Annotated in this window: 50 protein-coding genes and 2 pseudogenes; 36 read left to right on the plus strand and 16 right to left on the minus strand. The window is 43.8% G+C overall.

The features are described 5' to 3' along the window. Positions 1–86: 86 nt before the first annotated feature. On the plus strand, positions 87–1,970 hold the full coding sequence (locus tag GXP65_RS10320) for a methyl-accepting chemotaxis protein (protein ID WP_162092729.1): 1,884 nt from the start codon (positions 87–89) through the stop codon (positions 1,968–1,970). A gap of 78 nt (positions 1,971–2,048) precedes the next feature. Here GXP65_RS10320 and GXP65_RS10325 read toward each other — a convergent pair whose 3' ends face one another. After that, a complete protein-coding gene (locus GXP65_RS10325) occupies positions 2,049–2,768 on the minus strand; it encodes a 3'-5' exonuclease (protein ID WP_010649540.1) in 720 nt (239 codons plus the stop codon). 8 nt (positions 2,769–2,776) lie between these two features. Next, positions 2,777–4,666 carry a DUF294 nucleotidyltransferase-like domain-containing protein gene (locus tag GXP65_RS10330; RefSeq protein WP_050912690.1) on the minus strand — a complete coding sequence of 630 codons (1,890 nt, stop codon included), beginning with the start codon at positions 4,664–4,666 and terminating at the stop codon, positions 2,777–2,779. 219 nt (positions 4,667–4,885) lie between these two features. On the opposite strand from GXP65_RS10330, the gene GXP65_RS10335 reads away from it, so the two are divergent. After that, a complete protein-coding gene (locus tag GXP65_RS10335) occupies positions 4,886–5,527 on the plus strand; it encodes an outer membrane beta-barrel protein (RefSeq protein ID WP_005429724.1) in 642 nt (213 codons plus the stop codon). Between the two features lie 114 nt (positions 5,528–5,641). On the opposite strand, the gene GXP65_RS10340 is transcribed toward GXP65_RS10335, so the two are convergent. The 4 genes and pseudogenes from GXP65_RS10340 to GXP65_RS10355 form a co-directional block, all read right to left on the minus strand. Then, a complete protein-coding gene (locus tag GXP65_RS10340) occupies positions 5,642–6,832 on the minus strand; it encodes an amino acid aminotransferase (RefSeq protein ID WP_005429727.1) in 1,191 nt (396 codons plus the stop codon). 238 nt (positions 6,833–7,070) lie between these two features. Further along, positions 7,071–7,508: pseudogene (locus GXP65_RS10345) on the minus strand (HD domain-containing phosphohydrolase); the annotation flags it as partial. Between the two features lie 86 nt (positions 7,509–7,594). Continuing rightward, on the minus strand, positions 7,595–7,894 hold the full coding sequence (locus tag GXP65_RS10350) for a hypothetical protein (protein ID WP_005429731.1): 300 nt from the start codon (positions 7,892–7,894) through the stop codon (positions 7,595–7,597). Positions 7,895–8,094: 200 nt separating this feature from the next. Beyond that, positions 8,095–8,325 (minus strand): hypothetical protein, encoded by a 231-nt coding sequence (locus tag GXP65_RS10355; RefSeq protein WP_005429733.1) that lies wholly within the window; start codon positions 8,323–8,325, stop codon positions 8,095–8,097. A 179-nt stretch (positions 8,326–8,504) separates the two neighbouring features. Here GXP65_RS10355 and GXP65_RS10360 point away from each other — a divergent pair, with 179 nt between their 5' ends. From GXP65_RS10360 to GXP65_RS10370, 3 genes are all read left to right on the plus strand, one after another. Next, positions 8,505–9,896: a PLP-dependent aminotransferase family protein gene (locus GXP65_RS10360; protein ID WP_162092730.1), complete on the plus strand. Its 1,392-nt coding sequence runs from the start codon at positions 8,505–8,507 to the stop codon at positions 9,894–9,896. Between the two features lie 98 nt (positions 9,897–9,994). Next, positions 9,995–10,216 carry a hypothetical protein gene (locus GXP65_RS10365; RefSeq protein WP_005429738.1) on the plus strand — a complete coding sequence of 74 codons (222 nt, stop codon included), beginning with the start codon at positions 9,995–9,997 and terminating at the stop codon, positions 10,214–10,216. A 30-nt stretch (positions 10,217–10,246) separates the two neighbouring features. Beyond that, positions 10,247–10,660 carry a hypothetical protein gene (locus GXP65_RS10370; RefSeq protein WP_012127667.1) on the plus strand — a complete coding sequence of 138 codons (414 nt, stop codon included), beginning with the start codon at positions 10,247–10,249 and terminating at the stop codon, positions 10,658–10,660. Between the two features lie 106 nt (positions 10,661–10,766). Here the strand turns inward: GXP65_RS10370 and asnS are convergent, their stop codons facing one another. Next, positions 10,767–12,167 carry an asparagine--tRNA ligase gene (asnS, locus tag GXP65_RS10375; protein WP_005530375.1) on the minus strand — a complete coding sequence of 467 codons (1,401 nt, stop codon included), beginning with the start codon at positions 12,165–12,167 and terminating at the stop codon, positions 10,767–10,769. Positions 12,168–12,353: 186 nt separating this feature from the next. Then, complete coding sequence (locus GXP65_RS10380; RefSeq protein ID WP_162092731.1) at positions 12,354–13,979, minus strand: methyl-accepting chemotaxis protein; 1,626 nt, start codon at positions 13,977–13,979, stop codon at positions 12,354–12,356. A 500-nt stretch (positions 13,980–14,479) separates the two neighbouring features. Between GXP65_RS10380 and queD the strand changes: the two genes are divergently transcribed. After that, entirely contained in the window at positions 14,480–14,842 is a 363-nt protein-coding gene (queD, locus tag GXP65_RS10385; RefSeq protein WP_005376896.1) for a 6-carboxytetrahydropterin synthase QueD, read from the plus strand. A gap of 169 nt (positions 14,843–15,011) precedes the next feature. Here queD and GXP65_RS10390 read toward each other — a convergent pair whose 3' ends face one another. Then, complete coding sequence (locus GXP65_RS10390) at positions 15,012–15,797, minus strand: LuxR C-terminal-related transcriptional regulator (RefSeq protein ID WP_045421428.1); 786 nt, start codon at positions 15,795–15,797, stop codon at positions 15,012–15,014. Between the two features lie 257 nt (positions 15,798–16,054). On the opposite strand from GXP65_RS10390, the gene GXP65_RS25045 reads away from it, so the two are divergent. Next, positions 16,055–16,192, plus strand: a complete 138-nt coding sequence (locus GXP65_RS25045) for a hypothetical protein (RefSeq protein WP_005534756.1) — start codon at positions 16,055–16,057, stop codon at positions 16,190–16,192. 71 nt (positions 16,193–16,263) lie between these two features. Here the strand turns inward: GXP65_RS25045 and GXP65_RS10395 are convergent, their stop codons facing one another. The 5 genes from GXP65_RS10395 to GXP65_RS10415 form a co-directional block, all read right to left on the minus strand. Further along, complete coding sequence (locus tag GXP65_RS10395; RefSeq protein ID WP_045369146.1) at positions 16,264–16,731, minus strand: GNAT family N-acetyltransferase; 468 nt, start codon at positions 16,729–16,731, stop codon at positions 16,264–16,266. Positions 16,732–16,837: 106 nt separating this feature from the next. Further along, complete coding sequence (locus GXP65_RS10400; protein WP_162092732.1) at positions 16,838–18,553, minus strand: EAL domain-containing protein; 1,716 nt, start codon at positions 18,551–18,553, stop codon at positions 16,838–16,840. A gap of 231 nt (positions 18,554–18,784) precedes the next feature. Beyond that, a complete protein-coding gene (locus GXP65_RS10405; RefSeq protein ID WP_038890015.1) occupies positions 18,785–20,146 on the minus strand; it encodes an L-serine ammonia-lyase in 1,362 nt (453 codons plus the stop codon). 96 nt (positions 20,147–20,242) lie between these two features. Then, a complete protein-coding gene (locus GXP65_RS10410; RefSeq protein ID WP_162092733.1) occupies positions 20,243–21,496 on the minus strand; it encodes an aromatic amino acid transport family protein in 1,254 nt (417 codons plus the stop codon). Positions 21,497–21,842: 346 nt separating this feature from the next. Further along, complete coding sequence (locus tag GXP65_RS10415; RefSeq protein WP_005433891.1) at positions 21,843–22,442, minus strand: CoA pyrophosphatase; 600 nt, start codon at positions 22,440–22,442, stop codon at positions 21,843–21,845. Between the two features lie 124 nt (positions 22,443–22,566). On the opposite strand from GXP65_RS10415, the gene GXP65_RS10420 reads away from it, so the two are divergent. Continuing rightward, complete coding sequence (locus GXP65_RS10420) at positions 22,567–23,106, plus strand: heme NO-binding domain-containing protein (RefSeq protein WP_045458267.1); 540 nt, start codon at positions 22,567–22,569, stop codon at positions 23,104–23,106. A 6-nt stretch (positions 23,107–23,112) separates the two neighbouring features. Continuing rightward, positions 23,113–24,813, plus strand: a complete 1,701-nt coding sequence (locus tag GXP65_RS10425) for an ATP-binding protein (RefSeq protein WP_162092734.1) — start codon at positions 23,113–23,115, stop codon at positions 24,811–24,813. Between the two features lie 148 nt (positions 24,814–24,961). On the opposite strand, the gene pabB is transcribed toward GXP65_RS10425, so the two are convergent. After that, a complete protein-coding gene (pabB, locus tag GXP65_RS10430) occupies positions 24,962–26,332 on the minus strand; it encodes an aminodeoxychorismate synthase component I (RefSeq protein WP_162092756.1) in 1,371 nt (456 codons plus the stop codon). 273 nt (positions 26,333–26,605) lie between these two features. On the opposite strand from pabB, the gene GXP65_RS10435 reads away from it, so the two are divergent. The 8 genes from GXP65_RS10435 to GXP65_RS10470 all read left to right on the plus strand — a co-directional run bounded on the left by GXP65_RS10435 (position 26,606) and on the right by GXP65_RS10470 (position 34,496). Further along, complete coding sequence (locus GXP65_RS10435; RefSeq protein WP_041853198.1) at positions 26,606–28,123, plus strand: fumarate hydratase; 1,518 nt, start codon at positions 26,606–26,608, stop codon at positions 28,121–28,123. Between the two features lie 229 nt (positions 28,124–28,352). Further along, positions 28,353–28,538 carry a hypothetical protein gene (locus GXP65_RS10440; RefSeq protein ID WP_005433708.1) on the plus strand — a complete coding sequence of 62 codons (186 nt, stop codon included), beginning with the start codon at positions 28,353–28,355 and terminating at the stop codon, positions 28,536–28,538. 156 nt (positions 28,539–28,694) lie between these two features. After that, a complete protein-coding gene (locus GXP65_RS10445) occupies positions 28,695–30,071 on the plus strand; it encodes a YcjX family protein (RefSeq protein ID WP_162092735.1) in 1,377 nt (458 codons plus the stop codon). Next, on the plus strand, positions 30,068–31,108 hold the full coding sequence (locus GXP65_RS10450) for a TIGR01620 family protein (protein ID WP_162092736.1): 1,041 nt from the start codon (positions 30,068–30,070) through the stop codon (positions 31,106–31,108). Before GXP65_RS10445 ends, GXP65_RS10450 begins: the two co-directional genes overlap by 4 nt. Before the next feature lie 100 nt (positions 31,109–31,208). Then, positions 31,209–32,753, plus strand: a complete 1,545-nt coding sequence (gene tyrR / locus GXP65_RS10455; RefSeq protein WP_005433734.1) for a transcriptional regulator TyrR — start codon at positions 31,209–31,211, stop codon at positions 32,751–32,753. An 83-nt stretch (positions 32,754–32,836) separates the two neighbouring features. Further along, positions 32,837–33,421 (plus strand): ribosomal protein S5-alanine N-acetyltransferase, encoded by a 585-nt coding sequence (gene rimJ / locus GXP65_RS10460; protein WP_162092737.1) that lies wholly within the window; start codon positions 32,837–32,839, stop codon positions 33,419–33,421. After that, positions 33,422–34,009: an HD domain-containing protein gene (locus tag GXP65_RS10465; RefSeq protein ID WP_162092738.1), complete on the plus strand. Its 588-nt coding sequence runs from the start codon at positions 33,422–33,424 to the stop codon at positions 34,007–34,009. It begins immediately after the preceding gene. Positions 34,010–34,022: 13 nt separating this feature from the next. Beyond that, positions 34,023–34,496 (plus strand): DUF2947 domain-containing protein, encoded by a 474-nt coding sequence (locus GXP65_RS10470; RefSeq protein ID WP_005434054.1) that lies wholly within the window; start codon positions 34,023–34,025, stop codon positions 34,494–34,496. A gap of 58 nt (positions 34,497–34,554) precedes the next feature. Here GXP65_RS10470 and GXP65_RS10475 read toward each other — a convergent pair whose 3' ends face one another. Next, positions 34,555–35,517 carry an integron integrase gene (locus GXP65_RS10475; RefSeq protein ID WP_045458294.1) on the minus strand — a complete coding sequence of 321 codons (963 nt, stop codon included), beginning with the start codon at positions 35,515–35,517 and terminating at the stop codon, positions 34,555–34,557. A 236-nt stretch (positions 35,518–35,753) separates the two neighbouring features. Between GXP65_RS10475 and GXP65_RS10480 the strand changes: the two genes are divergently transcribed. From GXP65_RS10480 to GXP65_RS10620, 19 genes and pseudogenes are all read left to right on the plus strand, one after another. Continuing rightward, positions 35,754–36,365, plus strand: a complete 612-nt coding sequence (locus tag GXP65_RS10480) for a hypothetical protein (RefSeq protein WP_162092739.1) — start codon at positions 35,754–35,756, stop codon at positions 36,363–36,365. A gap of 137 nt (positions 36,366–36,502) precedes the next feature. Beyond that, positions 36,503–36,853, plus strand: coding sequence for a hypothetical protein (locus GXP65_RS10485; protein ID WP_162092740.1), 351 nt, complete (start codon positions 36,503–36,505; stop codon positions 36,851–36,853). Between the two features lie 146 nt (positions 36,854–36,999). Next, on the plus strand, positions 37,000–37,509 hold the full coding sequence (locus GXP65_RS10495) for a ClbS/DfsB family four-helix bundle protein (RefSeq protein ID WP_162092742.1): 510 nt from the start codon (positions 37,000–37,002) through the stop codon (positions 37,507–37,509). A 142-nt stretch (positions 37,510–37,651) separates the two neighbouring features. Then, a complete protein-coding gene (locus GXP65_RS10505) occupies positions 37,652–38,494 on the plus strand; it encodes a DUF6602 domain-containing protein (RefSeq protein ID WP_162092743.1) in 843 nt (280 codons plus the stop codon). Positions 38,495–38,669: 175 nt separating this feature from the next. Continuing rightward, positions 38,670–39,401, plus strand: coding sequence for a PhzF family phenazine biosynthesis protein (locus tag GXP65_RS10515; protein WP_095760998.1), 732 nt, complete (start codon positions 38,670–38,672; stop codon positions 39,399–39,401). A 160-nt stretch (positions 39,402–39,561) separates the two neighbouring features. Beyond that, positions 39,562–40,476, plus strand: coding sequence for a hypothetical protein (locus GXP65_RS10520; RefSeq protein WP_162092745.1), 915 nt, complete (start codon positions 39,562–39,564; stop codon positions 40,474–40,476). Between the two features lie 9 nt (positions 40,477–40,485). Next, positions 40,486–40,588, plus strand: a pseudogene (locus tag GXP65_RS10525) (DUF3265 domain-containing protein). 26 nt (positions 40,589–40,614) lie between these two features. Next, positions 40,615–40,974 (plus strand): hypothetical protein, encoded by a 360-nt coding sequence (locus GXP65_RS10530; protein ID WP_072606153.1) that lies wholly within the window; start codon positions 40,615–40,617, stop codon positions 40,972–40,974. Positions 40,975–41,218: 244 nt separating this feature from the next. Continuing rightward, positions 41,219–42,175 (plus strand): hypothetical protein, encoded by a 957-nt coding sequence (locus tag GXP65_RS10540; RefSeq protein ID WP_021448785.1) that lies wholly within the window; start codon positions 41,219–41,221, stop codon positions 42,173–42,175. Positions 42,176–42,417: 242 nt separating this feature from the next. Then, complete coding sequence (locus GXP65_RS10550; protein ID WP_162092747.1) at positions 42,418–42,894, plus strand: hypothetical protein; 477 nt, start codon at positions 42,418–42,420, stop codon at positions 42,892–42,894. Between the two features lie 137 nt (positions 42,895–43,031). Then, on the plus strand, positions 43,032–43,649 hold the full coding sequence (locus tag GXP65_RS10555; protein ID WP_162092748.1) for a LysE family translocator: 618 nt from the start codon (positions 43,032–43,034) through the stop codon (positions 43,647–43,649). A gap of 143 nt (positions 43,650–43,792) precedes the next feature. Beyond that, entirely contained in the window at positions 43,793–44,149 is a 357-nt protein-coding gene (locus tag GXP65_RS10565; RefSeq protein WP_038191198.1) for a hypothetical protein, read from the plus strand. A gap of 150 nt (positions 44,150–44,299) precedes the next feature. Continuing rightward, on the plus strand, positions 44,300–45,160 hold the full coding sequence (locus GXP65_RS10570; protein ID WP_162092750.1) for a hypothetical protein: 861 nt from the start codon (positions 44,300–44,302) through the stop codon (positions 45,158–45,160). Positions 45,161–45,399: 239 nt separating this feature from the next. After that, the gene (locus tag GXP65_RS10580; protein WP_080765108.1) at positions 45,400–45,642 is read left to right on the plus strand and encodes a zinc ribbon domain-containing protein; all 243 of its coding nucleotides are present in this window, start codon (positions 45,400–45,402) and stop codon (positions 45,640–45,642) included. A gap of 174 nt (positions 45,643–45,816) precedes the next feature. Beyond that, a complete protein-coding gene (locus GXP65_RS10590; protein WP_045418853.1) occupies positions 45,817–46,056 on the plus strand; it encodes a hypothetical protein in 240 nt (79 codons plus the stop codon). A gap of 168 nt (positions 46,057–46,224) precedes the next feature. After that, the gene (locus GXP65_RS10595; protein ID WP_162092751.1) at positions 46,225–46,776 is read left to right on the plus strand and encodes a GrpB family protein; all 552 of its coding nucleotides are present in this window, start codon (positions 46,225–46,227) and stop codon (positions 46,774–46,776) included. Between the two features lie 169 nt (positions 46,777–46,945). Next, on the plus strand, positions 46,946–47,446 hold the full coding sequence (locus GXP65_RS10605) for an opioid growth factor receptor-related protein (protein ID WP_162092752.1): 501 nt from the start codon (positions 46,946–46,948) through the stop codon (positions 47,444–47,446). A 160-nt stretch (positions 47,447–47,606) separates the two neighbouring features. Further along, on the plus strand, positions 47,607–48,302 hold the full coding sequence (locus GXP65_RS10615) for a hypothetical protein (RefSeq protein WP_080536172.1): 696 nt from the start codon (positions 47,607–47,609) through the stop codon (positions 48,300–48,302). 161 nt (positions 48,303–48,463) lie between these two features. Continuing rightward, positions 48,464–49,099: a DUF5677 domain-containing protein gene (locus GXP65_RS10620; protein ID WP_162092753.1), complete on the plus strand. Its 636-nt coding sequence runs from the start codon at positions 48,464–48,466 to the stop codon at positions 49,097–49,099. Positions 49,100–49,976 lie beyond the last annotated feature (877 nt).

Raw genomic sequence — 49,976 nt, forward strand, 5'->3', positions numbered from 1 at the left:
TTTTGTGAATGATCTTCGTGATTACTTTGTAAAATGCGTGTAAGATTCAGCCACCTAAACTGTTCTCCCAACCCTTTATAATAATTATGAAATTATCATTAAAACAAAAGCTAATTGGCGCAAGCCTATCTGCTGTTGTTGTGATGGCAACAGCACTCACTTGGCTGTCGGCTGATCAACTTTTTGATCAGACGCGTTCAGGTGTCTATTCACGAGCGCAAAGTCTTAGCAACGCCGCTTCAGAAGGTATTTCTGATTGGGTCTCGATTCGCAAAGACATTGCTAAGGCTTTCAACGACTACTCAACAGAGCAAGATGTTGTGCCTTTCCTACAACAAGCACGCAAAGCGGGGGGCTTTGACGATATCTTTCTGGGCACACCAGAAGGGGGCATGTACCGTTCTCATCCACAGCGTAACCGTGCAGATTACGACCCACGCACTCGCCCTTGGTATAAAGATGCCAATGCTGCGGGCAAGCAAATCATCACTGAGGCGTACCAAGACGCGATCACAAATGCATTACTGGTGACTATCGCAGAACCTGTGATGAAAAACGGTAAGTTCATTGGTGTGGTTGGTGCGGACGTACTGATCGATCAGTTAATTAACGACGTTATCAATCTAGATGCTGGTGAAAACGCGCATGCAATGCTGATCGACATGAACGATGGCACTTTCCTTGCGCATCCAAACAAAAGCTTAACGCTTAAGCCAATCACTGACCTTACTCAAGAGTTTTCGAAGGGCTCTATTGAGCGTGCTGCAAATTCTGGAACCATTGAAACAGCAACGATCAAAGGTCAAGAGAAGCTTTTTTACTTTAGCAAAGTACCGGGCACAAACTGGATGTTCGCAATCGAGATGGATCGCGCAACGGAAGAAGCAAGCCACGCGCAACTTCTACGTGAGATGGTTATTACTGCGGTATTGATCACTATTGTGGTGATTGTTGCAGTATCTTGGTTGGTAGGCTTCTTGTTCCGCGACCTTGGCCGAGTATCACAAGCACTGGAAGAAATTGCTTCAGGTGAGGGTGACTTGACGCAGCGTCTGGAACCTCGCAGTGATGATGAAGTGGGCAAACTTGCCGATAACTTCAACCGCTTTGTAGGTAACATGCACACCATGGTGACCAAACTGAGTCATGTCTCTTCAGCCTTGTCAGAACAAGCGCGTACCACGGCACAACAAGCTGAAGAGCGTAGTCAGCGTATCTCTTACCAGCAAGATGAAATCAACATGGTTGCGACTGCCGTTAACGAGATGGCTGCAGCGACGCAAGAGATTGCAGGTAACGCAGATAACACAGCATCAAGCTCTGAAGAAGCAGTACAAGCATGTGTGCATGGCTCTGGTCAAGTAACGCAAACTCAAGGCTCTATCCAAAACCTGGCGCAAGAAGTGCAAGTTGCGACCAATGTTATCCAAGAGCTGGAAGCACACGGTAACGCGATCAACACCATTCTTTCGACCATCCAAGGCATTGCAGAGCAAACTAACCTGTTGGCACTGAACGCGGCGATTGAGGCGGCACGTGCAGGTGAACAAGGTCGTGGTTTTGCTGTCGTGGCGGATGAGGTTCGTGTATTGAGCCAACGTACTCACGCATCAACGCAAGAGATCCAAGAGACAATCGAAATGCTGCAAGGCACAACGGCGAAAGCGGTGGGTATCATGGATGACAGTCGTCGTCTTGCTGACACCAGTGTCGATGATGCAAACTCGGCTGCGGTAAGCTTGACTCAAATCCACTCTGCGGTTGAGCGTATTAGCGACATGGCAACGCAAATTGCGTCCGCGGCAGAAGAGCAAGCATCTGTAACGACAGAAATCACTCGCAACACCGAAGGCATTCGTGACGTGTCTAACGAGCTTTCTGTTGAAGCACACCAAGCAGCAGAGCAAGCGGCGCATCTGTCTGAGCTTTCTCATGAGCTAGAGCAAGAGATCAAACGCTTTAAACTGTAATTGGTTTTTAAGTATGAAAAAGGAGCCGCTTGGCTCCTTTTTGTTTATTGGTAGAAAATGCTCTCGCTTCTCGCTTCGCTATAACCACAAACTGCTGATCGGCTGATCTGCTTGGTAGTGGTGTGCGATTTGCGCTTGCAGCAACTCGGCGGTAGCAATCGCATCGGTTAACGCGTGATGCGGCGTGTAATCTGGCAGTCCATAACGTCGACGAGATTGAGCCAAACGCAATGATTTCGGTTTATTGCCTTTGAGTTTGTTCCACAAACCGCCAGACGTTCTCTGTTGGATATCTTCTTCAATCTGCAGTGTATCTAACACCGGAAACTCAATACCCTCACCAAGACGCGTACGAAGTGCCTGATCAAGAAACTCTCGTTCAATGCGGCGGTAATGCACCACGACAATCTTACCCGCTAAGCTCTCCAATAATGGGCCAAGGATCTCGCCCAAATCGGGCGCATCAATCAGTTCATTGTGGGTAATGCCGTGAATGATGACGGAGTCTTCATCGAGCTTTTCTTGAGGGCGAACTTTCCAGTGTTTCGCTTGACGTAAGAAAATGCGATTGAGATTAAACGGAACCAAACCAATGGTAATAATGCCGTTTTTTTGTGGATTTAAGCCCGTCGTTTCGAAATCTAATGCGACAAATTCCACCTGAGAGAGTGGGGTATCCGGAGCAGGTAGCTCCTTACCGTAAAAGGCGACCAAGCGCTCGTCAGTGGCACGTTCCAACTTTTGCTGGAACTTCATTGGCCACTGGATACTGGGCTTTTGAAACAACTTTTTGATCATTCCACGCCTCACTTAAATTTGTTGCTGGCCTGATAACGGAACTTCAAGAAGTTCTGACCATTGCTGAGGATTTGGAACGCATCTTTTAGGTTTCGGCGTTCGAAATCCGACAGATTTTCAGGCTCAATGTTGTTATCCGGCTCAGTACCTAACTCAACATCGATAGCTTGGTGGCGGATACGTACCATAGAGATGAACTCCATCGCATCCTTCAAGTCTTGCGCACGGCCTTTTGGCAAAATACCGGCGTCGATGATGTCATCAAGGCGTTCAAATGAGTTTTGAGCACGAGATCCGACCGCAAGCGAGTGAACGCGAATCAAGTCCACCAGAGGTGCTGTGCCTCGGCGTTTTAGGTTGATCGAGTTCTTATGCTGGCCATCTTTCTCCATCACGAAGTCTTTAAAGAAGCCGAGCGGCGGAGTTCGGTTCAACGCGTTGCGTGCTAAACATGCCAAGAATCGGTTGTTCTTACGAGCGCGACGCACGATGAAGCTGGTTAACTGTTCAGCCCATTTCAAACGTCCATAGACACCGTCTAAATCGAAGAAGATAGAGGCGTTGAGTAGCGCTTTCGGGTTTGGATCATCAATCCAATCGGCGAAGCACTCCTCCCACTGTGAACGTGTCATCCGCCACATTGGATTGGTTGCCATAATGTCGCCAGTACAGTACTTATAGCCACATACGTTCAAGCCATCGCTGACGTATTGTGCGAGTGCTTCAAAGTACTTGCCATGCTTTTCTTCTTTATAGGTGTCATCAAGAATGATGGCGTTATCTTGGTCGGTAACCAGAAGTTGTTCGTCACGGCCCATGGAGCCCAGAGCAAGAAAGCAGTAGGGAATAGGTGGTGGGCCTAATTCTTCTTCTGCCATTTCAAGTAGACGTTGTTTGAAACTTCGGCCAATCACCGACATGGCACTGCCGACCATGTGCGAGTTGGCGTCTTCGTTGACCAAACGCACGAAGCTGCTTTTCACTTCTTCTGCAACAATGGCTAAGTCTTCGATGGTTTGTTGTTGGAAGATACTACTCACCAGTAACAAGGAGTTCTGCGACTCGTAACGAACGATATCTGTCGCTTCTATGATGCCAATCGGCATTTGCTCTTTCACTACCGGCAAGTGGTGCACATTGTAACGAAGCATGGTTAGCATGGCTTCATACACGTATGCGTTGTGGTCCAGTGAGATAACTTCGGTCGTCATCACTGTGGATACTTCATCAAGCGGTGATAGACCTTCTGCCAAGACGCGAGTACATAAATCACGGTCAGTGATAATACCAACGACTGGCGATTGCGGATCTTCTTCATCCAACACAAAATCTGGGTCTACAATCAACAGCGAAGAAACGTTGTCTTGCGCCATCAGTTGTGCTGCTTCTTGGATTGTCTGGCCTCGCTCAATGGTAGGCGCTTCGCGGGTAAGGAGCGTTTTGACTTTAGAAGTGGTTAAGTCATTTGCATCGTTGTTTTCAGATACCGTTTGGCGAAGACGTGCGCTGTTTTCTACTTCGACAAAATCAGCGAATGAGTCGAAGTTATCGTAAAGCTCTTGGAAGATATCTTGCGGAATACAGTAAAGTAAGGAGTCTTCAATCGCTTTTACAGGGAAGCGAACTTTGTTGTTGGTAAGAAGACCCATTTGACCAAAAAGGTCGCCCTCGTCGAGTCGGTTATACAGCTCACCTTTACGTCGGTAGACTTCAACCACGCCGCTGCGAACCATGTATAGGTCATTGATCTGGTCGCCGAAGTGAATGATAGGAGTGTCTTGACGGTAGTAAGAGATTTCGATGTTCTCTGTCACTTTGGTGAGCGTTTCTTCCGGAAGCTCGTTGAATGGGGGATACTTGGCGAGAAAGTTATATATCTCGAGAAGTTCTGCTTCCATTAAGGTGCCTTTTGGTTTGCAAGTGATAGGGTAATCTTAACTTAGTTTTAAAACAGAATCTTATCGGATCACTGTTTTTCGTGCGCAATGATAAGATTCAGACAAGTCGCACGGCAATTCGTTATTATTTCGGCTACGCTGTCATCAAGATGCCGAATTAAATCAATACAATGGGCGAATAAAGAAGAGTTTTGGATGACACTCATGGAAGGAAGTAGAATGGTAAGACTATTATTAGCTGCACCTCTTGTAGCATTACCAATAATGAGCGTTGCCTCAGAGTCAGAACAAGTCGATAAATTTGGCTACGAGCACATCAATCTAGACATCGGTGCTGGTACCACAAATGAAGAATGGCTAGATAATTCCAACGCGACGACGTTGGGCTTGGGTGGTAACTATATGTTCACCGACAACTGGCTGTTTAATGTCGATTACTCCGCGCAGTTTTTCCACCCAGACGATTTCACTTTGCGTATAGACCGTTTGATGTTTGGTGGTGGCTATCGCTACGGTATTAATGAACAGTTTGATGTGTATGGTATCTATGGACTTGGTGCGATTAAAGCCAAAGCGACCGACGACAATACCGACCGAACGCTTTCATCGGATAGTGAATTTATTCAAGGTGTGACGATTGGTGCTAATTACTTATTCAGTGAAAAGCTGATGGCAACGGCAGAAGTTCACTTAAATCGCAGTGATATTGTAGATGAGAACAACTACAAGATCGCGTTTAACTACCAATGGCACCATGTGATTGGTACTGGGCTTTACTACCAATTCCGTGACACTGATTATCAAAGCCGAGAATCTGATCACATCAACGAAGTGGGCATCAGCTTTAAGTTCGTTTATTGAGTCGTGTGAATCCTCGTTGTTTGAATCAGAACCGTTCGAATTAAAACAGATGTACGAAAAAGGTCAGCAATTGCTGACCTTTTTTATTCCGGCTTGTTTGAGCAAGAAGGGCGATTATAGAACCGCCGCAATGCCTTTACATAGAGGACCCATGTTTGACTTCGTCATGCCCGCTACACTGATGCGGCCAGAGCCAACAATGTAGATAGCAAACTCTTCTTTCAGACGGTTTACTTGTTCTTTAGACAGACCAGAGAACGAGAACATGCCGTTTTGACGCTCGATGAAGCTAAAGTCTGCGTCGACACCTTCTGCTTTCAGAGTTGCTACAAACAGTTCACGCATCTCTTGGATACGGTCACGCATTTCTGCTACTTCTGCTTCCCATTCTGCACGCAGTGCTGCGTCACCAAGAATATGAGTTACAACCGCACTGCCGTGAGCTGGTGGGTTAGAGTAAATAGAACGGATGATTGCTTTCACTTGCGAAAATGCAGTTGTTGCTACTTCTTCTGATTCTGCAACTAAAGTGAATGCACCAACACGCTCGTTGTAAAGGCCAAAGTTCTTAGAGAAAGAGCTCGCTACTAGGATCTCTTTGTTGTATTTAGCGAAAGTACGTAGACCTGCTGCATCTTCTTCTACACCTTTCGCGAAACCTTGGTATGCAAAGTCGAATAGAGGAAGTAGTTTTTTATCAGCAACCAGCTTAGCCAGTGTTTCCCACTCTTCTGCAGTTGGGTCGATACCTGTTGGGTTGTGGCAGCAGCCGTGCAGTAGAACCACGTCGCCTTCGGAAGCAGACTGAAGATCAGTCAGCATTGCGTCGAAGTCTTTGTCTTTAGTTTCTGCGTTGTAGTAGCTGTATTGTGCTGTCTCAATACCTGCGGCAGTGAATACGCCATTGTGGTTAGCCCAAGTTGGGTTACTGATCCACACTTTAACGTTGCCAAGTTGGCGCTTAATAAATTCACCTGCAACGCGTAATGCACCAGTGCCACCTGGAGCTTGTGCTGTTTTAGCGCGTTTGTCTGCGACGATTTCAGCATCAGCACCGAAAAGCAGTTTTTGCACGGCAAGGCCGTATTCTGCAGTACCTTCGATGGTCAGGTAAGATTTGGTTTTTTCAGTTTCAATCAGTGCGGCTTCGGCTTTTTTTACAGTCGCAAGAACAGGGGTTTCACCTTGTTCGTTCTTGTAAATACCAACGCCTAGGTTGATTTTTTCAGCGCGAGTATCTTTTTTAAACTCTTCAGTTAGTCCAAGAATAGGGTCAGCCGGAGCGGCAACTACTTTTTCAAACATAATCTTCATCCATGTTAATCGAAGGGGTCTGCAGACATTTATACCTTTCAGCAATATTCGTTACAACAGTTAGTGAACAGAAAACTTAAAATAATTTTGATTTGAAACAGAAATCTAACATAACGAAGGCTTTTGATATGAAAACCCCTCCTAACAAGCGTTTTAAGAGGGGGATAACTGGCTAAGCGGCGATGTTTTGTTCATCTTGATATTGATGAGCGATATTTTGGAATTCGGCTTAGACCGCAAGAAATACAGCAACAATTTGTGGATCGAAATGCTTCCCTTTGCCTTCCAGAATGATGGCTTTCGCCTTGTCATGACTGAACACTGGCTTGTAAACGCGTTTATAAATCAGTGCGTCATACACATCCGCTAACGCCATTAGTTGGCCGGAGAGCGAAATTGCTTCACCAGAAAGTTGGTTTGGATAGCTACTTCCATCCCACTTTTCATGGTGTGTTAGCGCAATCTCTTTTGCAACTCGTAAAAAGGAACTACTTCCTAGCGGTTTTTCTGCAATTGACAGCGGTTCGGCACCAATTTCAGAATGACCCTTCATGATCTCAAACTCTTCGTCGGTCAGCTTTCCTGGTTTGAGTAACACGTTGTCAGGTACACCGACCTTGCCTACATCATGCAATTGGGCAGATTTGTAGAGTAATTCGATGTGATCTTGTTATGTATTAGGCGGAATTTACAAAACAGCCCCGACAGTGCGGGGCTTTGGGTCAATCATAGTAGATGAAACTCGTACTGAGCTTACTTCTTCAGGTTCATCTCTGACTCAACGGCGTTGGTTTCGATATCTGGGTTAGAAGACAGTTTACCCGTCGCCCAATCATTCACATGCTTTAAGATTGCTTTTAGGGCGTGTTTTTCAGTCGGTGCTTCAGAAGATTCTACTTCTAGTTTTTGCTTAGGGTGTGAACCCGTTGCATCTTCAGCAACGTGCAGCCAATCTGGGTGCCAGTAATAAGGTTGGCCTGATGGTGTGCTCCATGCGTGAACACCATTAGTTTCGCCTTTGTATTGGATATCGTTTTCGTTGTACTTAGTCATTATTATCGTCTCTCATAGTCATGAGTTGAGGTGTGCGTCACCATTACTCTATAAATGTAACAGATGTTATCGGAATTAATGTGATTGCTATCTATTTATCTTGTTGATAAATAATCCATTCCGTTGCACAGCTCTCATTCAGATAGATTTATTGGCACTTCGCTACAATAACCATCTGATAAATAGGTATTAAACGCGCCTTATTGTTCATTTAGGTGCTTGATAATCGCCGCTTTCGCGTGCTCTTCTGTGGCCGTTTCCCCATCAGGTACTTCAAGTTCCGCTTTTGGGTGAACGCCTAATGCGTCTTCAGCAATATGAAGCCAATCAGGATGCCAGTAATAAGGGTTATTGCCCTCTGGGTGATCCCAGCTGTGAACTCCTTGGTGTACACCTCGGTAGGATAGGTCATCCATCGTAAACATTTTCATCATTTTCTCCCGCAAGAAATTTCATGCCTTTGAAAGTATGGAACATAAATTCTCATTTCGTAACGGCAATTGATATCACTAAGATTGATTAATTACGTTTCGAGTTTGATAACTGTGACGTCGGTATATCGGTGTGAAGTATGCTAAGGTGCGCTCGGTAGGAACGTAACGAGGGATGCATGAACCGATACCGCCAATTGGCTGAGCTGTTTAAAACTCAGATCCAGCAAAATACATGGAGAGCAGGAGAAAAGCTGCCATCTGTTCGTGTAACGAGTCGCAGCCATTCAGTCAGTACTGGGACAGTATTGCAAGCTTATCAATTGCTAGAATCTCAAGGTTGGGTGACGGCAAAACCGCAATCGGGGTACTTTGTTACCGCTGATCTCGAACGATTGGAAGTTTCAACGTCAGAAAGTCATCCGCTGCGAGTGTCGGTTAATGATGAGTTGTATGATTTTCTTAAACATCAAGCGTCACCAGAGGCGACAAAACTTGGCTCAGCATTTCCTGATCCGACTTTGTTTCCGTTAGACGCATTAAACCGAAACCTTGCCAGCTCTGGGCGGAAAATGGGGCCAGATACCTTGCTCGATAATCTTCCTCCGGGTAGCGAGTCACTCCGCCGCTTGATTGCTCAGCGCTATATTCAGCAGGGCATGAACTTAACTCATGATGACATTGTGATCACCTCGGGAGCGTTAGAAGCGCTCAACCTTAGCCTGCAAGCTGTTACTCAACCCGGCGATATTGTAGTCGTTGAGTCACCGACTTTTTATGGTGCGCTACAAGCTATTGAACGACTCGGTTTGAAGGCGATAGAAGTTCACGTGGATGCTAAACAGGGCCATTCATTAACTCAATTAGAAAGTCTGTTTGAGCAGCACGATGTGAAAGCATGTTGGCTCATGACTAACTTCCACAATCCGACAGGTACATCGCTTAGTGACGAGGAAAAACATCGTGTTGTCGATCTTGCTAATCAGCACGATGTGTATCTCATCGAAGATGATGTTTATGCTGAGTTGTACTTTGGTGAGAAGAAGCCAATGTCACTTAAAAGCTTTGATACTCAAGAGCGAGTGCTCCACTGTGGTTCATTATCAAAAAGCCTTTGTCCAGGTTATCGTTTAGGTTGGGTAATCAACAAACGCTTCAATGAGCCGATTCAAAAGTTGCAATTGATGTCGACTTTGTCCGGCAGCGCTCCTATTCAACAAGGGGTGGCGCATTACCTTCAAAATGATAGTTACGATAACCATCTAAGAAAGCTGCGTAAAACGCTCCAGCAGCGACAGCAACGATTTATTGCTCTTCTTGAACAGCATCTTCCCGCGCAAGTTGATTTCTATGTACCGCAAGGTGGGTATTTTCTGTGGTTGATACTGCCAAAAGGCATCAGTAGCAAAGCGCTCTATCACGCGTTGCTTGCTGAACAGGTGACCATTGCTCATGGCAAGCTGTTCTCCTTGGATGCACTGTTTGAAAACTGTCTGCGGCTTAATACCTCTTTAGCGATGGATAAGCACGTTGAACAAGCCATTCGCAAATTGAGTGATTTACTTCGCTAATGGAACTGTTTGATCTTTTTTCGGCCTAACTGTATCAGAAACATTCAGAAAAGCTGTGTTTCACTCTTCCACTGAGTCATCGATAAGGAGGAGTGACAATGAAAAAGCCGTTGATAAAACACGAATTGAGGCTCATTGCCGTTGCCATTTTTAGCGCATTCTTACTCGTGTTTGCGCATCTCATTTTGGCGAAGTCTTTCTCTCATATGGCGTGGACAGAATATACCGCCGCCGTTATCCCTTTTATTATGTTTGGTTTGTGCGTATTGGGTGTTAAGTACGCCGCTCATGCAGATAAAGATGAGGGTAACGACTCATAAAAGACATAATTACAACTAGGAATAAAGTGAATGAAGAATTCAATCTTGCTTGCACTATCTGTGTTCACGTTTAGTTGCGCTGCTAATCAGGACGTTGAACCTAAATCGGTCACTCTGATTTATGATCAATCTAAATTGACGGCAGAGATCCAAGCCGATAATCATTTTGAGGCTCATGTAGACAATGAGAAAGAGCGCATCGATTTATCGGGGACGGTGAAAAAGCTTCACCCCGACTACCAGTTAGATGTCTCGGTGATTAAAGCCAGCAAGATTAAACACGCAACAAATCAGATCAACACGTCGTTGGTCATTAAGCAGAGAGACCTTGAAAAACCGGTTCTGATTGGCGGAGTCTATCATCATACGGTAGTGACTGATGAGAATGACAATGTGGAAGTAACAGAGTCTGCAAGTATTATGAGCGTAAAGTTGAGCCAATAGCGCAAAGTACACGAAAAAGCATTACGCGCAGTATTTGCCTTAATCAGCACAAAATAAAAGACCTCCACTTGGGAGGTCTTTTTGATTCTTTTTCACTGAAAAGTGATTAGAAGTTTGCAGAGCGAGGTGTACGTGGGAATGGGATCACGTCACGAACGTTGCCCATACCTGTTACGTAAGAAACTAGACGCTCGAAGCCTAGACCGAAGCCTGCGTGTGGCACTGTGCCGTAACGACGTAGGTCGCGGTACCAGTTCATGTGCTCTGGATCGATGCCGATTTCACGCATACGCTCATCTAGAATGTCTAGACGCTCTTCACGTTGAGAACCACCGATAATTTCGCCGATGCCAGGTGCAAGAACGTCCATCGCAGCAACCGTTTTACCATCATCATTTAGACGCATGTAGAATGCTTTGATGTCTTTCGGGTAGTTCTTAACGATTACAGGCGCTTTGAAGTGTTCTTCAGCAAGGAAACGCTCGTGCTCAGAAGACATGTCGATACCCCATTCAACAGGGAATTCGAACTCACGACCAGAATCAAGAAGGATTTGGATTGCGTCAGTGTAGTCTACTTGAGCGAAGTCAGAAGAAACGAACTTCTCAAGACGAGTGATTGCTTCTTTGTCGATACGTTGAGCGAAGAACTCTAGGTCATCACGACACTCTTCTAGTGCTGCTTTAAACACGTACTTAAGCATGTCTTCAGATAGTTTCGCAATGTCGTTTAGGTCTGCGAATGCTACTTCAGGCTCAACCATCCAGAATTCTGCTAGATGGCGGCTAGTGTTTGAGTTTTCAGCACGGAAAGTAGGGCCGAATGTGTAAACTTTGCTTAGTGCACAAGCGTAAGCTTCACCGTTAAGCTGACCAGATACCGTTAGGAACGTTTCTTTACCGAAGAAATCTTCGTTGTAGTCTACTTTGCCTTCTTCTGTGCGAGGTAGGTTTTCCATGTCTAGCGTAGAAACGCGGAACATTTCACCAGCACCTTCAGCATCTGACGCAGTGATCAGTGGCGCAGATACCCAGAAGTAACCTTGCTCGTGGTAGAAGCGGTGGATCGCTTGAGATAGACAGTTACGTACACGTGCTACGGCACCGATTACGTTTGTGCGCGGACGTAGGTGCGCTACTTCACGTAGGTACTCGATAGAGTGACGCGTTTTTGCCATTGGGTAAGTGTCAGCATCTTCAACCCAGCCAACTACTTTTACGTTAGTTGCTGCTAGCTCGAAGTCTTGACCTTTCGCAGGAGACTCAACAATCTTACCAGTTACTTCAACAGAACAGCCTGTAGTTAGCTTAAGAACTTCGTCGTCGTAATTATTAAGATTATTAGGGACCACGGCCTGAATCGGGTCGAAACAAGAGCCGTCATAAATGGCAAGGAAAGAGATTCCAGCTTTGGAATCACGACGTGAACGGATCCAGCCACGAACAGTTACTTCACTGTCTACTGCTAGCTGACCTTTCAAAACGTCTGATACAGGCGCGTAAGTCATGTTTTCAATATTCTCCATTGAGGTAAAAATTCAACTCAACACTTAAAAGTGCCTGTCTCTAAACAAAATTGTGCAAAAAACAAGCGAAGTGTTGAGCTGGATAGAATTTTTTAGATTCAACGAAACATATTACCTGTCAAATCGTCAGCTTCAACCTTTATATTCATTTTGAAGGAGAGATTTTTCTTATTTCCGAGTCCTTTGTTCCTCTGACAGGGTAAATTGGTTAAGTAATGACTCCAAACGCTCAGAAAGATGCTCTAAATCAACACTGATTTCGCGAGTATGGGACGCCGATTGCGAGGTGTCATCCGCGTGTAAGGTAATCGTATCGACTTTGCTTTGGATATGTTTGCTCACATTTGACGTGGTTTGAGTTTGTTGTTGGATGTTTTCGGCGTGTTTTAATACCTGATGCATTTCATCCACCACATTGCGCATGGTCTCTGACAAGTTTTCTACATCGACAGAGCGCTGGTGAGCAAACTGACACACGTTGTCGACGGAGGTAAGTGACTCTTCACTACCTTGCTGGAACTGAGAAATAATGTTCTCAATATTGCTGGTGGCTTCTGCTGTGCGAGAGGCAAGATTTCGCACTTCATCGGCAACAACAGCAAAACCACGACCTTGATCACCGGCGCGAGCTGCCTCTATTGCTGCGTTTAGCGCAAGTAGGTTCGTCTGTTCGGCTATGCCTTTGATAACGCCAAGTATCGAGGACACTTCTTCCGTTTGCTGATTCAAGGTTGCTATCTTCTCACGGACCTTGTCGATATCTGTTACTAAGCTCTTGATGTCTTCGCTTACATGATGCGCTTGGCCTGCACTAGTGGTGGCGACATCAACGGTATGATTAACCAAGGTAGTGGCATCGATAGTCGCTTGCTCTACGACATCTTGTTGCTCCAGCATGCCGCTAATATTAGTTTGCACCTCATTGGTTTCGACCTGCTGATTGTCTGCCGCTTCATCGGTAGATTGGGCAACATCAGTGAGCCTCCCTGCAGAACCAGCCAGAGAATGGGAGGTATCTCGCACGCGCTCTAAGCTCTCTGATACGGTATCCATAAAGGAATTAATGGAATCAGAAAGTTGGCCCACTTCATCACGCTGTTTGCATTCAAGTCGTTTGGATAAGTCTTTACTTGCACTGACGTTAGACATAAAACGCGATGTATTTTGAATCGGGCGAACGATGATTTTGCGAATTAACCCCATCGTAATGAGGAAGCCAACAAACGCAATCACGGACATGATCCCCATAGCGAACATCGCTTGCTTGTTAATTAGGGAGTTCACATGGTTCATGTTGTACTCAAGTCGAATCGCACCTAGCACTTCACCTTCAGGAGCAATATGGCAGGCAACGCAATTGGTACCGCGATAGTTTTCACTCGATTTCATTGGTAGTGCTACGACCAAACCTTTACCCCAGTCAGCACTGATAGGCTCAATCACTAACTCGCCATTGAGCGCACGTTGGTCAATATCATCCACTAGCTTTTGGTTGGCATCGCCAGGCCCATAAAATTTGGACACCGCGTCGGCGCGCAAGACGCGTACTTGCTCAATACCTTCTTGGGCTAAGGCTTTTTGTCGCAATGTTTCTTTCTGCGCCATGGTGCCTGTCAGCATCATCATGTTGAGGCTGTCGAAGTAGTTGCTGGCTTTATCATGCAGTTGTTCACTCAGTACGTTATTGATCAACGTTTTTTGTTGATAGTACTGATAGCCCGTCGACACCGCGAGTACGCACGTGAACACCGCGATAAGAGCAAGTAGGAGTTTGAAGGTAATGGTTGAGCGCATATTTTTATAAGTGTTATTGGAACGAACGCCACAATATTAAGGGGTTAGCGATGCATCAGCGATAAGTTGCCTGAATGAATGTGACCCCAAACAGAGTGGGGTTATGTAAATGTGATGTAAGTGGCGTGTAATCAATAGTTTGGCGTTGTGCCAAAAAGGCGACGATCAGAGAAACTTAGTGAGAGTTCGCATTTGTTTTTATCGTTAACCGTCCGTTAACCATGCATTGGATATTCTTAGCGCCGTACTCTCCGAGTCTTACATCTCAGGGTGAGGGAGAGTGCTTTACTAGCCAATCACCCTGTTTCATTTTCCTAAACCATTTTCTGGAACCTCCGGATTTGGCAATCTTCGTTACCCTCGAGGATTGCCCTTTTTTTCATTCACTTTTAATCTCATTATGGTTAAACGTTTTCCCTCTCTTTACCCTATTGATAAAGGTTGTCATTAAAGGGTGAATTCCTTAGTATTGCGTGTCTTTTTAAAGCCTGAGAATCAAGATGAAAACAGAATTGTACAAAGAGTTTATGTTCGAAGCGGCACACCACTTGCCACACGTACCAGAAGGTCACAAGTGTGGACGCTTACACGGGCACTCTTTCCTTGTTCGTCTTTATGTAGAAGGTGAAGTAGACCCACATACGGGTTGGGTTGTTGATTTCGCAGAGATCAAAGCAGCATTCAAACCAATCTACAACCGTTTAGACCACTACTACTTGAATGATATTGAAGGTCTAGAAAACCCGACTAGTGAAGTATTAGCAAAATGGATTTGGCAACAACTTAAGCCAAGTCTTCCTCTACTGAGCAAAGTAGAGATCAAAGAAACTTGTACAGCGGGTTGTATCTACAAGGGCGAGTAAGTTCCCTTAGCATTCCTATTAGAAAGGCAAGCCAGACGGCTTGCCTTTTCTTTATCTGTTTATCCTGAACCAGTCTCTGTTTAGTAAGGCCAAATGGTTTAATAAAAGTAAATAGTTTAATCAGACCAAATGGTTTTAATGAGACTAAACGCCGACAGTATAAAGAGCGCTAGTAACCAATGCCATTACGAAGCGCAAACTGCACTAAGTCTGCATGGCTGTCGAGTTCTAACATATCTAACAGTCGATATTTGTGCGACTCGATGGTTCGGGGGCTGAGGTTCAACTCGGTCGCAATCTCTTTTGCCGATAAGCCTTTTGCCAATAACCCCAACACATCGCATTGACGATGACTTAAACGCAGCATGCGATGGTTTTCGTTATCCGTCTTCATATCTGGCCGATGCAAACTGCGGTGAAGCTTTGAGTGTTGCCAAAAGGAGAGCCACATATGGGAGATGAACGTAACCTGTTCAATCTGGTTTTGTGTTAAGCCGCATCCCTTACTACCGAATAAAGTGAAGGATAGGCCTCCCCAGCGTTGTCCAAACTGAACCAGTGGGATGGTGTAATGGCAGCAAGCCCCTTGTGCGGAAAGCATGCGTAAGACGACAACGTCACTACTGGCGAGTTTGTCTTTATCGAAGATTTGAATCTCTTCAGAATTACCAATCAGGCGTAGGTAACGCTCGCCGTCTTCCACACCCACTTGGTCAGCGGTCAGTACTTTGTGCGGGGCTCGCGCAACGGAAAGGGTTTTACCTTGATTGAAGAAAAGCATGGAGTTTGGGAACATTGTCATGCGGTCGATCTCAAACCAATTCATGGCTTCAAGCATGAATTGTTCAAGCTGGTTTTGGCATTCATCTGCATGAGAGGATGTCAGGCTCTTCGCTTGACGAATCATGAGTGCTTCAAAACTGGTTTCGGTCGTTTTACCTATATCGCTGCCCATAAAATCTGGCTCATCTTATCATTTTTTATAAATGCAGTATTTTTACTCTACATCCTGTTCATATCATTCTGCAAAATGGCGCCTGCATTATTTCGAGGTTTGTGGAATAACATACACTATATCCATTTTATCTCAAGGAGAGAGTTCAAGCACGTATGCGCAAAGGGCTCCACTGCGTGGATATCAGTTTTTTTATTATAGTTTAGGTGAATGGTGAGTAAGCCTCAGTCTATTGGGCATTATTCGGAGAGGTTTGAATGAAAATGATGAAGCTGCGTTACCGCGCAGGCTCATACAGTATGTGGGTTGAAGTTGTCGTTTCGACTTTTGTGGCTAACGAATTAGCGAAAGAGTATTTAAGCTACGGTTGGCAAGCAGAAGTGATGGCAGTGTGACCGGGTTAATGAGTTAATTAGTGAATAGGCAGGCTTACAAAGAACCTGCCTATTTTCGTTTAAGGGGTAAATCAGCCTAATGCATGGCGCAAGATCAGCGCTTTTCCACTCTCTTCATAAATGCTTTTCAGGGTGTTCTCAAAGCCCGCCGATTCAAATAGCTTGATGCCGACTCTATTTTGGCTTGCGACAGTCGCGCAAATCGAGCTGCTTTCTGCATCAATTGCATAGCCATACATCATCAACTTTTTCAGCGTTGCAGTACCCACGCCTTGTTGCTGAAAACGCTTGTCGATCATGATGTAGCTTAATCCAAGCTCATGCCGTTTTGCGAACGGCGCATGCTGAGAAAAACCTTTATCAATAACAAGGTAGCCTACCGTTAAGTAATCGTGGAATATGGTGTAAAACACTTCCGACTTGGTGCGTTTTTGGTAAGCCTGTTCAAATGGTTTAAAAAATCCTTTTTGGTCTTCTTGCACGTCCAGTTGCATCAAGCTGGCAAAATCTTTCAACTTGGTAGGTTTAATGGCGATCATGACCTAAATCGATTCAGGGCGGTAAAACAATACCGCCATTATAGTTGTGGGCATTAAGAGTACGCAATCTGGTTATGTACAGATTATTGTCAATAAATAGAGGAGGCTAGCGGCAGAGAGGGTAATAGAAGCCCTGATGAATATGTGCCCCCAATGTCGTCAATAAATGTGCGCATTCTGCGGTTTCAACGCCTTCCACAATCACTGTGCAATGATAAGTATGCCCCATGGCGATAAGTTGGCGCAGCGTCTCAACCTTTTTGTCATCTTGCTTTAGGTTCATCACAAACAAACGGTCAATCTTGAGGTAGTTGGGTGTGATATGGCTAATAAGCTCAACGTTGTTATTGCCGGTACCAAAGTCATCGATGCTGATCTTACATCCAATCTCTTTGAGCTTATTGATGTTGTCAAAGATCTCTCGGGTGTAATACATCGAGGCGTTTTCGGTGATCTCAATGGTCAATAGCGAACAGTCGAGTTGGCTAAGCTGTCGATATAGACGAGCGAAGTTACGGCCCTCAAGTAGGGAAGGGCAGACATTGATGCTCAATGGCGCAAGTAAGGATTTTGAATCTGCGTAGATGGTTTTGATGACCAGTAGAGTGTGGTTCAGCAATAAGCCACTGGCTATCAGGCTCTCAATAAAGCGCTGGGTATTTTTAACCTTAAAGCGAGACAGTACCTCGTAGTGGATGTTTTGTCGGTTTGAAGTATTGTGAATCGGTTCAAGTTTGAGGTTGAACTGGCGGATGGCCCACATATAAGCCATGAGGGCTCGCAGCTCTTTATGCCTCACCATAAGCATTAATATAAAGCTCAAAATCAAGATACTTGAAATGGGGCCAGAGACATAATAGATCTCTTTGTAACCATTGTCGTTGACGTTGTAGAGAAACGAATCGCCTTTCGTATCGCCTATCTCTAGCGCGGTACCAGTGTTAGTACACACTTTCATCCCAGACAAAAACATCTGCGACATATGGCTTTCAATATTGTTTGATAGGTTGATGTTTTTGACACGAACCAACACCTCAGCACCGTTAAATGAAAATGAGTGAGTGGTGTAACTCTCGTTGTTTAACCAGTTTTTACTATCCTTCTGATTAACCGGAACCACGGCCTCAGGGGTGACCAAGCAGCGGATATTGTGCTTATCGGTCATTAACGCCGATTCAACCAACTGTATATTGTCGAACAAGCCTCGCAATTGTGCCTCGTGCTGAAAACAGCTGCGTTGAGCTAAATCTTGCGCAAAGTTCATCGCATCATCGAAATAATTCTGCCTTACGATGGTGCTTATCGTGTAAAAGCAAATTGCGATGTACAGCGCGATAGCAATCAGGAGAAAGAACAACACATTGAGATATAAGGCTCGGCTTCGCAAACAGATACCTGTCGCCATTCTTAGGCTATGTATCGCTTGCTGGTGAATTCTTGCTTGCTGAAGAAGTCCGTCTTTTTGGGCATGTTGGCTATCGTAAGGCACAAAATATCCCTTTCGGTGTATGTTTTCGATAAGAGACTTTTGGGTCTCGATATGGTTCTTTGTCAGTTGCCTGAACTTTTTTCTGATCGATGCAACAGCATTTTTAAACCCATTTTCCGGCAACATCAGGTGATGTTGCGCTGACAACTTCTTTTCGATTTTCCTCTGGCTTATAGGTGCATTTAAGCTTCCAAAAGCGGCAATGGTACTAAGGATTAAATATTCGATTCTGTTGACGGGAATAGAAGAGTGAATGGAGTTATTGAGCTGTAGTGAAAGTTCTTTTTCGGTTAGGCAAACGCAGATTTGGTTTCCAAGTTCAAACCTAATCATGTGTTAGAGCGCTCCAGAATTAATTTTTGAATACGTTATCAATATTGCGATGGCAGGTATGTGACCTTCTACGGGCATATCCTAAACTTCTGGATATAGTGACTATTTTAGATTTTTTTATAAAGCTCAATCTAGAGGGAAATTTTCCTAGAACATTTCCTAGAGCAATGTAGAGATGAAAAAAAGCCCGAGCATCAGCTCGGGCTTTAGAATCAGAGAGAGGAGAGGGGATTAGCAGATAACTTTAACTGCTAGGCCGCCCTGAGATGTCTCACGGTATTTTGCGTTCATGTCTTTACCAGTCTCTAGCATGGTCTCGATAACCTTATCTAGAGAAACAGTTGGAGCTGAAGAACGACGTAGTGCCATACGAGTCGAGTTAATCGCTTTTACTGCTGCGATACCGTTACGCTCGATACATGGAACCTGTACCTGACCTGCAACAGGGTCACACGTTAGACCTAGGTTGTGCTCCATTGCGATTTCAGCCGCCATACACACTTGCTCTGGGCTACCACCCATCAGCTCAGCAAGGCCCGCTGCCGCCATAGAACACGCTACGCCAACTTCACCCTGACAGCCAACCTCTGCACCAGAGATAGACGCGTTGCGCTTGTAAAGACCACCGATTGCGCCAGAAGCCGCGAAGTAACGGATGTAATCTTTTTCAGTCACAGTTTGGATGAACTTATCGTAGTAAGCCAGTACCGCAGGGATGATGCCACACGCACCGTTAGTAGGTGCTGTCACAACACGACCACCTGCTGCGTTCTCTTCGTTTACTGCGAAAGCAAACATGTTTACCCAGTCAACAACCGACATAGGGTCGTTGGTTGTTTTTTCAGAAGTAAGCAGTTGCTGACGAAGTGCTGCTGCACGACGAGGCACGCGTAGTGGACCAGGCAGAATACCTTCTTCGTTCATACCGCGATCCATACACTCACGCATTGTGCGCCAGATGTTTGCGAAGTATGTACGAGTCTCTTCATCAGAGTGCAGAGAGTGTTCGTTTTTCATCACTAGTGCGCTAATAGAAAGACCGCTTTCTTTACACTGGTGAACAAGCTCTTCTGCTGTTGTGTATTCGTAAGGAACCTTGATTGGGTTCTCTACTTCTTTACCGAAGTTCTCTTCATCAACGATGAAGCCGCCGCCGATAGAGTAGTAAGTCTTTGAGTACACTTTTTCGTCTTCGATCCACGCGTGGATCTGCATGCCGTTTTCGTGAAGCTCAAGGTTAGTAGTATGGAAGTTCATACCACCATCTTTCGGGAACGATACTGTGTGACAGTGCATGCCAACAGGTAGGCGCTCAGTTTCTTCTACGCGAGCGATAAAGCCCGGAATAGAGTCGATATCTACTTTCTCAGGGGAGTTGCCTGCAAGACCCATGATGATGGCGATATCCGTGTGGTGACCTTTCCCTGTCAGTGATAGTGAACCATAAACGTCAACGGTGATCTTAGTGATGTCGCGCAATTTTCCCATTGAGCGTAAATCATCAATAAATTCTTTACCCGCTTTCATTGGACCTACAGTGTGTGAGCTTGAAGGACCAACGCCGATCTTATAGATGTCAAAAACACTAATCATATCGATTACCTCAGAACAAAGCCTCCCAAGGGGAGTTGGGAGGCTTTTTATTATCGTTATATTCTTGAATTAATCACGCTTTATAGAGAGCGGTGATTAAAGAGCGCCGTAGATTACAGAACTAATTGCCGCAAGACCACAGATTGCTGTGAAAATCTGTACAGGTGCTGAAGTTTTGTACTTCGCCATCGCAGGAACTTTGTTCATCGCGAATACAGGCATCAAGAATAGGATTGCAGCGATCATCGGTGCACCCATTGTTTCAATCATGCCTAGGATGCTTGGGTTAACGATAGCAACGATCCAAGTCGTCACAACGATGAAGATTAGTGATGCTTTCTCGATCTTGCTCTTAGGAGATGCAGAGCGAGATTTGATTAGACCAACTAGACCTTCGTGTGCGCCTAGGAAGTGACCGAAGTAGCTTGAAGTGATTGCTGCGAACGCCACTAGAGGACCCATGTAAGAGATAAGTGGAGACTCGTGAACGTTAGCTAGGTAAGACAGTACTGAGATGTTTTGTTCTTGCGCAGTTGCTAGTTGCTCTGGAGATAGAGAAAGTACTACAGAGAATACGAAGAACATTACAAAACCCATTAGCATCATCGCTGCACCGCCAGTGATAGAGTCAGTTTTCTTAACTGCGTCATCACCGTATACACGACGTTGTTCTTTAGAGAACTGAGAGATGATTGGGCTGTGGTTGAATGAGAATACGATGATTGGAATTGCTAGCCAAACGATTGAAGGCATTTCGCCCCAGTTTGGAGAGACTTCCATCATTGATGTATTCCAGTCAGGAATTAGGTAGAAAGAAAGCGCTAGTAGGATGAATACTAGAGGGTAAACCATTGCTGATGTTGCTTTCAGCATTAGCTCTTTACCGAATACTACACCCGCAGTCATAGCAGCGATTAACGCGCCAGAAAGTAGCCAGCGAGGGATAGATTCCATACCCATTTGGTTAACTAGGAAAGAGTCAACCGTGTTTGTGATACCAACACCGTAGATTAGTACGATTGGGTAGATAGCGAAGAAGTAGGCAAAAGTAATAAGGTTTGCGCCAGTTTTACCGAAGTGCTCTTCTACTGTGTCAGTGATATCCGCTTCAGGGTTTTTCGCAGAAAGTACGAAACGAGCTAGAGATTTGTGTGCGAACCAAGTCATTGGTGCCGCGATTAGAGCTAAGATAACTAATGGCCAGAAACCGCCAGCACCTGCTTTAATTGGAAGGAAAAGTACACCTGCACCTACTGCTGTACCAAATAGGGACAAACACCAGGTGAAGTCTTTGTAAGAAAACTTACTAGACGATTGTGCGGTTGAAGCCGCAGAAGTAGTTGTATTCATTTTTGAGTTACTCATTTTGGGAACAGGAAATAAGTCGGGAGCAATTTTGCAGGATTTTGCATTCTCGAAATTAGATCTAAATCATGTATTGCTCGAGCTTATCGAATGATATGTCAAAAACCTGCTTTTTATCACGAAAATGGCGTGCTACACGTGATTATTGTTAATGCTTGAGATTAGAAAAAGTTATCCGATGCATTAGTTGTATGAATTTATCTCTCCGCAAGCGTTTGCCTTATGAAAATCAAATTAAACTAATGTGAATGAATGTTTGAAAAATAACCTTTTATTAATATTGATGCACATGATGATTGGTTTGTGGCATCAAAACTAATTAATAAAGTCATCATTTTAAAGTGATGTGTTTTTGCATCGATTCGATGATTTGTGCGGTCATTCCCCAGATGAAATGTTGCTGATATGGAATAGCAAACACACGATGGCTGGCTTTTCTTAGCTTAAATTTTTCACTAAAGAGTTTATCTGGATTCAAAATGTGGCTGGCGGGTACTTCAAAAACTTCTGCGACTTCGTTTGGGTCGATACGAGTCATGTAGTCTGGTGAAACAAAAGCCAAAAACGGCGTGACATTAAATTGGCTAATGGTTGGTAGCTTGGGTAGCTGTCCGAACACGCTAATGTGTGATGTGGGGATACCGATCTCTTCTTCTGTTTCTCGAATCGCAGTGTTCACTAGATGGGTATCTTGAGGCTCATACTTGCCACCAGGAAAGCTGATTTGCCCCGGATGGTGTTTTAAATGCGCTGCTCGTTTAGTCAAAATGACGCTGAGGCCTTCTTTGCGTTCGACAAAACCGATCAACACGGCGGCGTCTCGCAAAGTCTCTTCTTTCAAGTGTGCGAGGCGCCCCAGAGATTCTTTATGGTATCCGGTTGGAAGCTGCAGCTGAAAGTTTTGTAGCAGGGTAGATTTATCAATAACCAAAGTTGCTCCCTCTCTTTAATGACGCAGGCGTTTCGTATGATGCGAAGAACATATTAATTTGAAACTTATAGCGTTATACACCATTCTTTATTTTAAGACGTCACTATAAGGTTAGCTGAAGACGATGAAAGGGATAATATTCACTGAGTTCATGGAGTTAGTCGAGGACAAGTTTGGCTTGGAAGTTCTAGACCAAGTATTGGACCTTTCTAACGATGAAGGCATCTACACTTCTGTTGGCAGTTATGATCACCGAGACCTCGTCAAGTTGATCGTTAACCTCAGTAAAGTCTCTGACATACCAGTAGAGAAGCTCCAAGAGGTATTTGGTGAATGTGTGTTCCAAAACCTACTTAAGTCCATCCCCAATCATGCCAGCTTACAACAATGCACGAACACGTTTCAGTTTGTTCGCCATGTAGAAGACTTTATCCATGTCGAGGTCAAGAAGCTCTATCCCGACGCTAATCCTCCTCAATTTGATTTTATCAGCGAGACGCAATCGGAAATGGTTTTCGACTACCGCAGTGCACGCTGTATGGCTCATGTGTGTTTAGGACTGATCCACGGTTGTGCGAGTCACTTTGGCGAAACGATTGAAGTAAAGCACCAAAACCAATCTGAAGATGGTAGCCAAGTGCGCTTTTGGTTGGAGGCGCAATAAAGTTATATGACGGGTAGTTCCTCTCTAGAAAGGAAACTCAAACGAGAAGTCGCATCAAGAAAAGCGGCAGAGATGTTACTAGAGCAGAAAAGCTTAGAGTTGTATGAGTCCCATCAACAACTGAGTCTGGCATTAAAGAAGCTTGAGATGAAGTCAGAGAACGACTTGCGTAAGCTTGAGTTTGAAGAACAAATTGATGCCACCTTGATCAAGTTTGGGCGTACGTTTCTTTCTAGCACCTTCGACGAAACCATGATTGCCAGCTTTTTAGAGCAGCTGACATCAAACTCTGTTGTTTCCGGTGCTTATCTCTACCTCAACCCAGAGAATGTGTCGTCACTACGACGTCATCAATTTGGCCATCTTAACCTCGCTCACGATCGCCCCATACAAGCAAAGCCATATTGGCGCAAAAACCGACTCTATCTACCCATCATCATAGAATCGACGACACTCGGTGAGTTGATCTTTTCGCTCGCGTTTGATCAAGTCGATCAAGAGTTTATTTCCAAGCAAATGGTGTTGGTTTCTGACCTAGTGCACGGTGTTATTAGTCGACACTTGAGCTTGCAGCGCGAAGTGGAATTGCGTAAACGAGCGGAAGCATCGGAGAAAGCGACGAAAGAATTTGTCGCCATGATTAACCATGAATTACGCACTCCGTTAAACGGCGTACTCGGAAGCGCCGACTTACTTGATAAAACCGTGCTCGATGATGAACAACAACAATATTTGTCTAATTTAATTCATTCAGGCGATTTACTACGCGTCATCATCAATGACTTACTTGATTTCAGTAAGATGAATGCAGGCATGATGGAGATCATCGATAAAGCTTTTGCTTGGAAAGATTTAGAAAATGCATTGACCGGTGTGTTTGCAGCTAAAGCCGCGGAAAAGCGGATACATTTTTCCATCGACAAGAAGCTCGGCATACCAGAGTTTCTCATCGGCGACTTTGAACGGATCACGCAGATATTGGTGAATTTGATTGGTAATGCGATTAAGTTTACCAACTTGGGTGGGGTTGTACTGCGTGTGGAATGGCAAAATGGCTATGCAAACTTTGAAGTAGAGGATACGGGTATCGGTATCCCACTGGAGGCACAAAAAGCCTTGTTTGACCCTTTTGTTCAAGCCGACCGATCGACCAAACGCAGCTTTGAAGGTTCTGGTTTGGGCTTGGCTATCTGTAAGAACTTGGTGGATTTGATGGGCGGTGACATCAGTTTCGCCAGTGTGCCCCGTCAAGGCACCATTTTTAAGCTTAAGATTCCTCTCAAACAAGGGGAGGCTCAGGGGAGGGGTTCTGGTTATGTGTCTGACGGCAAGCATATTGAGCTTGCAGGACGTTCTGTGCTGGTGGTGGATGATATTCGTATGAACCAAGTGATTGTCACCCAAATGCTCAAGAAGCTCGATATCAAGCCAGATCTGAAAAACAACGGCCTAGAAGCGGTCGACGCAGTTAAAGCAAATGAGTACGAACTGATATTTATGGACTGCCGGATGCCAGAGATGGACGGCTATGAAGCGACGGTGCATTTGCGAGAAATTGGGTTTACGAAGCCGATCATTGCGCTAACCGCTGGGACAACTTTGGAAGAGAGACAAAAGTGCATTGAATCTGGAATGAATGACATACTCACCAAGCCTTACACCGCTGCGGATATTGAACAGATCATGTGTAAATGGCTCGACGAATGAGGCGCAAGTCCCCTTGATCAGCAACAAACAATGATCAGCAAAAAGCAATGATCATTAAAAAACAATGATTAACAAAAACTAACGATAAACAAAAACGGCTCTGTCATTACTCAGAGCCGTTTCTCTATATACTTAAAAGCGCTGTAAGTTACTTCAGCGCAGGTAAGATCTTAGATAGCTTATCTAGCGTCTCTTGATACTCTGCTGCACAATCACTGTCTGCTACAACGCCGCCGCCAGCCCAAGCGTAGAGCTTGTTATCTTCCGCAACCAACGTACGAATCGTGATGCTGGTATCCATGCGACCATGGCGTGAGATATATCCAATACTGCCACAATAAGCGCTACGACGATGTGGTTCTAATTCTTCGATGATTTGCATTGCACGTACCTTTGGCGCGCCAGTAATTGAACCGCCGGGGAAGCAAGCTCGAAGCAGATCGGCTGCGCTGTATTGTGTATCTAAATCCGCGCGGATTGTGCTGACTAAGTGATGTACTGCAGGGAAGCTTTCAATATCAAATAGCTTTGGCACATGAACGCTGCCCGGTGATGCGACACGGCCAATGTCATTACGCAGCAAGTCGACGATCATCAGATTTTCGGCCTGATCTTTTTCTGCCGTCTGCAAGTCATGCGCATTGGCTTGGTCAAGCTCGGCATTTTGACTTCGTGGACGTGTGCCTTTGATTGGCTTGGTTTCAATGACGTTATCTTTCAGCTCCAAAAAACGCTCTGGTGACACGCTTATGATTGCTGAATTAGGCATGCGAATAAACGCAGAGAAAGGGGCTTGGTTAGCCGTTTCTAGTTTAGTGTAAGCTTGCCACTCGCTTCCTTGATAAGAGGCGTTAAAGCGTTGGGCTAAGTTGATTTGGTAACAGTCACCACTCAACAAATATTCTTGAACGCGATCAAAACGCGAAGCGTAAGAGTCTTGCGTCATATTCGATCGCCAATAGCCAATCAGCTTGAAGTCTTCACCATCTGCTGGAGATTGTGAATTAAGCCATTGCCAAGCTTGCTCAATGTTTTGGCCTACCATACACGCTTTCTTCAGCTTGTGATCGATCACTAATGCCCATTCATACAACCCAACAGCCATGTCGGGCGTTTGAAGGTCTTTGGTCGCCAGTTCTGGCATAGACTCGACGCGGCGCCCTAAATCGTAACTAAAATAGCCCAGCGCGCCGCCGACAAACGGCAGATCCCACTCTGTGCCTAACTCAAGGTTGGGCAAAAGCTGTTGTTGGAGCTCGTCTAATAATAAGAACGGATCTTGTTGGGAAAGGTATTGTTGCGATTCTGTTTTAATGCGCGTATCGCCAGCGACGGTCTCCAGCGTTGCGATTGGATTGGCAACCAATACATCAAATCGGCTGTCGATGTGCGTCTCAGAAGCCGAACGCAAAAGCATTGCCCAAGGTTGGCTTTCGATACGAGAAAATAGAGTAATAGCGAGGTCGTTGGCGTATTCCAATGCCTTAAAATCAAGCAATTGCGTATCCATGTTGTTCATTTGTTTAAATTGTGACAAAGAGTTCGTTCACTGCATGGCATGTCATGGGCAGCAAGAGTATCATATTCGCCTGTATAGCCAAACTACCTCTATACAAAGGCTTGGAGGTGGTTTTACTATAAAGAAGGCGACTTCAGTTACTCGTGTGTCGATATCAGCCGTTCGACAATTTGTTCACATAAAACGAAGCTCATTTATGAGCAATAAGCTCAACAAACACGATAGAAGCCAAGCCGATAATGGAAGCAAAGCATAACAATAATGAGGCATGCAATGACGGTAATACGCACGCAGGATGTCATCAGCAGCGTTGCTGATGCGCTACAGTATATTTCTTACTACCACCCGCTAGACTTTGTTCAAGCCCTTGAAAAAGCCTACCATCGTGAAGAGAGCCAAGCTGCGAAAGACGCTATCGCTCAGATCCTAATTAACTCCCGTATGTCGGCAGAAGGCCATCGACCGATTTGTCAGGACACAGGTATCGTGACTTGTTTCGTCAATATCGGTATGGGCGTTCAATGGGACTCAACCGACATGACGGTTCAACAGATGGTGGATGAAGGCGTTCGACAAGCTTACACGAATCCGGACAACCCATTGCGTGCCTCGGTTCTGATGGACCCTGCGGGCAAGCGAATCAATACCAAAGACAACACGCCAGCGGTTGTACATATCAATATGGTGCCAGGCGATAAAGTTGAAATTCAAATCGCAGCCAAAGGCGGTGGCTCTGAAAACAAAACCAAGATGGTGATGCTAAACCCATCTGACGACATTGCAGAATGGGTAGAGAAAACACTACCAGCAATGGGTGCAGGTTGGTGTCCACCGGGCATGCTTGGTATTGGTATCGGCGGTACCGCTGAAAAAGCAGCCGTATTAGCAAAAGAATCTCTGATGGGGCACGTCGATATTCAAGAACTGATCGATCGTGGTCCTCAAAATGCGGAAGAAGAGCTTCGTCTTGATATCTTCAACCGCGTAAACAAGCTGGGTATTGGTGCGCAAGGCCTAGGTGGTTTAACAACGGTTGTTGACGTAAAAATCAAAACCGCGCCAACCCATGCCGCGTCTAAGCCTGTGTGCTTGATTCCGAACTGTGCAGCGACTCGTCACGTGCATTTCACACTAGATGGCAACGGTCCTGCTGAGCTAACGCCACCGAAGCTAGAAGATTGGCCAGATATTACTTGGGAAGCGGGCGAGAACACACGTCGCGTGAACTTAGATACCGTGACCAAAGAAGAAGTTCAAGAGTGGAAAACCGGCGAAACGGTTCTGCTGTCGGGCAAAATTCTAACTGGTCGTGATGCTGCGCATAAACGCATCCAAGGTATGCTAGAAGCGGGGGAAGGTTTACCTGCTGGCGTTGATTTCAAGGGTAAGTTCATTTATTACGTTGGCCCGGTTGATGCCGTCGGTGATGAGGCCGTAGGTCCTGCAGGTCCAACAACCTCAACACGTATGGATAAGTTCACAGACATGATGTTAGAAGAAACAGGCATTATGGGCATGATCGGTAAAGCAGAGCGCGGTCCTGCAACAGTTGAATCTATCAAGAACCACAAAGCGGTTTACTTAATGGCAGTTGGCGGTGCGGCGTACCTCGTTGCAAAAGCGATTAAGAAAGCTCGCGTGGTGGCATTCGAAGACCTAGGCATGGAAGCAATCTACGAGTTTGAAGTTGAAGATATGCCAGTAACGGTGGCTGTGGATTCAAATGGCGCGAACGCTCACCAAATTGGTCCAGATACTTGGAAAGTAAAAATCCAAGAAATGGAAGCGTAAGCTGCTGCCCTGTCAGGTTACAGTGTTTTGTTACTAGGCTTACTATGAGCTTTGCATTATTGAACATAAGGCGAACGTCTCAATTGAGAGAATGTGACAAAGTGCTGATTTACCTAGCAAACATTTGACAAAAGTGCAGCGAAAGCTGCACTTTTTGTCTATATACTCAGATATAAACTAATAGGCATAGCAAATCTTGTTGTTATGCTGACCATAATTAGGAGACGGCATGCCTCGTTTTATTCAAATTCTACAAATAGTTCTTGCTGTTGTGATTGGTAGCTTTGTTGGCTACGACTTGATTCTTCACGGCATCAGTATCTTCGATGAAAAATACGTCACTATCACTTGTGTATTATGGCTGATCCTAGAAATCGCCTTGTTCGTGATCTACAAGTTGATTGAAGACGATTAGACTGGACAGAAAGTCGTTAAGATCTCTAAGCCTCTGAAACTCCCAGGGGCTTTTTCGTTTTTGGAAAAAGGTTTTGCAGTGAATACTTTGCTCATCTTTGATTAAGGTTGGTAAAATTACACTGCGTAGCAAGAATTGATGAGATAAATAAAAAGTATGAAAAGAATAACGCAAGAAGTGAATGACTTTATCAGCCGTGGCATGGACTCCAACGTTCGTATTGCCGTTACGGGGTTATCGCGTGCAGGTAAAACTGCTTTCATTACTTCTCTGGTTAATCAATTACTGCATACCGCCACTCATGACAACTTGCCGCTACTCAATGCTGCTCGTGACAAACGCTTAATTGGCGCCAAACGTGAGCCGCAAACCAACATGATGGTACCGCGTTTTGCCTATGATGATGCGATGAGCCAAATTCATGCTATGCCACCACAATGGCCAGTGCCGACGCGCGACGTAAGTGAAATTCGACTTGCGCTGAAATACAAGCCGAACAAAACCACCAAAAAGCTATTGAGCAAAACCGCGGTACTGAATGTCGACATCATCGACTATCCGGGTGAGTGGCTATTGGATCTGCCTTTGCTCGATATGGATTTCGCGACGTGGTCACAGACGCAATTTGAGGCGCTAAAAGGGCAACGTAGTGAGCTTGCTGCCGATTGGCTGGCAGAGCTAGAAGCATTGGATTTAACTGCGGAACTGAATGAAAAGCAGCTAGAGAGAGTCGCTAAAACTTACACTGACTATTTGCATGCATGTAAAGACAGTGGCTTACATTGGGTTCAGCCAGGTCGATTCGTCTTGCCGGGTGAGCTTGAAGGGGCGCCAGTATTGCAGTTCTTCCCATGTCGATTTGATGCCGATGTTAAACCTGTTAAGGGTAGCAATTTGGCGATGTTAGAAGCACGTTATCACGAGTATCAGCAAAAGGTGGTTAAGGCGTTCTATAAGCATCACTTTGCGACCTTTGATCGCCAGATTGTGCTGGTGGATTGCTTACAGCCCCTGAATGCGGGGGATGAAGCGTTTTACGATATGCGCCAAGCGCTTGAACAAATCATGCACAGCTTCCGATATGGTAGAAGCAGCTTTTTGCGTCGCTTGTTCTCACCAAAAATCGACAGAGTATTGTTCGCTGCGACAAAAGCCGACCACGTGACACCGGATCAACATCCGCATTTGGTCTCCTTACTTCAACAAATGGTGCATCCAGCATGGCAGACCGCAGCGTATGAGAATATTGAAATGAGCTGCATGAGCATTGCTTCTATTCAAGCGACGACCTCGGGTTTTATTGCATCGGGAGATAAAACCGTGCCTGCCCTTAAAGGGACGACGCTTGATGGCGAGTCGATGACAATGTTCCCCGGTGAAGTGCCGAAGAAGTTACCTAATGCGGCTTATTGGCAAAATAGTGGCTTTGATTTTACTTCTTTCCGTCCGATGCCTTCAGAAACGGATGAGCCGATGAAACACATTCGCCTCGACAAAGTATTGGAATACCTATTGGGAGACAAATTGAAATGAGCGAACTAAAACAAAAACAAGTCTTCAAAGAAAAAGTGATGCACAGTGAGGAAGAGGACGTATCCCCAGAGTTGAATGCGCAGAAGACGTTCTCTGAAAAAGAGACTTTCATACCCGTTGAGATTGAAGAGCAACAGGAAGAGACAGAACAAGAGTTGCAGCTCGAACAAGTCATTCGCCCTAAATCTGGTCGCAAATGGCTGACAACGGGTCTCTTTGCCACCTTTGCCGGTCTAGTTGGTTGGCAAGCGGTTGATTCTGTGATTACCGCTATACAAACTGCTGATTGGCTAGCGCTTGGTTGGGCTGGCTTTATCACTACCATCGCGTCTTTTGGTTTAGGCGCGTTAGGCAAAGAGTTATGGAAGCTGCGCAAACTGCGTAATCACTTTAGCGTGCAAGAAGAGAGTGAAGCACTTATCGATAGCCAAAGCGTTGGCAAGGGCAAAGCATTTTGCGAAAAAGTCGCGGAGCAAAGTGGTGTACTGGCAGAAAACCCAGGTTTTGACCGTTGGAAAAACAGCGTAAACCCAGCTCACAGTGACGCTGAAATTCTAGAGATGTACGATGCCATGGTCGTTAGCCAGCAAGATAAGCTCGCAACTAAAATTGTTTCGCAGCACGCAACCGAATCCGCAGCTTTGGTGGCCGTTAGCCCGTTGGCAGCTGCTGACATGTTGCTGGTGGCATGGCGTAACTTCAAAATGATCGACAATCTTTCTAAAGTGTATGGCGTGGAGCTTGGCTACGCTTCTCGAATCAAACTGCTCCGCTCTGTGTTCGTGAATATGGCGGCAGCGGGTGCGAGTGAGCTCGCTATTGATGCCAGCATGGATTTGATGTCGATGGATCTCGCCGGAAAAATCTCCGCACGAGCAGGGCAGGGACTCGGTGTAGGGATCTTAACCGCTCGTCTTGGTCTAAAATCCATGGCGTTGCTTCGTCCTTTACCTTGGTATCCAGAGCGCCAAGTGAAACTCGGTGCGATTCGCAAAGAGGTTGTGGCGAAAGTTGCATCAATCACGATGAAACCGTAACCAATATCACCTTTGACGGTGAGGATTGCTTGACGCCATTCCAAGCATGGGAGAAACTACTGTCAACTTTTCCTGACAGTTGTGAATTGGGATATTTTCAGTGCGTCTTGAAGTCTTTTGTGAAGATAGACTCGGTCTTACCCGAGAACTGCTCGATATTTTAGCGTCTAAAAGCATCGACTTACGTGGTATCGAAATTGATATCAGTGGCATCATTTACCTAAACTGCCCAGATATCGACTTTGATACCTTCAGTGAGTTGATGGCTGAGATCCGCCGTATTCCGGGGGTCAAAGACGTACGTAAAATCCAATTTATGCCAATGGAGCGCCATAATACAGAGCTGCTTTCTTTGGTGGATAATCTTCCTGATCCTGTGTTTGCTATCGACCTCAAAGGTGCGGTCGATATGGCGAACATGGCGGCACTGTCTCTGCTTGGTCAGCACAAACAAGATGTGATCGGTACGCAAATTGGTATGTTGTTGCCGAGCGTGCGCTTTTCTCGTTGGTCTGAAGGCGTTAATGCACGCACTCGCGAAAGCCTAGTGATTGATGGCTTGGACTACATCCTAGAGTTGATGCCGGTATACATCAAAGACGAAGCACAAAACTCCACTTTAGCCAGCACGCTGATGACGATTCGTTCTAGCCAACATGGTGCGCAAATCGAAGAGATCTTGCCGCTCAACAACCAGTTAGGCTTTGAGCACTTTGTTGGATTATCCAACCGCCACAAAGCGTTAATGAATCAAGCGAAGAAATTGTCCGTTCTCGATCAACCATTATTGATTGAAGGTGAAACGGGCACTGGTAAAGAGATGCTAGCCAAAGCTTGTCATAGTCGTTCTGGCCGTGCGAGCAAGCCGTTCCTTGTGTTGAGCTGTGCTTCCATGCCGGATGATGTGGCTGAAACTGAATTGTTTGGTCATGCGCCGGGTTCATTTAATCATGAACAAGGTCACAAAGGCATTTTTGAACAAGCCAACGGTGGTACGGTTTTTCTCGATGAAATCGGTGAGATGAGTTCGCACCTGCAAATCAAACTGCTGCGCTTCTTACAGGACGGTAATTTCCGTCGCGTGGGCGCGGAAGATGAAATGCACGTTGATGTTCGTATTATCGCTTCGACTAAACATAACTTGGCAGAACTTGCTGAAGCCGGCAAGTTCCGTGAAGACTTATATTATCGTCTAAATGTCCTCACTTTGAACATTCCACCTTTACGCAAGCGTTCGAACGATGTCGCACCGCTACTAGACTTATTTGTCATGAAGCACGCACAGCAGCTTGGTATCGATAAGCCAGAGTTAGATGAAGAGCTGGTGGATGCGTTAGCGAACTACCAATGGCCGGGCAACATGCGTCAGTTAGACAACATGGTTCTGCGTGCGTTGACCGAGATGGATGGACATGTCCTCAAGGCGGATAACTTCAACTTACCTCAGCCACAAGCTATGGGCGGTGGTAGCGCGACATTGAACCTTGATGGCTCGCTTGATGAGATCATGCGTGATTACGAATCGCAGATTTTAGAGCGTTTGTATCAATCATTCCCATCTAGCCGTAAGCTCGCTAAGCGTTTAAATGTGTCTCATACGTCTATTGCAAACAAATTGCGCGATTATGGTATTCGTAAAAGTTAGGACATTCGTCGTAAAGTTAAGGTATCCGCACAAACGGACTATCCGTAAATGAATCCGAAATTAAATGGACGTTGTTATTTATAATGGAAGATAAGAGTTCCTCAATCGCCGTTCACAAGTTGGACGGCGACTTGCTTCTACGTACTGCGGAAATTGGCGATGCCGATATGATCGCAGAGTATTTTCAGACGAATCGAGCGTACTTGGCACCATTCGAGCCAAAACGAGAAGAGGCGTTCTACACCGTCAATGGTTGGTTGCAAAAACTGATTAAGTTAAATGAGCTTCACCGCCTAGGGCTTGGTTACTATTGCCTACTTGTTCATGCCGAATCTGGTAAAATGCTTGGCACGCTCTCTTTCAGTAATCTGAGTCGTTTTCCGTTCTATGCCTGCAACGTGGGTTACTCCCTTGCAGAAGACGCGCAGGGCAATGGCTATATGCGCCGCGCGTTAAAAATGGCCTGTGATTACATGTTTGATGTGCAAAAGATACACCGAATTCAGGCGGGCTATATGCCACATAACAAGCGCAGTGAGGCGGTGCTACAATATGCCGGGTTTGAAAGAGAAGGGTACGCAAAGGACTATTTGTTGATCGACGGTGAATGGCGAGACCACGTGCTGACATCGTTGACCAACCCAAACTGGATAGCAGGGGCTCGATAAATGGAAAGATTGGAAAAGCAGTTAGCACTTCTTATTGAACTGGACCAACTGAAAAGCGTACTTCGTCGTACTCGGGTAAAGAGTGCAGACCGACGCTTAGAAAATAGTGGCGAGCACAGTTGGCACGTTGCATTGATGGCGGTATTAATGCAAGAGCACGCAAATGCACCCATCGATATTGCTCGAGTTATGAAAATGCTGCTTATCCATGATGTCGTAGAGATCGACGCAGGCGATACCTTTGTTTATGATGTCGCAGCTTCAAAAGAGCAAGAAGAAAAAGAATTAAAAGCCGCAGAGCGTTTGTTTGGTATGTTGCCGAGCGATCAAGGTGATGAACTGCTTGCTCTGTGGAAAGAGTTTGAGGCGGCACAAAGTGATGATGCGAGGTACGCTAAAGCGTTAGATCGCCTTATCCCGATGCTACTCAACTACCATAACGATGGTCAAAGTTGGAAAGAACATGGTGTCACGCGAGAGCAAGCGTTAACCATCAATAAAAGAATTGAATTTGGTTCTGTCACGCTATGGGACAAAGCCAAAGAACTGATTGAAGAAGCCACCGAGAAAGGTTGGCTGAAGTCGTAAGAAAGGAGACTGAATGTCTTATTTGCCTTTGGACGAATACCAAAGAAAATGGATTTTTACTCACCAGTCAATGCCAATGCCAGAGGAAGAGCTCGAGTTTATCAAGCCGATGAGCCAAGCCCGCGCTGCGCAGTTCTGGAAAGAGAATATTAGTGCCCAAAGTCCGGATATGGACCGTTTGAGTTCGTCAGACTGGCCGATGAAAGAGTCGAACTGGTCCGAAGAAGTCGATTGGATGGCGGCTTGGGAAGCCGATGAACCTGAGTTACCGGAAGAGGTCGCAGCGTTTATTGATTGGCAAGATGATGTGACGGTGTACTTTTGTTATGAGAAGTACAACGTGATCGAGACAAAGTGGTCTACCTTCAAGAAACACTGGAAGAACTTTCTGTTCTATGACGATGGGCCAATTCTAATCGGTCGACGTCGCGCTCAAGCACTTTGGTTTGATTCTAAAGGTAACGTCAAACTGGGCGAGCGTCACTAAGACGTTATATTGTTAAGGTCACGGAGTTACGTCTAATAACTCCGTGGCTTTTGTATTTCTATAGGTTTGATAAGGGACTTAATACACCTCCTGCGCCGCGTTCGATCACGTGGGTGTAGATCTGAGTCGTTTTCACATCGGTATGCCCAAGTTGCTCCTGGACGGTTCTTATGTCGGCTCCTGACTCAAGAAGGTGGGTAGCAAAGCTGTGCCTAAGCGTATGGCAAGTGACAGACTTTTCAATTCCCGCGTCTTTTGCCGCTCGTTTGACTGCCCTTTGTATCGCACTCTCATTGACATGATGCCGCCTAAACTCACCAGTATCTGCATCTATACTTAATTTGGTTGATGGGAAGAGAAAGTGCCAGTTGAAATCCAATTCTGCGCCAGGGTACTTCCTTCGAAGTCCATCAGAGATATAAACACCAGCATAACCGCCCATATGACGGTCCTTCTGGTAATAATCTCTCGTTAGGTTGACCTGTGCTTTTAGTGGTTCATGTAGCTCTTTCGCTAATGTGACCGTTCTATTCTTACCACCTTTTCCTTGCCACACTCTAAGCGCACCGTAGTCGTAATCAATATCTTGAATTCTTAGTCGTAAGCATTCCATAATTCGCAGACCAGAACCGTACAATAGTTGGATATGGAGTTTGTATTTGGGGTCAATATGCTGAACAAAGCGTCTCACTTCGTCTCTTGTTAACACAACGGGCAGTTTTTTCTCAGTGAGTGATTTTTGAAATCTCATATTCAATGAAAGTGGCATCTGGAAGTACTCTCGATATAAAAATGAGATGGCGTTTAATGCAAGTGCCTGCGTTTTCACTGCTACCTTTTCATCAATGGCAAGATGACTCAGAAAGCGTTCAACATCGTCTTCACAAAGTTTGGAGGGGTGAGCTAGTTGATGGAAGACAATGTAACGCTTTATCCAAAACAGGTAGGTTTCAATGGTTTTCTTCGCATAGTGACGCGAGATCATATGCTCTTTGACGCTAAGTAAAAACTGACTTTTCATTTTCTAATTTGACTGGTTGTTTATACAGTTTTATAAACTTAGCCTCTCATTAAGAACTAGGCGTCACTTCGCCGTCTAATTGCGTGTGTGAGCACACAGATTAATACTGATTTTCTATTTGTTTCATAAAGATAAGTGCTAGCATGCATACTTTCTTTTGGAATGAAAGAAGGCGGTAGCCTGCCTGAAAGGTGGCAAAAGGCCGTATAGAAAGCGTTAGTTGCTTTGGAGGAAAATTGACAGTTAATGAAATTGTTACGTTAGTGAAAGATGTCGTACTTGGTTTAAGTGCTTTAGGAACGTTTTTCGTGGCTATGTATGGCGTAAAAAGCTGGGCTCGTGAATTGAAAGGCAAAGCAGACTTTGAGGTTTCTCGACAGCTAATCAGGGCCGTGTATAAATTTCGTGATGAAATGGAATACTCCCGCTCCCCAATGACGTTGCCTAATGAATTCCCAGAGAACTACGATCCTATGAATAGGTCTTCTGAATACAAAGCTGAATCCTGGTCATATGTGTTCTCAAATAGATGGAAACCTGTTGTTGAAGCTGTACAAGAATTAGAGGCACAAGGTTTGGAAGCTGAAGCTCTTTGGGGAAATGAAGTCAAAGGGTTGGTACAAGAACTTAGAAAAAATGCTCGTTTACTACGTGTTGGAATGCAGGCGGTTGTAGACAACGAGATGGAAGATAACGAAAACTTTTCCAGTGATCCTGAGTTAGGTAAGCAAATGAGAAGTCGCGTTTTTAAACCAATTAGGGATGAACAGGATGAAATTACTGATGCGGTTAAGTTGTCGGTTGAAAAGTTAGAAAACTATCTTCGACCTCATTTGAAACGCAACTAACAAGCAATTTAAGAGGGATTCTCAACGCTTGGCACTTTCGCTTCTACTTCAATTTTAGTGTTTATGGCACAATGCTTTAGGTGTGGGTGGCAGCGTTGTTCACCCCTTAATTGGGCGTTATGCTCTAGGAGGTAATTTTGCTCGATTTGTTTAAAAAAGTGGTTCTGATTAACCTCTCAGCGGCACTTGTTGTCATAGCTCTAGCCCAGTTTGTTCCTTTCTTCGCTACTACGCAATTGGTCGACTTCCTGTTCTTTGTAGTCATCATTATATGGATTTTGGCGAAGCTAATGTGGGAAGGTGGTATCCATAGTAAGACCACTCGGTTAGATGACCCTAGAACAGATAAAGTCTACAAAATGGTAGAAGGACATGATTTCGAAAAAGAACAACATGAGCACTACCGAATGAACTACCAGACTGGTTTGGTTTTCTTCATTGCCGGTCTACCCGCGTTTATTGCTTGTTTAGTTCTTCAATTCCTTTGAGTACGAGCATAACAATCTGTTTAAGAGTGATTCGCAACGCTTGGCATTTTTGCTATGCGTTGCGTTTTGTGTTTAAGGTGGTATGCGGAAGCATCGGTATTGCGTTGCTCACACCTTAACAGGGCGTTATGTGAATGGAGGTCAAAATGTCTTCTGTGCCAAGAAATAAGGATGAATTGGAGTTGGCTATAAACTCAATATTTCCGAAACTCATGGCTGACTATCGTTCAATTCCGGAAAGCAAAGTTCGCAAACCTGGAGTAGAGGGAAACGTCAAAGGTACAGTCATTAGCGTTAGTGATACAGTGGCTTACTTGATTGGTTGGGGAAAACTCGTTCTTAAATGGCATCACTTAAGATCTCAAAACCAACATGTTGATTTCCCGGAAACTGGTTATAAATGGAACCAATTAGGATCACTCGCTGAAAGCTTCCACGAAGAGTACTGTGAGTGGAAATATGATGATTTACTCATTGAGCTTGAGTCTACAGTTAACGAGATACTTTTACTCATTTCAAGCTTAAGTGACCATGATTTGTATGGTGTTACGTGGTATGAACAATGGACTTTGGGGCGCATGATTCAGTTTAATACATCATCGCCTATGAAAAATATGCGTACAAAAGTTCGGCGTTTCAATCGAGAATTCACATAACAAACTGTTTAAGAGTGATTCGCAACGCGTGGCATTTTTACTATGCGTTGGTTTTAGTGTTTAAGGTGGCATGCGGCGGCTTCGGTATTGCGTTGCTCACACCTTAACAGGGCGTTATGCAACAGCAGGAAAGAGAGGGCGGATGACTAGCCAAATATTTGATAGCTTATTGAAAGAAAAAATAAATATTTTTAAATCAGCATTTACTTTGACCGCTAAAGAAGTGTTTTATGATGAGAGCAAAAAGCGAATTTTTCATAATGGTGAGTTTGGTACATACAGAGAGACGATAGTTAGGGACTTTCTAAGATTTGTTGTACCGAGTGCTTATGAGATATCTACAGGATTTGTCATCAGTTCTTTGGACGACATTAGCACCCAATGCGATATTATAATTTATGATGCTAATATGACCCCGATATTTGAGGGGGCTGACAAGCAAAGGTTTTTCCCTGTCGAAACTGTACATGCTATCGGTGAAGTTAAGTCGACTTTAAACAAAAGTCAGTTTAAAGATGCTATTAATAAGCTTGCAAGGAATAAAGCGCTAAGTGAACGTTTGCATAACCCTCCGAGTATATTAAAGAAAGTTAATGGTTTACCCTATAATCCTATCGAACATCATATGGACTTAATTCCTTCATTCTTAATATGCCAAAAACTAGCATTTGATATTGATAAACTTAGCTTTAATGAATTGTATGACGACGATATTGAGTATAGGCACAGGCACAATTTTATTTTGAGCATTGAAGATGGTCTCTTTGCTTACTTTGATGAGGAAAAAAATACCTACCCCTATAGCAGTACAAATAATGTTCATTACAAGAATCGGGTGCTATCTCCTGATGTAAATGAGCATGGTCATTTTATGGGGTTTGCATCTTTTATGTTTATGGTGACTACCCAGAAAACCTTGTTCTATCCAGAGATCTCAAAATATATGGGGTCTGTAAAAGGATGCTTACAACGAGATCAAATGTAATGCAGTTGCATAACAAACTGTTTAAGAGTGATTCGCAACGCGTGGCATTTTTACTATGCGTTAGGTTTTGTGGTTAAGGTGGCATGCGGAAGCATCGGTATTGCGTTGCTCACACCTTAACAGGGCGTTAAATTGCAATCGAGGATGGTGGATTATCAAATTAGATATATATGATGTGTTTGGTGGTGAATCGGCTTCTGGTAACCCTTGTGGTGTATTAGAGCTTGATAGTTGGCTTTCTGATGAAGAGTTACAGAAAATAACTTGTGAAGCAGGACTGCCAGTTACCTCTTTTGTTATAAAAACTAATGGACAGTTTCATATTCGCTGGTTTGCACTGGATGGAGAAATTAACCTGTGTGGGCATGGTAGCTTAGGGGCTGGTGCTGCAATCATCTCTAAGTACAAACTCGATAGTGTACTTTTTAGTAGCAAGTACGGGAACGTCTCAATTGCCAAAAAGAATGGTGTATATACTCTTGAGTTGCCAAGTTGGAAAGGTGAAGCATGTGTTGTTCCACCGGAAATATCGGACTTGGCTGTTGATGCTATTGAGGTGTTTTCAACTCGAGACTTAGTCATAGTCTTACCTTCTTTGGAATCTGTCAGAAGTTTTAAGCCTGATGATATGCGTTTTAAACAGCTTAGTAAGTACCATGCTTTAATCGTGACAGCCGCGAATGGTGAAAATGGGTATGTATTAAGATATTTCGCGCCAAAAATAGGTATATCTGAAGATCTGGCGACAGGTTCTGCTCAATGCTCTTTAGCTCCATATTGGTTTGACAGACTTGATTCAGATTCACTTGAGGTACAACAACTTTCGTCGTCAGGTGGTTATTTTGGTGTAAGACGTAATTCAGGTGATTCAATTGTGTTATTAGCAAATGCAAAGCTACGAAAATAGCAATTTAACAAACAATTTAAGAGTGATTCAGCACGCTTGGCATTTTTGGTTTGGGTTAAGTTCAGAGTTTACGGTGTTCAAATTGGGTGTGGTGTTAGCGTGCTTCACACCTTAATTGGGCGTTATATCACCAGTCAACCCAGTAGGTTAGGGCTAAATAATGAAAATAAAATTAGATATAAAATCGAACGCAATAGATAGTTTTAACGAAGCACTGGCTAAGCTAGAGAGTGCTCAAAATGGTGACGAAAAGGGTTATAAATTTACAATTCTGCATTTATCCCATGCGATTGAACTTGTTTTAAAAATGTACCTGCAAAGCCTAGATGAAAACTTGGTTTTTTCTAAGTGCTATAAAAAAGTAAAACAACGAGCATCAGAAAAGAAAATCGATCTTTTGGCTGCGTATTATGAGTTAGAAAAAGAGAAGTTTGACTTCGAAGCTGTCGTTGCTGGTCATGACAATCCATTTACTGTAAACGTAAGCGACGTATTGGCTATCGCCAAGCACGAGACTTGTTCTATCACAGGTAACCATTTTGTTGATCAAGACTTCATTGATGATATTGACTGGATGAAAGGGATTCGCAATGCCATTGAACATTTTCAGTTTGAATTCACAGTGAAGGAAGTTCGCTTGTGTATTGGCCGATTAGTTCGAGGGTTAGATGAGTTTGCGGACGTCTTTTCGTTGTTCAATTTAGAGAAGGAAGTCGGAAAACATTGCTATGAAACCTTCAATGTATTGGCTGACGAATATGAGCACGCATTAGCAGAAGCACATATGGATGTGCATGAAGCAAAGGAAGCACTATTCAGAGGTACTAGACCTAAGCATCAAATGTTCATTGAGTGGAATGAGTACTATTGTGAAGAGTGCAATAATGACACAATTATCCCCGACGCTGATTCGCCTACCGGTTATAAGTGCACATTCTGTGGAAATGAAGAGTCAGGACAAATTGAAGTTGATTGTGACGTTTGTGGCTCTCCTTGGGCTAATGAAGAAATGTCGTATTGGGATGAAAATTTAGTCAATGTTTGCCCTCGTTGTGAGAATCCCGAGGCGTGGTGATATAACAAACTGTTCAAGAGGGATTCGCAACGCGTGGCATTTTTACTATGCGTTGATTTTAGTGTTTAAGGTGGTATGCAGCGGCTTTTGTATTGCGTTGCTCACCCCTTAACAGGGCGTTATGTGCTAGGAGAAAAAATGCAGCTAGATGAATACATAAAAGAAACTCTTGTCCAGATTGCCAAGGGTGTTAAAGATGCAACGGAAGAAGTTGAGAGACTCGGTGGTAAAGTAAATCCAGCTCGAACTCATACAGAATATCAGAGCGATGGATTCGGTGTTGTTGGATCTACTGACTCTAATGTGCGTCCAGAAAAACAGACCATCAAGTTTGATATCGCACTGCAAGTAAAAGAAACATCCGGAGTTGATGCTAGCGCAAAAGCTAAACTGGCTGTTCTATCAATCGGTGGCGGCGTGAAGAATTTGGACGAATCGCATACTGCACATCGTGTTCAATTTGAAATTCCAGTAGATCTTCCGACAAAACTCAGTTAACGGTGCGGGTTTTGAACTACGCACATAACAAATTGTTCAAGAGTGATTCGGCACGCGTGGCATTTTTACTATGCGTTAGTTTTAGTGGTTAAGGTGGTATGCGGAGGCTGCGGCACTGCGTGCCTCACACCTTAACAAGGCGTTAGGGCTCTATATCAAAAATGTGAGCCTTGTTGCATTTATCTTCTTGAGTTTTTCATTTTTACCCTCATTTTATTTGTGGAATAAGACATAAGGTAAATCCATGCAAATCGCCCATTCAACTAAACTTCAAATGCACTACTATCTTGAGAACGGCTCGCATAGTATGGATGCAATTGCTCGTAATAAATGCGAGTCTGAAGTTCTTGCAATAGTCCAAGAAATAGCCAAAGTACTTAACACTCAAATAGTCATTGAAGCTGAAGCTTGGAAAGAGGGTGGGCTCAGAGATATCTGGGCATTTACTAATGCAAATGCCGCCGTGATTTCAGTAATCGTAAGCATTGCTGGTATTGTTATATCACGTATCCCCACGACTGATCCGGAACTAGAGCAACTTCAGAAAGAAGATCTAAAGCTCAGTATTTTGGAGCGTCGTATAAACTTAGCAAAGCTGCAAAAGGAAGTAGAAGAAGACAAAGTTACCCAAGATACAGTCGAGAAAGTTGCTTCACTTGTTGATACTAATTACAAAGTAGTTACCCGTAAGTCTAATTTTTATAAGCAATTAAATAACACTCCAAAAATTACTAAGGTTGGCATTAATGGCTTGGATAAAGAGGGAGAGGAAGCTTTTAAAGAAGCAATGGTTCAACGTAGCGATTTTAAACGTTTTATTCTTCACTCAAATTCATTGCCAGTCCAAATCGAAGATAATGCTGTCATAGAAATTATATCTCCGGTTCTCCGTAATGGGAGACACAAATGGAAAGGTATTTATAAAGGCGAAAGCATTAGCTTCTCCATGAACGATCAAGACTTTAAGCGTGATGTTTTATCTGAGCAAATCAGCTTTACTCATGGCGCTGCTATTAAGTGTGTTTTGCACATACATCGAAAACTAGACGAGGTTGGAGATGTCGTAGTTACTGGTTATTCTGTCGATACGGTAATTGAAAACGGTCAAGAAAGCGTTTTTCAAGAGACAATGCAGGGCAAAAAGTACCGTCATCAAAAAGCATTAAAAGACGCCCAGCAAGATTTATTTGCTAGCAATTAGACGAGCCCTAACAAACTGTTTAAGAGTGATTCGCAACGCGTGGCATTTTTGCTATGCGTTGCGTTTAGTGTTTAAGGTGGTATGCGGTAGCTTCGGTATTGCGTTGCTCACACCTTAACAGGGCGTTATACACTTCCCTCTAAAAGTTCAAATAACCAATTCGCAACTATTCAGTTATACATCAATACGGCGTCATTTTCATATATGGTATGATGTGTTTTTATGTTGTTAAGGTGATGATTATGTCTCAAGAAATTCTCCAAAAGTATCAAGTGGAAAGTACTAAGGTACTAATTCAAGAAATGGGTGAAGCATCTGCAAAGCTGTCGACTTTTCTTAAAGATATTGAAGAGCTTTGTCTGTGGCATGGAAAGTTCTTCGATTCTCGTACTGGCGAGAATAGCCATAGTCATGCTATCAAGTTTGGCAATTATGTTCCTGGCTCGAATGGTGATTGGGCGTTTTCCATTGAACTTCGTCCGACAGGGTGGTTTGTTACAATGCCTTGTAATGGACGTAACGGGGTTACAGATGAGATGTTCATTAAGTCTGCTATCCCAAATGTTGTCAACTCGTCCAATCACACTAAAGTGGAAAGTGAGTTCAGAGACCGTGTATTAGTATGGATTGACGAAGGTTTGAAGCAAGGTGTTCTAGCATCTAATACTGGTCGACTACCTTTTTATCCTGCAAATAATCCGAAGGTTCTAAGTGTATAACAAAGCGTTTAAGACGGATTCCCAACGCTTGGCATTTTCGGTTTGCTTTGATTTTAGTGTTTACGGCACAATGGTTTAGGTCGGGTGGTAGCGTTGCTCACCACTTAACGCGGCGTTAGTTTTATGGAGGAAATGTCATGGAAATCTGGAAGTTATTGTTCTTTATACCTGCGTGTTTTGCACTCAATATGACTCCTGGTCCAAACAATCTATTGTCCATGAACAATGCTCGTTGCTACGGTTTCAAATCTGCTTTTATTGCTGGACTTGGTCGTATTGTTGCGTTCGCTGTAATGATTGCCTTGGCTGCTTCTGGTTTAGCTGCCGTTCTTTATGCTTCTGAGACTCTATTTCTAACGATTAAAATTGTTGGCGCAGCTTATTTGTTGTGGATTGCCTTTAATCTTTGGCATTCGGAAGCGAGTCCTTTTTCTGAACTAGCAAATACTCGCAACCAAGTAAGTTTAGCTAAACAAGAATTTTTGCTAGCCGCCGGTAATCCAAAGGCGATCTTAATCTTTACCGCCTTTTTACCACAGTTCGTCGATGTTTCAGCGAGTGTAAATGAACAATTCTTCGCTCTAGGAGCTACGTTCCTAGTTTTAGAAATGGGTGCAATATCGATTTATGCGATATTTGGAATGTACTTAAGGCAGTGGTTTACGAAGCCGAAAATGGCAAAGCGCTTCAATAGAGGTTGTGCAATGCTTTTGGCTATGTCTGGAGCAAGTTTGTTACTGAGTCGCCAGCAATAAAACTAACAAACTGTTCAAGAGTGATTCGCAACGCGTGGCATTTTTACTATGCGTTGGTTTTAGTGATTAAGGTTGTATGCGGCGGCTTAGGTATTGCGTTGCTCACACCTTAACAGGGCGTTAGCTTAAAGGAGCGCGAAACTTTGGATATTGTTTTAATAATCATTTTAGTTTTATGCGCAATATTAGTGTTTCCAGTCTTATTTGGTTTGTTCGAATTGAAAACTTCAAAGCTCAAAGCAATTATCGAGATTGAAGGCAATCAAATAACGGTCCGTAAGCTGGCTGTGGAGCGATTCCTTCGCTTAAAAGGTAGCACGATATGTACCTCCAATATTGTACGTATTCAGTTTGTGAAAGACCCGATTGGAGGGACGTGCGTAACCCTGTTTAATAAATCCGATGGAGCTTTGGACTTTTGGGTTCCAGAGCACTTAATGAAAGGCGTTAAAAGTGAACTTGTTAGTGCTTGCCCGTATGCAAAAGTCGTTGAAATTTAAGCTAACAAGGCGTTTAAGGCGGATTCACAACGCTTGGCGGTTTTGGTTCAAGTTAGCTTAAGTGTTTAAGGTACAATGGTTTAAGTTTAGTGGTTGGCGTTGTTCACCACTTAACGCGGCGTTATACCGTTTTCATTAGTGAGGAGTATTTTGAACGTATTCAATAATCGAGAGTTAGCATCGGCGACTCTCATAATTGTCTTCTTTGCTTGGATGATGATTAAACACTCAGAAGTACGAAGCTCGCTAGGTTGTGTTGCCCAAACGATGTTACAGAAGACAATTCTCATTACGCTTGCGACACTAGCTGCTTATACAACCTTGGTGGTTTTCATACTTGAGCGTATTGATGTTTGGAATGTTGGTCAGTTAAAAAACACGATACTGTGGTTTGTGTTTATCGCATTCGTTCAGCTATTAAAAACGACGAAAGTTAGCGAACCTATCGAGTTTCTTAGAGAGTCTTTAAATAGTCAGTTAAAACTAATAGTGCTTATTGAATTTTTGGTGGCATTTCATTCTTATAGTTTTGTGGTGGAATTAATTTTAGTGTCATTATTGACGTTTCTTAGTTGTTGCAGTGCTTTCGCTGTGAAACCGGAACATCAACCAGTGAAAAAAGTAGTCGATGTAATCATCGCTATTTTTGGGCTGTTCTTACTCATTGATTCGTTGCTAAGCATCTATAGCGAACCAACTAAATTTTTCAGTATCGGGACATTTCGTGATTTTCTCGTTCCTATGTTGCTATCTGTTAGTTTGCTGGCATACATCTATTGTTTTTACTATTTCCTTGCGTACGAACGGGCATTTTTAAAAGCTAAAATATACACTAAATCAAAGACTTTACAGAGGTATGCAAAAATCCAGTCATTTATCGCGTTTCGAGGTAAACCAAAGGTAATTCATAAATGGATGCTTTACTCTTGCATTCCAGAATTTGAGTCTCGTGAAACTATTAAGGCATCTATTGAGCAATTTAAAACAAATCATCGCGAAACAACGGTATAACAAACTGTTTAAGAGTGATTCGCAACGCGTGGCATTTTCGCTATGCGTTGTGTTTGGTGTTTAAGGTGGTATGCGGTGGCTTTTGTATTGCGTTGCTCACACCTTAACAGGGCGTTATGCCTATAAGAGGAAATATGGATAGTAAATGGGAGTGCTTTGGGTGCGGGCATAGCAATGAACACTCATCATTAAAGTGTGAAAAGTGCGGGTCTTTAGGCAAAGAGCTTGCAAACAAGCAGATGGCAAACCACCTGTTAGGGAATGACAAAGTGAAATCGAAGTTTGAATACTGCTGTGATAAATGTGGTTCAGAGTCATATGAGGTTGGTGAGTTAAGAGCCAGTGGTGGATTTTGGAGTACATTTTTCAATTACAACAAACACCGTTTTTATTTCTTATCATGCAGTAGCTGCGGTCACACTGAGTTTTACAAACGAGGTCTAGGTACTGGACAAAAAATACTAGATTTTCTAGGTGGTTAGCATAGGCATAACAAACTGTTTAAGAGTGATTCGCAACGCGTGGCATTTTTACTATGCGTTGGTTTTAGTGTTTAAGGTGGTATGCGGGAGCTTCGGTATTGCGTTGCTCACACCTTAACAGGGCGTTAGTTTGCTCCGAAAAAATCTGGAATTCCGTATTAAAGGAGAGTGCATATGGAAGAGTCAGTTTTGGCATTTTTTCGAATGCTAGGTTCCTTATTAAAGACAATTGTTCAGTTAATCATTATTGAGCGTATTGGCTACGGTGTTGGTTGGGTAGTATCGAAAGCTGCTACATTCGGGCGTTTCCCATCTTCAGAGGTAACGGAATCAGAACGTGGAAAAGTCAGCTATATTGGGCTTGCTAGTATTGCTTTAGCTCTTCTAGGAATCGCTGTATTCAATGGTATGTAGCGCGAGTTTGGTTACGCAACTAACAATAAATTTAAGAGTGATTCACAACGCTTGGCGCTTTCACTTCAAGCCAGTTTAGTGTTTATGGCACAATGGTTTAGCTTAGGTGTTAGCGTTGTTCACACCTTAATTTGGCGTTAGGTTTACGAGTTAACATGGGAAGTTAAAGTGGATAAAACTGAGTTGATAAAGCGACTTGAAGAGCTAGGTATAGGGCTAGAGCGTTTTACAGTCCAGATAACCGACTATGTCCATACATGGACTGAAGCCTATGAGCTAATTGTCAGCGTGATTGCGCCTAATTTGGGTGGCGTGACTCTTTATCATATTGGTAGTACAGCGATCCCAGGCTCAATTGCAAAACCGATAATAGATATAGGTATCGCATATAATGACACTTTAACTTTTAAGCAAAACATTCTATTGCTCGAATCTCTAGGCTTTACTTGCAAAGGAGAGCAAGGAGTTGAAGGTCGTTGCTTCTTCACATATTACAACGATAACGAACGTTTCGATTATATCCATGTACATGCTTATAAGCAGGGCGACTCAAAGTTAAGAAAACATATTCAATTTAGAGATGCTCACATTCAAAACCAAGAGTTGCTAATCGAGTACAATTCCTTAAAACAGGGCTTGGTTGCAAGTGGCGTCAGTAGGCAAGATTATCCTGCAGCAAAAGCAGCTTATATTCAAAGAATACTGTCATCTACATCGTGAAATCATAAACCTAACAAACTGTTTAAGAGGGATTCGCAACGCGTGGCATTTTTACTATGCGTTAGTTTTAGTGGTTAAGGCGGTATGCGGCAGCTTCGGTATTGCGTTGCTCACCCCTTAACAGGGCGTTAGTGCGCAAAGATAAAAATTACAATTAGCAGGATTTAAAATGAGTGAAATTGCTCGTTTCATATCTGGTAAAGCTCCAGATAAATTTGGTCGCAATATAGAGCAGTTGTTAGCTTACAACCACTTCTGGCTGGAGCATGATCATAAGTATATTCAAGTTCTTTTCCCGATAGATGAGGGTACTAAGTTCAATCAACATGCTCCTTTGGTAACTAAAGCAGATCGAGAGGCTTTTGCCAACTCGGAAGAATTACGTGTTGCTCACTTAAAAGCACTCGATCTTTTACTTGAGTTTTGGGGATTACAGCGAGATGGGTGTGAGATTTCTTCATTACAAGCGCTAAGTCCTGCTAACCATGTCTGGCTTAAAAGTCATGACCACAACCAACTTCGTCTGACCCGAGCAATTCGTAGTTTGTATTTACTCGGTAATGAACAGCTAGCAACTAACTTGTGTGACTTTCTAGTGGCAGCAGCAAGAGAAACAGGCTTGGTTTCAGATAAAACGGTCGAGTATTGGCGTAACGCGCTTAAAGGTTAGGGGAACGCTGAAAAAGCGCACTAACAAACTGTTCAAGAGGGATTCGCAACGCGTGGCATTTTTACTATGCGTTGAATTTAGTGGTTAAGGTGGTATGCGGCGGCTTCGGTATTGCGTTGCTCACCCCTTAACAGGGCGTTAACAGTATTAAGGAATTTTCGTGGCTGATTACATAAATAAAAACATTCTTAGTCAGGCGTATATTCACGTTGAGCCAGCGGGAATTGAAACTGAAGAACAGCTTGAAGCGTTCAAAGAAAGCATAAGAGCTTTTGCGCTAAGTCGTACAGAGTTTTTCTTATCTGAAGGGCTTGATATAAATATTGAGTTTGAAGAAGGGTCGATTAAAACACGAGTAACGGTTATCGGTACATTAATGCTTCTACTACAAGGCATTAGCTCATACAAAGATTTTAGAGAAGGCCTTCAACTGCTCTATTCGGATTCAAAGTGGTTGTCAGACGCAATTATATCGGAGTCCTTGTATCAAACCAAAGCAAAACACCATGATGTAATTCGGGTTGAAGCTAGGACTGGAATAATTGGCTCTGTTCATAAGGTACTGAATCAGCTAGAAAGAATTAAAAGTGGCGCAAACGGCGCTATGCTTGCTTCCGACATTGTTGAAAAAATTGATGATGTTCAAGATGAATTATCAAAGTTAATGGACAATATCTGCGACCTAGATGATCGCAACTTAGTCGCTAAAGAGTGCAAGTATTTGGTTCAAGAATTACCAGAGATACCAGTACCTCCGAAAGATAAAACCAATAGCAATCATGCTATCAACGAATATCGACGCAAAAAGTCTACACTTAGATCCTCTATAGATATTCATGTGATTGTCGAAGAGTAAGGTGAAAGCATACTGTTAACAAACGCTTTAAGACGGATTCGCAACGCTCGGCGGTTTTGGTTTTAATTGGCTTTTGTGGTTACGGTGCAATAATTTAGTGTTGTGGTAGCGTTGCTCACCACTTAAGCGGGCGTTAGGCATAAATGTAAGGAGTGTATTGAATGGAACTATTAAAGAAAGAAGTTGCTGAATTTATAGAACAATCATGGAAAATTATAGCTGCTTTAGAGGACTTCGAGGCTGACAAAAATCAAATGGTAATTGTTAAACTTTGGGTGAAGTTTATACGAAACAATGAAGCCATTTTAGAGCTGTTTTCTAAAGGATTTTATGATGAAGGAATGACGATATATAGATTATCTATAGAACACCTTTTCAATATTTTTGCGTTGGCAAGAAATAAAGATTTTCTACAAAAGTTTATTAATAACTCAGAAAAGTCAATTCCTAAGGCTATGGTATGCTTGCACGAGGATCTAAAAAAGGAAGATAAGAGTCCTTTAACTCCGGAAAATAAAAATCGCCTAGAAAAAGCCATTGACAATAATCGTAGTAAGGAATTGGATGACCTAGGGTACTCGATCTATAATGCTTCACAGGAATCAGAACTTAACTACGTTTATAACTCATCTTATCGGATTCTATCGATATCCTATGCACACTCAACTTACCTTTCAGCGGTATCGAATGCAAGTAGTGAAGAAATCCGTCCTATATTAGAGGATATGCGTGACTCATTACATATGGTTATTCTTTTAAGTAGAGAGGTTTTTGTTCATAGTGCCCCAAATGCCTAACAAACAATTTAAGAGTGATTCAGCACGCTTGGCATTTTTAGTTTGGGCTGAGTTTAGTGTTTACGGTGGTTAAATTAAGTGTCGTGGTCGCGTGCTTCACACCTTAATTGGGCGTTATGTTTACTTGTATTTCAAAGGCTTAAATGTCTTAGGCTCTAGTTCTTTGTCCCTCTGGCAAGTCGTCTTTAGTAGACTCAGCAAATCCGTATTGTCGGCCTAAGTTCTTGAATCATTCAACCCGTAAAACATGCCAATGTTCGTGGGTTGCTTCATTGTCAGGTCGTGGTGGTTGGCTTCTTGTTTAACTGGCTCAAAGTCGCTTTTGGGTTCTTGGTCAATTGGCATTTTAGCTTGGCAGTTGCCTTGGCAATTCAGCATTGTTTTGCGCTTTGCTTGGAAAGAAAGGGCAGTTGTTGGAACTTAGTCGGGTTGCCTCATTGGGCAGGGAAGTGGAATTACACGTTTTAGGTTGGTCGCCTTTGTCGGTCAAGTTGGTTTAAGCCTTGTGGTTTGCTTCAGAAAACTAGTTAGGAATAGCAGTTCTTTCTCAATTAAATCATGAGTTTGTGGTAAAACATAACAAAGCATTTAAGAGTGATTCGCAACGCTTGGCAGTTTCGCTTCGCTCAAGTATAGCCAAGCGTGGCTCACACCTTAATGCGGCGTTAAGTGTCTATTCAACTTTGCACACATCAATAATGAGGATAGAATACTATTTGAACATCAATTGAGTTTTAAATCATGACCTTACAAGAACTTAGTAATCTAGGAACCTTTATTGCTGCTATCGCAACAACAGGCTCAGTCATCTTGGCGTTAGTATGTAGTGGTTTAATGATCCCGGACACCAAGTTAGGTGGTAAAGTCTCCACCATAA

This window comes from Vibrio sp. LB10LO1 (assembly GCF_010092875.1).
Taxonomy (GTDB): Bacteria; Pseudomonadota; Gammaproteobacteria; order Enterobacterales; family Vibrionaceae; genus Vibrio; species Vibrio campbellii.

Coding starts and splice junctions, on each gene's coding strand:
- GXP65_RS10320 (WP_162092729.1), top strand. CDS start 87: ATGAAATTATCATTAAAACAAAAGCTAATTGGCGCAAGCCTATCTGCT.
- GXP65_RS10325 (WP_010649540.1), bottom strand. CDS start 2,768: ATGATCAAAAAGTTGTTTCAAAAGCCCAGTATCCAGTGGCCAATGAAG.
- GXP65_RS10330 (WP_050912690.1), bottom strand. CDS start 4,666: ATGGAAGCAGAACTTCTCGAGATATATAACTTTCTCGCCAAGTATCCC.
- GXP65_RS10335 (WP_005429724.1), top strand. CDS start 4,886: ATGGTAAGACTATTATTAGCTGCACCTCTTGTAGCATTACCAATAATG.
- GXP65_RS10340 (WP_005429727.1), bottom strand. CDS start 6,832: ATGTTTGAAAAAGTAGTTGCCGCTCCGGCTGACCCTATTCTTGGACTA.
- GXP65_RS10350 (WP_005429731.1), bottom strand. CDS start 7,894: ATGACTAAGTACAACGAAAACGATATCCAATACAAAGGCGAAACTAAT.
- GXP65_RS10355 (WP_005429733.1), bottom strand. CDS start 8,325: ATGAAAATGTTTACGATGGATGACCTATCCTACCGAGGTGTACACCAA.
- GXP65_RS10360 (WP_162092730.1), top strand. CDS start 8,505: ATGAACCGATACCGCCAATTGGCTGAGCTGTTTAAAACTCAGATCCAG.
- GXP65_RS10365 (WP_005429738.1), top strand. CDS start 9,995: ATGAAAAAGCCGTTGATAAAACACGAATTGAGGCTCATTGCCGTTGCC.
- GXP65_RS10370 (WP_012127667.1), top strand. CDS start 10,247: ATGAAGAATTCAATCTTGCTTGCACTATCTGTGTTCACGTTTAGTTGC.
- asnS (WP_005530375.1), bottom strand. CDS start 12,167: ATGACTTACGCGCCTGTATCAGACGTTTTGAAAGGTCAGCTAGCAGTA.
- GXP65_RS10380 (WP_162092731.1), bottom strand. CDS start 13,979: ATGCGCTCAACCATTACCTTCAAACTCCTACTTGCTCTTATCGCGGTG.
- queD (WP_005376896.1), top strand. CDS start 14,480: ATGAAAACAGAATTGTACAAAGAGTTTATGTTCGAAGCGGCACACCAC.
- GXP65_RS10390 (WP_045421428.1), bottom strand. CDS start 15,797: ATGGGCAGCGATATAGGTAAAACGACCGAAACCAGTTTTGAAGCACTC.
- GXP65_RS25045 (WP_005534756.1), top strand. CDS start 16,055: ATGAAAATGATGAAGCTGCGTTACCGCGCAGGCTCATACAGTATGTGG.
- GXP65_RS10395 (WP_045369146.1), bottom strand. CDS start 16,731: ATGATCGCCATTAAACCTACCAAGTTGAAAGATTTTGCCAGCTTGATG.
- GXP65_RS10400 (WP_162092732.1), bottom strand. CDS start 18,553: ATGATTAGGTTTGAACTTGGAAACCAAATCTGCGTTTGCCTAACCGAA.
- GXP65_RS10405 (WP_038890015.1), bottom strand. CDS start 20,146: ATGATTAGTGTTTTTGACATCTATAAGATCGGCGTTGGTCCTTCAAGC.
- GXP65_RS10410 (WP_162092733.1), bottom strand. CDS start 21,496: ATGAATACAACTACTTCTGCGGCTTCAACCGCACAATCGTCTAGTAAG.
- GXP65_RS10420 (WP_045458267.1), top strand. CDS start 22,567: ATGAAAGGGATAATATTCACTGAGTTCATGGAGTTAGTCGAGGACAAG.
- GXP65_RS10425 (WP_162092734.1), top strand. CDS start 23,113: ATGACGGGTAGTTCCTCTCTAGAAAGGAAACTCAAACGAGAAGTCGCA.
- pabB (WP_162092756.1), bottom strand. CDS start 26,332: ATGAACAACATGGATACGCAATTGCTTGATTTTAAGGCATTGGAATAC.
- GXP65_RS10435 (WP_041853198.1), top strand. CDS start 26,606: ATGACGGTAATACGCACGCAGGATGTCATCAGCAGCGTTGCTGATGCG.
- GXP65_RS10440 (WP_005433708.1), top strand. CDS start 28,353: ATGCCTCGTTTTATTCAAATTCTACAAATAGTTCTTGCTGTTGTGATT.
- GXP65_RS10445 (WP_162092735.1), top strand. CDS start 28,695: ATGAAAAGAATAACGCAAGAAGTGAATGACTTTATCAGCCGTGGCATG.
- GXP65_RS10450 (WP_162092736.1), top strand. CDS start 30,068: ATGAGCGAACTAAAACAAAAACAAGTCTTCAAAGAAAAAGTGATGCAC.
- rimJ (WP_162092737.1), top strand. CDS start 32,837: ATGGAAGATAAGAGTTCCTCAATCGCCGTTCACAAGTTGGACGGCGAC.
- GXP65_RS10465 (WP_162092738.1), top strand. CDS start 33,422: ATGGAAAGATTGGAAAAGCAGTTAGCACTTCTTATTGAACTGGACCAA.
- GXP65_RS10470 (WP_005434054.1), top strand. CDS start 34,023: ATGTCTTATTTGCCTTTGGACGAATACCAAAGAAAATGGATTTTTACT.
- GXP65_RS10475 (WP_045458294.1), bottom strand. CDS start 35,517: ATGAAAAGTCAGTTTTTACTTAGCGTCAAAGAGCATATGATCTCGCGT.
- GXP65_RS10495 (WP_162092742.1), top strand. CDS start 37,000: ATGTCTTCTGTGCCAAGAAATAAGGATGAATTGGAGTTGGCTATAAAC.
- GXP65_RS10505 (WP_162092743.1), top strand. CDS start 37,652: ATGACTAGCCAAATATTTGATAGCTTATTGAAAGAAAAAATAAATATT.
- GXP65_RS10520 (WP_162092745.1), top strand. CDS start 39,562: ATGAAAATAAAATTAGATATAAAATCGAACGCAATAGATAGTTTTAAC.
- GXP65_RS10530 (WP_072606153.1), top strand. CDS start 40,615: ATGCAGCTAGATGAATACATAAAAGAAACTCTTGTCCAGATTGCCAAG.
- GXP65_RS10540 (WP_021448785.1), top strand. CDS start 41,219: ATGCAAATCGCCCATTCAACTAAACTTCAAATGCACTACTATCTTGAG.
- GXP65_RS10550 (WP_162092747.1), top strand. CDS start 42,418: ATGTCTCAAGAAATTCTCCAAAAGTATCAAGTGGAAAGTACTAAGGTA.
- GXP65_RS10555 (WP_162092748.1), top strand. CDS start 43,032: ATGGAAATCTGGAAGTTATTGTTCTTTATACCTGCGTGTTTTGCACTC.
- GXP65_RS10580 (WP_080765108.1), top strand. CDS start 45,400: ATGGCAAACCACCTGTTAGGGAATGACAAAGTGAAATCGAAGTTTGAA.
- GXP65_RS10590 (WP_045418853.1), top strand. CDS start 45,817: ATGGAAGAGTCAGTTTTGGCATTTTTTCGAATGCTAGGTTCCTTATTA.
- GXP65_RS10605 (WP_162092752.1), top strand. CDS start 46,946: ATGAGTGAAATTGCTCGTTTCATATCTGGTAAAGCTCCAGATAAATTT.
- GXP65_RS10620 (WP_162092753.1), top strand. CDS start 48,464: ATGGAACTATTAAAGAAAGAAGTTGCTGAATTTATAGAACAATCATGG.